This window comes from Mesorhizobium sp. NPDC059025 (assembly GCF_042739655.1).
In the GTDB taxonomy this organism is placed as follows: Bacteria; Pseudomonadota; Alphaproteobacteria; order Rhizobiales; family Rhizobiaceae; genus Mesorhizobium.
Genome location: NZ_JBHYIM010000016.1, coordinates 51,883 through 105,578 on the forward strand (window position 1 = coordinate 51,883; position 53,696 = coordinate 105,578).

At 64.7% G+C, this 53,696-nt stretch carries 48 protein-coding genes and 2 pseudogenes (1 of these 50 running past the window's edge); 28 read left to right on the forward strand and 22 right to left on the reverse strand.

Annotated features, from left to right (window positions below; all coding sequences use genetic code 11):
• A protein-coding gene (locus ACFWYE_RS27585) for a sensor histidine kinase (protein ID WP_379115300.1) crosses the window boundary here: on the forward strand, window positions 1-897 show its 3' portion. It extends 474 nt beyond the left edge of the window; only the last 897 of its 1,371 coding nucleotides appear in the window; its start codon lies beyond the left edge, outside the window; its stop codon occupies window positions 895-897.
• Between the two features lie 103 nt (window positions 898-1,000).
• On the opposite strand, the gene ACFWYE_RS27590 is transcribed toward ACFWYE_RS27585, so the two are convergent.
• From ACFWYE_RS27590 to ACFWYE_RS27600, 3 genes are all read right to left on the reverse strand, one after another.
• Window positions 1,001-2,287 carry an alkyl sulfatase dimerization domain-containing protein gene (locus ACFWYE_RS27590; protein WP_379115301.1) on the reverse strand — a complete coding sequence of 429 codons (1,287 nt, stop codon included), beginning with the start codon at window positions 2,285-2,287 and terminating at the stop codon, window positions 1,001-1,003.
• Window positions 2,288-2,447: 160 nt separating this feature from the next.
• Complete coding sequence (locus ACFWYE_RS27595) at window positions 2,448-2,831, reverse strand: nuclear transport factor 2 family protein (RefSeq protein WP_379063563.1); 384 nt, start codon at window positions 2,829-2,831, stop codon at window positions 2,448-2,450.
• Window positions 2,832-3,007: 176 nt separating this feature from the next.
• Window positions 3,008-3,430: a helix-turn-helix domain-containing protein gene (locus tag ACFWYE_RS27600; protein WP_379063565.1), complete on the reverse strand. Its 423-nt coding sequence runs from the start codon at window positions 3,428-3,430 to the stop codon at window positions 3,008-3,010.
• A 149-nt stretch (window positions 3,431-3,579) separates the two neighbouring features.
• Here ACFWYE_RS27600 and ACFWYE_RS27605 point away from each other — a divergent pair, with 149 nt between their 5' ends.
• The 3 genes from ACFWYE_RS27605 to ACFWYE_RS27615 all read left to right on the forward strand — a co-directional run bounded on the left by ACFWYE_RS27605 (window position 3,580) and on the right by ACFWYE_RS27615 (window position 4,525).
• Window positions 3,580-3,873, forward strand: coding sequence for a hypothetical protein (locus ACFWYE_RS27605; RefSeq protein WP_379115302.1), 294 nt, complete (start codon window positions 3,580-3,582; stop codon window positions 3,871-3,873).
• Window positions 3,874-3,999: 126 nt separating this feature from the next.
• Complete coding sequence (locus tag ACFWYE_RS27610) at window positions 4,000-4,245, forward strand: hypothetical protein (RefSeq protein ID WP_379115303.1); 246 nt, start codon at window positions 4,000-4,002, stop codon at window positions 4,243-4,245.
• Window positions 4,246-4,342: 97 nt separating this feature from the next.
• Entirely contained in the window at window positions 4,343-4,525 is a 183-nt protein-coding gene (locus ACFWYE_RS27615) for a hypothetical protein (RefSeq protein ID WP_379115304.1), read from the forward strand.
• A gap of 211 nt (window positions 4,526-4,736) precedes the next feature.
• Here ACFWYE_RS27615 and ACFWYE_RS27620 read toward each other — a convergent pair whose 3' ends face one another.
• Complete coding sequence (locus ACFWYE_RS27620) at window positions 4,737-5,423, reverse strand: alpha/beta hydrolase (RefSeq protein WP_379063573.1); 687 nt, start codon at window positions 5,421-5,423, stop codon at window positions 4,737-4,739.
• Window positions 5,424-5,567: 144 nt separating this feature from the next.
• On the opposite strand from ACFWYE_RS27620, the gene ACFWYE_RS27625 reads away from it, so the two are divergent.
• On the forward strand, window positions 5,568-6,584 hold the full coding sequence (locus tag ACFWYE_RS27625) for a GlxA family transcriptional regulator (RefSeq protein ID WP_379115305.1): 1,017 nt from the start codon (window positions 5,568-5,570) through the stop codon (window positions 6,582-6,584).
• Window positions 6,585-6,912: 328 nt separating this feature from the next.
• On the forward strand, window positions 6,913-7,197 hold the full coding sequence (locus tag ACFWYE_RS27630; protein WP_379115306.1) for a helix-turn-helix domain-containing protein: 285 nt from the start codon (window positions 6,913-6,915) through the stop codon (window positions 7,195-7,197).
• Between the two features lie 48 nt (window positions 7,198-7,245).
• Here ACFWYE_RS27630 and ACFWYE_RS27635 read toward each other — a convergent pair whose 3' ends face one another.
• Window positions 7,246-9,045, reverse strand: coding sequence for a diguanylate cyclase (locus ACFWYE_RS27635; RefSeq protein ID WP_379115307.1), 1,800 nt, complete (start codon window positions 9,043-9,045; stop codon window positions 7,246-7,248).
• 376 nt (window positions 9,046-9,421) lie between these two features.
• Here ACFWYE_RS27635 and ACFWYE_RS27640 point away from each other — a divergent pair, with 376 nt between their 5' ends.
• The gene (locus tag ACFWYE_RS27640) at window positions 9,422-10,780 is read left to right on the forward strand and encodes a glutamine synthetase family protein (RefSeq protein ID WP_379115308.1); all 1,359 of its coding nucleotides are present in this window, start codon (window positions 9,422-9,424) and stop codon (window positions 10,778-10,780) included.
• Between the two features lie 2 nt (window positions 10,781-10,782).
• Complete coding sequence (locus ACFWYE_RS27645; protein ID WP_379115309.1) at window positions 10,783-12,069, forward strand: NAD(P)/FAD-dependent oxidoreductase; 1,287 nt, start codon at window positions 10,783-10,785, stop codon at window positions 12,067-12,069.
• A 648-nt stretch (window positions 12,070-12,717) separates the two neighbouring features.
• Here the strand turns inward: ACFWYE_RS27645 and ACFWYE_RS27650 are convergent.
• The gene (locus ACFWYE_RS27650; RefSeq protein ID WP_379115310.1) at window positions 12,718-13,620 is read right to left on the reverse strand and encodes an alpha/beta hydrolase; all 903 of its coding nucleotides are present in this window, start codon (window positions 13,618-13,620) and stop codon (window positions 12,718-12,720) included.
• Window positions 13,621-13,729: 109 nt separating this feature from the next.
• Entirely contained in the window at window positions 13,730-14,404 is a 675-nt protein-coding gene (locus ACFWYE_RS27655) for a hypothetical protein (protein ID WP_379115311.1), read from the reverse strand.
• A gap of 133 nt (window positions 14,405-14,537) precedes the next feature.
• Here ACFWYE_RS27655 and ACFWYE_RS27660 point away from each other — a divergent pair, with 133 nt between their 5' ends.
• Window positions 14,538-14,711: a hypothetical protein gene (locus ACFWYE_RS27660; RefSeq protein WP_379115312.1), complete on the forward strand. Its 174-nt coding sequence runs from the start codon at window positions 14,538-14,540 to the stop codon at window positions 14,709-14,711.
• A 56-nt stretch (window positions 14,712-14,767) separates the two neighbouring features.
• Here ACFWYE_RS27660 and ACFWYE_RS27665 read toward each other — a convergent pair whose 3' ends face one another.
• Window positions 14,768-15,487: a hypothetical protein gene (locus ACFWYE_RS27665; protein WP_379115313.1), complete on the reverse strand. Its 720-nt coding sequence runs from the start codon at window positions 15,485-15,487 to the stop codon at window positions 14,768-14,770.
• 440 nt (window positions 15,488-15,927) lie between these two features.
• On the opposite strand from ACFWYE_RS27665, the gene ACFWYE_RS27670 reads away from it, so the two are divergent.
• From ACFWYE_RS27670 to ACFWYE_RS27720, 11 genes are all read left to right on the forward strand, one after another.
• Window positions 15,928-19,347: an autotransporter domain-containing protein gene (locus ACFWYE_RS27670; protein ID WP_379115314.1), complete on the forward strand. Its 3,420-nt coding sequence runs from the start codon at window positions 15,928-15,930 to the stop codon at window positions 19,345-19,347.
• 309 nt (window positions 19,348-19,656) lie between these two features.
• A complete protein-coding gene (locus ACFWYE_RS27675; RefSeq protein ID WP_379115315.1) occupies window positions 19,657-24,039 on the forward strand; it encodes an autotransporter domain-containing protein in 4,383 nt (1,460 codons plus the stop codon).
• Window positions 24,040-24,613: 574 nt separating this feature from the next.
• Window positions 24,614-25,642, forward strand: coding sequence for an alpha/beta hydrolase family protein (locus ACFWYE_RS27680; RefSeq protein ID WP_379115316.1), 1,029 nt, complete (start codon window positions 24,614-24,616; stop codon window positions 25,640-25,642).
• A 129-nt stretch (window positions 25,643-25,771) separates the two neighbouring features.
• Complete coding sequence (locus ACFWYE_RS27685) at window positions 25,772-26,428, forward strand: response regulator transcription factor (protein WP_379115317.1); 657 nt, start codon at window positions 25,772-25,774, stop codon at window positions 26,426-26,428.
• Window positions 26,425-27,753 (forward strand): ATP-binding protein, encoded by a 1,329-nt coding sequence (locus ACFWYE_RS27690; RefSeq protein ID WP_379115318.1) that lies wholly within the window; start codon window positions 26,425-26,427, stop codon window positions 27,751-27,753. The genes ACFWYE_RS27685 and ACFWYE_RS27690 overlap by 4 nt, the downstream gene beginning before the upstream one ends.
• A gap of 160 nt (window positions 27,754-27,913) precedes the next feature.
• On the forward strand, window positions 27,914-28,300 hold the full coding sequence (locus ACFWYE_RS27695; protein WP_379115319.1) for a hypothetical protein: 387 nt from the start codon (window positions 27,914-27,916) through the stop codon (window positions 28,298-28,300).
• A gap of 62 nt (window positions 28,301-28,362) precedes the next feature.
• Window positions 28,363-29,181, forward strand: a complete 819-nt coding sequence (locus ACFWYE_RS27700; protein WP_379063605.1) for a hypothetical protein — start codon at window positions 28,363-28,365, stop codon at window positions 29,179-29,181.
• Window positions 29,182-29,297: 116 nt separating this feature from the next.
• Window positions 29,298-29,840, forward strand: a complete 543-nt coding sequence (locus ACFWYE_RS27705) for a phosphatase PAP2 family protein (protein ID WP_379115320.1) — start codon at window positions 29,298-29,300, stop codon at window positions 29,838-29,840.
• A gap of 167 nt (window positions 29,841-30,007) precedes the next feature.
• Entirely contained in the window at window positions 30,008-30,241 is a 234-nt protein-coding gene (locus ACFWYE_RS27710) for a hypothetical protein (RefSeq protein ID WP_379115321.1), read from the forward strand.
• 233 nt (window positions 30,242-30,474) lie between these two features.
• Window positions 30,475-32,022 (forward strand): trimethylamine methyltransferase family protein, encoded by a 1,548-nt coding sequence (locus ACFWYE_RS27715; RefSeq protein WP_379115322.1) that lies wholly within the window; start codon window positions 30,475-30,477, stop codon window positions 32,020-32,022.
• Between the two features lie 270 nt (window positions 32,023-32,292).
• A complete protein-coding gene (locus ACFWYE_RS27720; protein ID WP_379115323.1) occupies window positions 32,293-32,586 on the forward strand; it encodes a hypothetical protein in 294 nt (97 codons plus the stop codon).
• A gap of 222 nt (window positions 32,587-32,808) precedes the next feature.
• On the opposite strand, the gene ACFWYE_RS27725 is transcribed toward ACFWYE_RS27720, so the two are convergent.
• Complete coding sequence (locus tag ACFWYE_RS27725; protein ID WP_379115324.1) at window positions 32,809-33,435, reverse strand: glutathione S-transferase family protein; 627 nt, start codon at window positions 33,433-33,435, stop codon at window positions 32,809-32,811.
• Entirely contained in the window at window positions 33,435-33,803 is a 369-nt protein-coding gene (locus ACFWYE_RS27730; protein WP_379063631.1) for a metalloregulator ArsR/SmtB family transcription factor, read from the reverse strand. The genes ACFWYE_RS27725 and ACFWYE_RS27730 overlap by 1 nt, the downstream gene beginning before the upstream one ends.
• A 221-nt stretch (window positions 33,804-34,024) precedes the next feature.
• Here ACFWYE_RS27730 and ACFWYE_RS27735 point away from each other — a divergent pair, with 221 nt between their 5' ends.
• The 5 genes and pseudogenes from ACFWYE_RS27735 to ACFWYE_RS27755 all read left to right on the forward strand — a co-directional run.
• Window positions 34,025-34,873, forward strand: a complete 849-nt coding sequence (locus ACFWYE_RS27735; RefSeq protein WP_379115325.1) for an ABC transporter substrate-binding protein — start codon at window positions 34,025-34,027, stop codon at window positions 34,871-34,873.
• Window positions 34,870-36,000, forward strand: coding sequence for an LLM class flavin-dependent oxidoreductase (locus tag ACFWYE_RS27740; RefSeq protein ID WP_379115326.1), 1,131 nt, complete (start codon window positions 34,870-34,872; stop codon window positions 35,998-36,000). Before ACFWYE_RS27735 ends, ACFWYE_RS27740 begins: the two co-directional genes overlap by 4 nt.
• 4 nt (window positions 36,001-36,004) lie before the next feature.
• A complete protein-coding gene (locus ACFWYE_RS27745; RefSeq protein ID WP_379115327.1) occupies window positions 36,005-37,834 on the forward strand; it encodes a TRAP transporter large permease subunit in 1,830 nt (609 codons plus the stop codon).
• A 28-nt stretch (window positions 37,835-37,862) separates the two neighbouring features.
• Entirely contained in the window at window positions 37,863-38,867 is a 1,005-nt protein-coding gene (locus ACFWYE_RS27750; protein WP_379115328.1) for a TRAP transporter substrate-binding protein, read from the forward strand.
• Between the two features lie 161 nt (window positions 38,868-39,028).
• Window positions 39,029-40,234, forward strand: a pseudogene (locus ACFWYE_RS27755) (MFS transporter); the annotation flags it as partial.
• A 6-nt stretch (window positions 40,235-40,240) separates the two neighbouring features.
• On the opposite strand, the gene ACFWYE_RS27760 reads toward ACFWYE_RS27755, so the two are convergent.
• Window positions 40,241-40,615 (reverse strand): hypothetical protein, encoded by a 375-nt coding sequence (locus ACFWYE_RS27760; protein ID WP_379115329.1) that lies wholly within the window; start codon window positions 40,613-40,615, stop codon window positions 40,241-40,243.
• Between the two features lie 408 nt (window positions 40,616-41,023).
• Here ACFWYE_RS27760 and ACFWYE_RS27765 point away from each other — a divergent pair, with 408 nt between their 5' ends.
• Entirely contained in the window at window positions 41,024-41,770 is a 747-nt protein-coding gene (locus ACFWYE_RS27765) for a Crp/Fnr family transcriptional regulator (RefSeq protein ID WP_379063645.1), read from the forward strand.
• A gap of 273 nt (window positions 41,771-42,043) precedes the next feature.
• Here ACFWYE_RS27765 and ACFWYE_RS27770 read toward each other — a convergent pair whose 3' ends face one another.
• From ACFWYE_RS27770 to ACFWYE_RS27790, 5 genes are all read right to left on the reverse strand, one after another.
• Complete coding sequence (locus ACFWYE_RS27770; protein ID WP_379063647.1) at window positions 42,044-42,370, reverse strand: DUF982 domain-containing protein; 327 nt, start codon at window positions 42,368-42,370, stop codon at window positions 42,044-42,046.
• Window positions 42,367-42,621 carry a hypothetical protein gene (locus ACFWYE_RS27775; protein ID WP_379115330.1) on the reverse strand — a complete coding sequence of 85 codons (255 nt, stop codon included), beginning with the start codon at window positions 42,619-42,621 and terminating at the stop codon, window positions 42,367-42,369. The genes ACFWYE_RS27770 and ACFWYE_RS27775 overlap by 4 nt, the downstream gene beginning before the upstream one ends.
• Window positions 42,622-42,911: 290 nt before the next feature.
• The gene (locus ACFWYE_RS27780; protein WP_379115331.1) at window positions 42,912-45,233 is read right to left on the reverse strand and encodes a glucose/quinate/shikimate family membrane-bound PQQ-dependent dehydrogenase; all 2,322 of its coding nucleotides are present in this window, start codon (window positions 45,231-45,233) and stop codon (window positions 42,912-42,914) included.
• Window positions 45,234-45,455: 222 nt separating this feature from the next.
• A complete protein-coding gene (locus ACFWYE_RS27785; RefSeq protein ID WP_379115333.1) occupies window positions 45,456-45,686 on the reverse strand; it encodes a hypothetical protein in 231 nt (76 codons plus the stop codon).
• 116 nt (window positions 45,687-45,802) lie between these two features.
• On the reverse strand, window positions 45,803-46,012 hold the full coding sequence (locus ACFWYE_RS27790; protein ID WP_379063654.1) for a cold-shock protein: 210 nt from the start codon (window positions 46,010-46,012) through the stop codon (window positions 45,803-45,805).
• A gap of 258 nt (window positions 46,013-46,270) precedes the next feature.
• Here ACFWYE_RS27790 and ACFWYE_RS27795 point away from each other — a divergent pair, with 258 nt between their 5' ends.
• The gene (locus ACFWYE_RS27795; RefSeq protein WP_379115334.1) at window positions 46,271-46,474 is read left to right on the forward strand and encodes a hypothetical protein; all 204 of its coding nucleotides are present in this window, start codon (window positions 46,271-46,273) and stop codon (window positions 46,472-46,474) included.
• 50 nt (window positions 46,475-46,524) lie between these two features.
• On the opposite strand, the gene ACFWYE_RS27800 is transcribed toward ACFWYE_RS27795, so the two are convergent.
• The 6 genes from ACFWYE_RS27800 to ACFWYE_RS27825 form a co-directional block, all read right to left on the reverse strand.
• Window positions 46,525-47,223 (reverse strand): GntR family transcriptional regulator, encoded by a 699-nt coding sequence (locus tag ACFWYE_RS27800; RefSeq protein ID WP_379115335.1) that lies wholly within the window; start codon window positions 47,221-47,223, stop codon window positions 46,525-46,527.
• Window positions 47,223-48,149, reverse strand: a complete 927-nt coding sequence (locus tag ACFWYE_RS27805; RefSeq protein WP_379115336.1) for an ABC transporter permease — start codon at window positions 48,147-48,149, stop codon at window positions 47,223-47,225. Before ACFWYE_RS27805 ends, ACFWYE_RS27800 begins: the two co-directional genes overlap by 1 nt.
• The gene (locus ACFWYE_RS27810; RefSeq protein WP_379115337.1) at window positions 48,146-49,657 is read right to left on the reverse strand and encodes a sugar ABC transporter ATP-binding protein; all 1,512 of its coding nucleotides are present in this window, start codon (window positions 49,655-49,657) and stop codon (window positions 48,146-48,148) included. Before ACFWYE_RS27810 ends, ACFWYE_RS27805 begins: the two co-directional genes overlap by 4 nt.
• A 63-nt stretch (window positions 49,658-49,720) precedes the next feature.
• Window positions 49,721-50,629, reverse strand: coding sequence for a sugar ABC transporter substrate-binding protein (locus ACFWYE_RS27815; protein ID WP_379115338.1), 909 nt, complete (start codon window positions 50,627-50,629; stop codon window positions 49,721-49,723).
• Between the two features lie 99 nt (window positions 50,630-50,728).
• Complete coding sequence (locus ACFWYE_RS27820) at window positions 50,729-52,159, reverse strand: FGGY-family carbohydrate kinase (protein WP_379115342.1); 1,431 nt, start codon at window positions 52,157-52,159, stop codon at window positions 50,729-50,731.
• 178 nt (window positions 52,160-52,337) lie between these two features.
• Entirely contained in the window at window positions 52,338-53,339 is a 1,002-nt protein-coding gene (locus ACFWYE_RS27825) for an AraC family transcriptional regulator (protein WP_379115339.1), read from the reverse strand.
• Between the two features lie 194 nt (window positions 53,340-53,533).
• Between ACFWYE_RS27825 and ACFWYE_RS27830 the strand changes: the two are divergent.
• Window positions 53,534-53,696 (forward strand): annotated as a pseudogene (locus ACFWYE_RS27830) (tryptophan synthase subunit beta); the annotation flags it as partial.

Sequence of the window (53,696 nt, forward strand, 5' to 3'; positions counted from 1 at the left end):
GCGCTGGCGCGCGACCTCGCCACCAAGGCCTTCCTGGTCATCGGCGCGATGAGCGTGCTGGCGCTGCTCGCCGTCGGTTTCGCGGTGCGCTTCGCCCTGAAGCCGCTCGCCCAGATCGAACAGGAGATCACGCGCCGCCGCCCGGAAGACCTGCGCCCGATCCAGGCACGTCCGCCGCTGGAGATCCGCAACCTGGTCCACGCGATCGACGACTTCATGCGCCGGCTGTCGGAACGCATGGCGACCACCCAGCGCTTCATCGCCGACGCTGCCCACCAGATCCGCACCCCGCTCGCCGCACTCGACGCGCAGGTCGAGATCCTGTCCAGCACGCAGCCCTCCAGACGCCGGCAGGATACCGTCGATCGCATCCGCGAACGCACGACCGAACTCGGCCGCCTGACCGGGCAGTTGCTCGACCACGCCATGGTCATCCATCGCGCCGACGCCACGGCCCTCGCCCCGATCAACCTCAACACGCTGGCCAGGACGGTGCTGGCGACGGCGGTGCCGCTGGCACTGCCGCGCGAGGTCGAGGTGGTGTTCAAGCCGGCCGATGCGCCTGCCATCGTCGACGGCGACGCGGTGAGCATCCGCGAGGCGCTGGCCAATCTCATCGACAATGCGCTGACCCACGGCGCCAGGAGCCAGCTGGTGGTGGCCATCTCGATAGACGCCGCCACGGTGTCTATCGACGTGCTCGACGATGGCGACGGCTTCGGCAGGAACCCGCTCGACCTGGTGCGGCCTTTCGCCAAGGGCATGGCGTCGCACGGATCGGGCCTCGGTCTCGCCATCGCCGCGGACGTCGCCAAGGCGCATCACGGCGCGCTGCTGTTCGATCGCGACGGCGGCCTGACGCGCGTGCGGCTGCAGTTCAACCGCCGGACAGGCTGACCCAGCGCATTTTGCAGCCAGGCGAGAGCACTCGGCGCTACAAAATGCGGCGAAAACAAAAAGCCTGGAGCGTTTCCGCGTTTCCGTGAAAAACGGAAACGCTCTAGGCACTCCCCTCCAGGAACTGCGCCGTGGTCAGATAGTAGTTGCGGGCAGTGGCGTTGAGCTGGCGCTCGCCGAGTTCGGTCAGCGCGCGCGCCTTGAGTTGCCTCGCCGCCGTGTCGGCAGGGTCCAGCGCCAGCAGGCAGTCGGCCAGTTCGGCGGCCCACTGGAAATCGCCCGTTGCGATGGCCTGTCCGGCGCGGGCGAGCATCCCGTCCGGTCCGCCTGCCATCTCGATCATCCGGGCGGCGCGCCCGGCCGGCGGCAGCGGGTTCAGATTGGTGGCGTTGCCGTCGAACCAGCCGACATAGTCGGCATAGATGCCGCGCACGGCCCAGGCGACGCTGCCGTAATATTCCTGCAGATACGGGCTGGCGGCGAGTTCCGGCGACAGCCTGACCTCCTGCACGAGTTCGTCCGGCGTCCTGCCATGCCGGATTCCGGCCAGCGTCTGGTCGAGCACCGTGCTGATGCCGTCGCGGTAATCGGTCAGCGCCCTGTGGACCTCGTCCCTGCCGAGCACCGGGCGCATGTGCCCCTGCACCATGGCGTCGGCGTCGAGGGCGAGCATCCTGTCGAGGCTGGCGATCCAGCGCTCCGGCGGCCTGAGCTTGAGGCCGCGGATGGGCGACAGGTTCGGGTAGGATTTCAGGACATCGTCGCCGGGGATCAGGACACGCTTCGCGCCGATCCAGACCGCGATGTTCTCCGGCGACTCGCCCGGCGTGTGGATCAGCTGCATCACCACACCGGCCACCTCGATCGTCTCGCTGTCGCCACCGAAGGTGCGTGTCGGCGCCAGGAAGCCCTCTCGGGTGTGTGGCGTGACACGGCCATATTCGAGCTGCGTGCCCGCATTGATGAACAGCGCGTCGGGAAGCCTGGTGCCGAAGGCGTCACCGCCGTCGCGCGGGCCCCTGCCGAATTCGGGAGCGGCTTCAACCAGCGTGCGGTGGCTGTAGATGTCGGGCCCGTCGGCACCGGCAAAGACCGTCGCGCCGCCGGAGTGGTCGGGATGGTTGTGGGTGTAGATGATCGCCCGGACCGGACGCCTGAGGCGGCCGCCAAAAGCGTCCACGATGGCTTGCGCGTCGACGGGGTTGGCGGCGGTGTCGACGATGATCGAGCCGTTGTCGCCCTGGATCAACGTGACGTTGCTGGCCGAATACCCGACTGCTGCAAAGACGCCGTCGGCGACCGCGATGACCTCCCTGCGGAACTCGACGGAGCTCGCCCGCAACTGTTCGCGTCCGGCGAATTCATCGGCGGGTGGCGTCAACGTGGCCATGAAAGCTGATCCTTCCTCGTGCAACGCGACATGCTAAAGCATCTGCTGCCCAGATTGGATTGCCACTCCTGACGAATGGGGCAGGAGTGAAGGCAGGGCGCCTAATCTCGGTCCACAACCTCGCCACCGCGATCTGCGTCCGGACAGGCGTCTTGCAACCTCAGTTCGTCGCGAGGTGAAGTCGCGGTTGCCCCATCTTGAACCATGCCTTGGTAATCTTGCCACCGCTCACTTCATAGATGCAGACAACATCGACCTCACCTGCGCCCTCCGGAAATGTCCGCGTGACGGTTTCATGGTCGATGACAAGATTGTCGAGCGCGATCCGCGACAGCAGGTGGCCATGCAGATCGGGCTCCTTGAACCGTTCGATGTGCCGGGCACGAATTGCCGCCGTGCCCTCGGCGAGCAATGTGGAGGGAAAAGCGAAATACTGGCAATCCTCTGCCCACCACTGCATGAAAGCGTCGATGTCACGGGCGTTGTAGGCCTCCAGCTGTCCCTGCACAGGCAGGGTCGGGTCGATATCCTTGGAGTCCGTCATTGTTTTTCCCTGCGCCTGCGGTTCACCGAACGTGCCGGCAAACAGTGCATGCTCTATCGGCGGCCATCGTTTCCACGAGTGGATAGTCGCCATCGAATGTCGAAAACGTAAAGATGCCGCAGTCCGTCGCCGACACCACAACAGGCATGTCGCCAGCGGCTGTGACAATTTGAAGGCTATCCGGCATTCGGACGCGACAGCTGCAGTTGCAGCATCTGGAGCAGCCCCGCCGTATCGGACGGGCTGCCGATCAGCACGATTTTCATGGTTGCCGTGGCAGGATCGAAGGCGGTGCTGAGATGCAAGGCAGGCGTGGAAGCATCCCCTGTCATGGCGGCAGCACCGAGGAACGTCGCCAGCCGCTCGGCGCGCTGCAGCGTGATATCGGGAATGTCAACGACACAGGTCGCCCGCACGTCGCTTGTCGCGTGACCGCTCGCCACCCCAGCAAAGGCATCCAGCCTGGCCTGCTCGATGCGATAGGATTTTCCGATGCGTGTCGCCGGCAGGCGTCCGTCGCGGATGTAGCGGATCACGGTCTTGGGGTGCAGCTTCAGCTGTTCGGCGGCCTGATCGACGCTGAGAAGGGTTTCGGTCATGCTCCAAATTGCCCCTTAAAATTCTATATTAGTCTAATATATAGTATTATATGTAGCAATACGACTCACCCATGCAAGCCAAATGGAGAAACCCGGTGCCGGCAAGCGATCACATGAAAACCCGCCTGCGGACCGATCTGGTCGCGGCGATGAAGCTGGCCAGCAAAGGCGAAGCGACAATCCTGCGCGAGCTGATTGCCGCGCTCGACAATGCCGAGGCAGCCCCCGTGCGCCGGGATGAACCGTCCTATCTCCAGCATGACTTTCTCAGCGGCGCGGCGGAAACCGAAAGGCTGCTGCTGAGCAGGCAAGAGGTGCACGACATACTGCTCAAAGAAATTGAAACCCGTGAGCAGGCTGCCGCCGAGTACGTTCGGCTGGGCAGAAGCGCCGATGCCTTGCTGGCCGAGGTTGCAGTGGCAAGGCGCTATCTGAAGGACTAGAACCCGCAAAGCCGATCACATCCTGCCGTAAAGAACCGAGCCTGTCACAAGCCGCTCCACCGCACCATGTCGGCGTAATGTTCCACGATCATCTTGTGGACCTGTGCAAACGACGGCGAGGATCCGATGAACAAACCCTGGTTCCGGGTGAAGAAATACGGCTATGGCGCCGGCCTGCCCTATGGATGGCAAGGCTGGACCGTCATCGTCCTCTATGCCGTCGCGGTCATCTGTGTCGCGTTGTCCGGCACCAGCGAAGACCATCCCTGGCGCTATCTTATGATTGTCACGCCGCTGACCGCGATCGTCGTCTTCGTGGCCTGGGTCAAGAGCGACCGGCCCTGGCGCTGGAGGAACGGCGACGACGACTGAAATACCCTGCTCCCGAGCGCCGAAATACGGCATCTGCCGTATTTTTCCGTCCCCGGCCTGCCGCTAGTTTCCCGATAAGATCGGCGGGGAGTGGATCGTGGCGCGCAGATTTCGTCGGAAGCGACTTGTTCCATGGGCAACACTCGCCATCCTCGGGCTGTCCGTCGTGGCACTGGACCTGAAGTCCCGGGATCACCCGACAACGGGCCTTGCGTCGATCGATGGCCTGCGGCTGGAGGACGATGGCCGTGTGGCACGGGACATGGATCTGCCCCGCTGAACGCACCCCGGAACAGTCGCTCGACAGCGACCTGATGCCCGGCACATGAACCTCGGAACGTTGGCAAGGATCATGCGCCAAATGCCGGAAATCCATGAACCCTTCCGAAAAAGGCACATGGTTCCAGGCCCCACCGTACAGGCGGAATTTTCGTCTGTATGGTTGCCGAACCGGGCCTGGACGGTCCCGGTTCGGCTCGCTTGACGCAACGTCAGATCGACCGCGCGGCCTCCACGATCAGGCCCGTCACCTCCTTGGGCTGCGATGCCAGCGAGGCATGGCTGCTGGCGAGGGTGATGATCTTCTTCGCGTTCATCCGCGACGACATCATGGTCTGGTTCTGCGGATTGATCATCCGGTCCTCGCTGGAGATCTGGTACCAGCACGGCTTCGTCTTCCAGGCGGGCGCGGTGATGGTGTCACCGAAGGTCGAACCGAGCGGCGCCTTCTGCGTGACCGCCATGACCAATGCCTCATCCGCCGTCAGGTCCTGGCAGAAGCTCTGGTGATACTGGTCGGGCTTGATCCAGAGATAGCCGTCGCTGTCGGGCACGACGTTGGCGATTGCCGCGGGGGGATTGCCCTGGGTGATGCCGCCCGGGCTTTCGCCGGCATCCGGCGCGAAGGCTGCTATGTAGACGAGACCGGCGACGTTCGGCTGGTTCCCCGCCTCGGTGATGACGGCGCCGCCATAGGAATGGCCCACCAGAAGGACGTCTCCCTTCTGCTGCGCGATCATCTGCTTCAATCGGCCGGCGTCGTCCGCCAACGACGTCAGCGGCACTTCAACAGCATGCAGATCCGAAAACCCCTGTCTGGACAGTTCCACGATCACCTTGGCCCAATGGGCGGCGCCGCCCCAGAAACCATGGACGAGAATGATTGCAGGCATGGTCATGCTCCTCGTTTTGTTGCATCCGGCAGGCTAGGTACCCGCATCGTTGACGACAATGGCCCGATGGGCAATTGTCGATCGGATCGGGCCAACAGCATGCCGACGACAACACTATAGGGCACACGCTACGAAGAGGTGACGGCCAGGATGCCGGAGGGAACCGGTCAGCGCATCAAAATGGCGGTCGTGGCCTATGAAGGCGTGCGGCCTTTCCAGCTCTGCGTGCCTTGCGAGATCTTCGGCGAGATGCATTGCGACGGGGTCGACAGCGAGCTTTGGGTGTGTGCCCTCGATGACGGTCCAGTGCATACCAGCGCCGGCTTCGACATCGACACCGGCCATACGTTGCCCGATCTGCTCAGGGCGGATGTCGTTTTCGTTCCGAGCTGGCAACTTCCCTACCAGTCTCCGCCGCAACGCCTTGTCGAAACGCTCGTCGCGGCGCACGCCAACGGTGCAGTCATCGTCGGCCTGTGCCTGGGTGCCTATGTCGTCGCCGAAGCCGGGCTGCTCGACGGCAGGCGCGCCACCACGCATTGGGCGTTCTGTGACGATTTCCGCCGCCGCTTTCCCGCCGTGGAACTGGATGAGAACGCGCTTTATGTGGACGAAGGCACGGTCGTCACCTCCGCCGGCGTGACGGCAGGTGTCGACTGCTGCCTGCACATCGCACGGCGCTTCTTTGGCCCGCAGAACGCCAACCGCATCGCCCGCAACGTTCTGGCCCTGCCGCACCGGGCCGGCGGACAGACGCAGTTCATCCGGCGGCCCCTGGCCGACGCCCCACACGATGTCCGCCTCAAGGAAACGGTCGAGGAGATCGCGCGGCACCTCGAGCGCAAATACAGCATCGATGCAGTCGCCGCGGAATTGCGGATGAGCCGCCGCAGCTTCACCAGGCTTTTCCAGCAGTCGATGGGATCGAGCTTCAACAGCTGGCTCACCGATCAGCGCCTGGCGCTGGCGCAGCGCCATCTCGAAACGGGGAACCGGTCCATCGAGCAGATCGCGCACGAGACGGGCTTCGGCAGTGTGGTGACCTTCCGCGCGAAATTCCAGGACCGGCTCGGCGTCAGCCCGACCGAATGGCGACGGTCGTTCCGCATCGCAGGCGGCGGGACCGTTGCAAGCTCCGTGGTTGCGCCACCCGCGCCGATTTCCTGAACCGATTTGGAAACATTGCGGGCTGAATGGCCTTGACCAATTCTTCAACTAAAGATTGTATAGTGAACGGAATCACAACCTGAAGAATCACCCGCAACATGTTCATGAACGGGCTCAGACAGGGGGCTGTCAAGCACGTTCGTGCAAAGAGGCTGCAAAGGCTTCCCGCCGAAGTCCTGTGCAGCCTCAGCCTCCTCCCCGGCCACATTCCCCGGGGAGGAGGTCATCACAACATCGCACATCGCAACCGCCCCCGATGGAGCCGGATCGACGGCGCCGCAAAGGTTGCGCAGGATGGATCGGCGGCCGGGCTTGGGGGACATGTGAAATGGACGTAGCTGTTCAATGGAAATACCGGCGGCTGCTCGCCAGGAACCTGAAGAAGTATAGGACCGCGAGAGGAATCGACCAGCCCGGCCTCGCCCTGGAGGCAGGACTCAGCCGTCGCTGCGTCGGCGGACTGGAGCGCATGGAGAGGACGCCGACACTCGACATGATCGTCGTGATCGCGGCAGCCCTGAAAATCGAGCCGCACATGCTGATCGCGCCGGACAGCGATGCGAGGCAGGACGCGGAGGTTGCGTCGTCAAACCCGGACAGGCTTGACCCGTGAAGAGCCGGTTACGCAATTCCGAGCGGAAGCCGTGATCGTCACGCCTCATCACGCCATGGAGCCGGGAACTTCGACGCGATTGCGCCCACGCTGCTTGGCCAGATAGAGAGCGGCGTCCGCGGCTTCCAGCAGGCCGAGATCCAGCTCATCGCACAGCGGTCTCGAAGCGGCGACGCCGATGCTGACGGTCACGATGCCGTACGGGCTTTCCGTGTGCGCCATGTTCAGATCCGCTATCGCCGACAGCACCCTGGCTGCGACCTTGCGCGCATGGGCCTCGTCGGTGTTCGGCAGGATGGCCACGAATTCCTCACCGCCGAACCGCGCGCAGAATTCGCCCTCCCGTTTCAGCGCTCCGCGGATGGTGCTGCCGATGACGACGAGACACTCGTCACCGGACTGGTGGCCGAAGGTGTCGTTGAACTGTTTGAAATAATCCACGTCGATCATCAGGATCGACAACGACGCTTTCGCGGCGAAGGACCTGTTCCACTCGGCCCTGAAATATCTGTCGAACGCGCGACGGTTCGGCAGTTCCGTCAGTGGATCCGTTTCCGACAGTCTGCTCAAGGCACGCTCATGGCGCCGCTGCTCGGTGACATCGCGCATCGAACCGATCACAATCGTCGCTTTTCCGGCGCTCGATGTCTGGACGATCGCCTCGAGTATCTTTTCACGGCCTTTCGCGTCGATGATCCGAAAATCCACCGAAACGGGTTTTCCGGTCCGGATGACCCGAAAGGCGGTCTTGTATATCTTCTTGACGTCGCCCTTGGCGACGTAGTTCTTCCAGCCTCGCATCTCGGCCGTCTGCAGCGGCACCCCGAGCACCTCTCCTATGGACGGAGAGATGAACAGGATCTTGCCGTAGGAATCCGCGGCAAAGACGATGTCTCCGGAGCGCTTGGCCAGCATTTCGTAGATGTTGGCATTGGCGAGCTGCAGCTGGTGATGATGCAGCCGTTCCCCCAGCAGCCCCGCATACAGGACCACGGTACAGAAAATCGCCAGCGCGTAGATCTGGCACATGACGATCGGATCAAAACGGCTCAGCGATGCCAGCGCGATGAACGGGCCGTCGTCCAGGATCGTCGCGGCAATCGAGGCCGTCACGAACAGCGCGAGGCAGACCAGCGACGCCGTTGTCCCCGACACATACAGCACGACGACAAGGACAGGGGCGACAAGAAAAATGGGAAGGATGTTGTCCTGCACCGCGATGGCACCAAACAGCGCCGCGACAACCGCGATGACACCGAGCGTCGTCAGCATCTCGCGCCAGTCAGGCAGGTGGCGCAGCCTCACGGAACCCAACCGCAGCAATGTCGTGGTTACGACCACGACACTCAGGGCGTCGGAGATGAACCAGGTGACGACCGTCATCAGCCAGGCATTGCCGGTGGCGGGAACGATCCCGGCGATCGTCGCCAGAGGCGCGCCAAGCAGCGCGTTGACGCCCGGAGCGATCAACCCGGACGAAACCACGAACAGCAGCCATGGCCTCAGGCGGTCGTCGCGCCCCTTGATCCAGTCCGGCTCGTTCCTGAGAACCCAGGCCGACCAGGTTGCAACGGCACTTGTGATGGCAGTTGCCCCGATTGCAAGGGTCGGCGGCACGGCAAGGAACAGCATCGTCACGGCCGCGGCAAGAAACATCGCAAGGATATATGCACGGCTTCTTTCCGTCAGCGTCAGTACTGCTATCTGAAATCCGAACGATAGCCAGACAGCTGCGATATTTCCTTCATCTTTGAATAATCTAAGCGAAATAAATATAAGTATACACAACAAAGCGCATGAATATACTACGCCGAATAAATATGACAAACGCCTGACTGAGACGGTCATTACTCACCGCTATATTCGCGAATCCTAATTTTCCCTCTATATTAAATGTACATCGTCAACCCCTGAGTGTGAATAGGACGCTATCCACAACCACACCAGGTCGTTATCCAGATGGATGGTTCACGCCGGTCCTGGCCATCCGGAGCACGCGGCTGCCGACGCCTGCGCCAAACGATCCCCGACACGGATGGCTTGCGGCCGATGCGGCAGGCATGGCAACACATACGGGCGCGGTTCCGCGCAGCCAATTCAGGCCAACCATCCCAGGAGGATATCATGAAGATCGACGACCGGCGCCCACGCCCTGGCCCCTTGCCCGCCAACCTGCTCGCAATCTCCGACAAGATTTCAGATTGGCGCATAGAAGTGGTGGGACATGACTGATACGGCAAAGTGGCTCGAACAACAGGCGATCTCGGAAGTCGAGTGCCTGGTACCTGACATGAATGGTGTGTTGCGCGGCAAGATCGTGCCTGCACCGAAACTCCTGGCGGCACCCAACGACGCCGCGATCATGCTGCCGAACAGCGCCTTCATGGTGGCGGTGACCGGCCATTACACAGGCGCCATCGATGACGAAAGCGCCTACCAGGATGCCGACATGCGGCTCCAGCCCGACCTGACCAGCCTTTGCCCGGCGGCGGCAACCCGGCCCGGCCCAGCACCAAAAAGGGCCTATGTCTTCTGCGACGCCTTTGCCCAGGACGGCACGCCGTGGCCTTCCGCGCCGCGACAGGTGCTGAAGTCGGTGATCGCGCTCTACGAGGCGCGCGGCTGGCGACCGGTGATGGCTCCGGAGCTTGAATTCTACCTGACAGCCCCGAACCCCGACCCGAACGTGCCGCCCGGCGCGCCCGTCGGCATCTCCGGCCGCGCCGAAACGTCGCCGGCCCCCTACGACATGGAAGCGCTCGGCGAGTTCCAGCCGATCATCGACGCCATCTACCGCCAGGCGAAAATCATGTCGCTGCCGCTGGACACGATGATCCACGAGACTGGCGCCGGCCAGCTCGAGATCAACTTCAAGCATGGCGACCCGTTGCGGCTTGCCGACCAGGTGCTTCTGTTCAAGCGGCTGGTGCGGCAGGCGGCGCGCGAGCACGGGCTGGCGGCCACCTTCATGGCCAAGCCGATCGCCGAGCAGGCGAGCAGCTCGATGCACCTGCACATGTCGGTGGTCGATGCGGCGAGCGGCCTCAACCTGTTCGCCGACGAGGACGACGGCGACAGCGCGCTGTTCTCGCAGTTCATCGGCGGGCTGCAGACCTATGTGCCGCAGGCCATGCCGCTGTTTGCGCCCAATGTGAACTCGTTCCGCCGGCTGAAGCCGGGGTTCAGCGCGCCCAACAATGTCGAATGGGCGCGCGACAACCGCACCTGCGGCCTGCGCGTGCCGGGTTCGAAACGCATCGGCCGGCGCGTCGAGAACCGGCTGCCGGGCGCAGACGCCAATCCCTATCTCGCCATGGCCGGATCGCTGCTGTGCGGCTATCTCGGCATCGAGGAGGGGCTGGAACGGCGGGCGGAAGCACCGGCCAATGCCTACAGGATCAAGCCCGACCTGCCGCGCACGCTGGAGGATGCGCTGGCGCGCCTCGATGGTTGCGAGCCGGTGCGCCGGCTGCTCGGCCAGAGCTTCACCAACGCGTTCCTGCGCCTGAAGCAGGTCGAGCTCGACAACTTCCAGGGCGTCATCACCGCCTGGGAGCGTGATCGCCTCTTTGCGAGGGCGTGATCATGGGCTTCAACTCCGGACTTGATATGGAGCGATCCTACTATGCGGCGACGGCCATCCCGGCGCCGCATCACGCGCCGCTCATCGGCGAGGTCGATGCCGACCTCGTCGTGGTCGGCGGCGGCTGCACCGGCCTGTCGGCGGCGCTGCACGCCGCCGAACGCGGCCTGAAGGTGGTGCTGCTGGAAGGTGGACGCGTCGGCTGGGGCGCCTCCGGACGCAATGGCGGCCAGATGATCGTCGGCCTGCGCAAGGGGGCGGTGGAGCTGGTCAAGCTCTACGGCCGCGAACGCGCCAGGGCGCTGTTCGACCTCGCCTTCGAGGCGTGGGGGCTGGTGCTCGACGTGATCGAGCGCCACGCCATCGACTGCGACCTCAGGAAGACCGGCCATCTCGTCTGCGCGGTCAGCGACGGCGACATGGCCTGGTTCGAGCAGGAGGTCGAATGCCTGGCCACGGTCATGGACTATCCGCACGCCAGCGTGCTGTCGGCGTCGCAATCCCTCGAGGCCGTCGCCTCGCCCTACAAGGGCGCGCTCTTCGACGCGCTTGGCGGGCACATGCACCCGCTCAACTACACGCTGGGGCTGGCCCGCGCGGCGGTGGCGGCAGGAGTGACGATCCATGAAGCGTCACCGGCGCTGCGGATCGATCGCAGCCGGGGCATCCGGGTGGAGACGGCGACGGGCGCGGTGCGCGCCCGCCATGCCGTGCTCGCCGGCGATTCCCTGCTCCATTGCATCGACAAGCGCGTGGAAAGCCGCATCATGCCGGTCGGCAACTACATCGTCGCCACCGAGCCGCTGGCCGACGCCGGGGAGATCATCCCCGGCAACGCCGCCGTCTCGGACTCGCGCTTCGTCGTCAACTACTACAGGCTCTCGGCCGACGGGCGCCTGCTGTTCGGCGGCGGCGAGCGCTACACGCCGAGCCCGCCGGCCGACATCGAGGCCTTCGTGCGCCCGCACATGGAGCAGACCTTCCCGCAGCTGAAAGGCCGCCGGATCGACCATGCCTGGGGCGGCCTGGTGTCGGTGACCACGTCGCGCTTTCCACATGTCGGCCGCGACGGCGAGGTCTATTTCGCGCATGGCTATTCCGGCAAGGGCGTCATCCTGTCGACGCTGGCCGGCAAGCTGCTGGCCGAGGCGATCTCGGGCGAAACCAGCCGCTTCGCACTGTTCGAAGGGCTGAACCCGATGCCCTTCCCTGGCGGGGCGGCGCTGCGCGGACCGCTCTATGTGCTCGGCATGCTGTGGTACGCCATGCGCGACCGGCTGAAGCACTGAGCTGACGACGAGCGGCGGGGGCCTCGTGCCCCCGCCGCTCGCGCCTGAATGCCACGGTCAAAATCACACCCGCCTGCACCAACCGCCAACCGAAACAACGCGGAGACTATCCGTCCCGCATCACCGATCTGTATGACATCACGATGTGCACAAATTGCACCAGAATCAGTGACGCCATATACAAAATTGTAAGGTCAGGGCGTCCACAGATCTGGCACGCCAGCGCTATTAAAAACCAAGCCATAAAAATCAAAGGTGACGGATATTCATCCTCGAACAAGCTTGAGAACGGCCTCATCTTTTCCATGTATTCTTTTTTCTTATTTTTGTCGTAATTTGTTATAAAGAAATCGTATATCAATCCCTTCGCATTGGGGATCATACTCCCATTCAACAAGAGATATATATTAACAAACGCATTTAAAAATATCGTCGCATAGAATAATGCATCCAGATCATACAAAACAGACCACGACGCCACCGTAATAACTATTAATGTAAATATCCAGAGTTTCATTCTTATATTTCGACCTCTCGTTGCCTCTTCCTACGATAACAACCACCTGCTTTCGGCACGGCACTGCATAGCCATCGCGCGTATGCAAGCGCCAATCAAGCGAAACAACGCTCCATTCAGCCGATCACTGCTCAACCCACCAACCGCTGCCGCAGGAAAGCCCCCAGTTCCGCCAGCGATCGGTCCGCTTCCGGCATCCTGCCGCTGAACACCTGCCAGACATGCCACATGCCAGGCCAGACCCTGATCTCGACGGGTGCTCCCGCAGCCCGGGCGCGATCCGCCAGCATCACGGAATCGTCAAGCAAAGTCTCATGGGTGCCAACATGGACCAGCATCGGCGGCAGGCCCGAAAGGTCGGCATAGAGCGGCGACACCAGCGGGTTGCGCCGGTCGGCGCCGGCATAACGCTGCGCCGCGACGTCGAGGATGTCCGGTGTCGGAAAGTACGGATCGAGCCTGGCCTTGCCGCGATGGGTCGCTCCGGTCAGCGCGAGGTCTGTCCAGGGCGACAGCAGGGCAAGACCGGCCGGCATTGGCTCCCCGGCATCATGCAGGGCAATTGACAGAGCGAGCGCAAGGCCGCCGCCAGCAGAGTCGCCGGCGAATGCGATGCGACTGAATTCGCCATCTGCCAGCAGTTCGCGATAGACCCGCAGCGCATCGTCCAGCGCTGCCGGAAACGGATGCTCCGGGGCCAGCCGGTATTCGAACAGCAGCACCGCCGAGCCGGACTCCAGGGCAAGGCGCGCCGCCAGGGCGCGATGGGTTGCCAGCGATCCGGTCTGGTAGGCACCGCCATGCAGGTGCAGCACGGCGGTGCCGGCCGAAACACCCTGCGGCACCAGCCATTCGGCCCGACAGCCGCCGATGGTGCAGGGCCGCGCCGCGACGCCTTGCGGCAGCCTGAACATACGGCTGGCGATCCTTTCACGATCGGCGCGCAGGTCCGGCAGGGACAGGTTGCGGGCGCGCAGCCGGGCCAGGGTGAAGCGCGATATCTGGTAGTACAAGCGCGAGCGCAACGACGGCATCTGTGATCCCCGGACGGCCTGAGCGTCGTAGAGTTCAGCGGAAACCGCACGAAATCAAGCAGACCGGCCATCGGCATTCACAAAGCAGCCTGCCTCCGCAGGCGTCGGCTCAGCGCGTCACTCCGGTGACGAGCAGCGCCGCCAGCACGATGAGTACGAGGCCACCGAACAGCGTGGCGAGCACCAGCGCCATGCAGACCAGCGGATGCAGCTCGGAATTGTCGCGAAAGTAGAAATACTCCACGACCACCACCCAGGCGAGCGCTGCCGCCGCGGCGATGCCGGAGGCGGCGATTCCGAGCAGCGACGGCCCGATGCCGCCAAGCAAAGTCAGCACGAGTATGGACGGCGCACCGATGTAGCATTGCTGGTCGAACGGCACGCGAAGGCTTTCGCGGCTCACCTTGCCCGGCGTCAGAAGGTCGAGCAGCAGGGCGCCGACCAGCGGCACCAGGCACAGCGCGATCATCGAGAAGGCGGTGATGCTTGTCCACGAACCGTAGACCATCTTGCCCAGCGCGCTGCTGGTGGTGGCGCGCAACACGTCGATGTCGTCCGGCGAGATGAAACTGCCGAGAATGATGGCGATGGCGAGAAAAAGCGCTGGCCGCATCGCGTCCGAGAAGGCGGTGTCGGGATCGAGCGCCGCCTGCTCGCGCACGTAGCGCAAGGTGCGCCTGGGGCTGACGATCATGCGCAGCACGGTGAGCGGAAAGAACAGGATCCACATCATGACGTCGTAGACGCCCTGCTCGATCAGTTTCGGGATGTTGAAGAAATCCATGCAGCCTCGCCACCAGTCGGCCGACTCCGGATGAACCCGGCATCCGGCGGCAATCGTAGCAGGTTTACAATGACGGGATTTTCTCCATCATTGCCAGCGCTTTCGCCAGGGAAACGAGGATACCGTACAAGGCATGACCACCTACGATACGTCGCTTTTCCTGGTCGCCATCCTCTTTTTTGTGATTCTCGTTTCCTTGTGGCGCAATCGGAAAAAGCGGTTTCCGAATACGATCGAGCCCGATTCCAGCAATGGCGGCGGCCCATGGGACGCCTCCGATGGAGGAGCAGGCGGTGGTGGCGACTAGACGCCAGCCATCTGACCGCTACAGGGGATAGCGGCCCACACCCCACCGAGCCCACTTCAAGCCCGCTGCCGCTCCAGAACCTGAAGCGCCTGTTCGACGTGCCAGAGGTCGGCCTCTGAAACGCTGTCGAGTGCGCGGTAAAGTTTTTCGGCACCCCGATCGAGCAGCCATGTCCGGATCACGGCCCGATTGTCGTCGCTCACATTGCCCCAGAAGCCGCTCTTGCTGCCCTTGAGTTCAAAAACCGAGCCCTGAATGATGGCCGCAAGCTGCAGGGCGGAATTGCCGCCTCGAAAACCATCGAGCGCCTCCAGTGCGGCAGTCACCCCGAAATCCAGACCCGCCATGCCACAGAACCAATCCTCGGCATTCTCCTCGTCGGAATGCCGGCCGAGCGCGCGCCGCCAGGCTTCCTCGAACACATGCCGGATTGCCGTCTGCTCATCGACCGGCCAGTCCAGCCATCTGGCCCGCTTCAGCTTTTCGCCGATCAGGGAGGGATCGAGGCCCGGCCAGCCTTGCGTCCCGGTGGCCAGTTCGAGAATGCGGGGCAGGAAGTAGCGATAGTCGTCGGCACCGCCGATCGTGGTCAAGGCATAGGCTGCATAGGGTCCGATCTGCTCATCGCCGAGCTGGCGCAGCGGCAACGAAACGAGAAGCTTCAAGAGATCCTGATCCCGCAACGGCGAAGCGTCCAGGACCCTGGGCCTGGGATAGAAGGCAAACACCTCGTAGCACCGGTCAAGGGCGCGCTGCAGCGGGGACGTCTCATCCATGCGGGCGAGTCCTATTGGAGCGGCCGGGAGCATTCAATCCCGGCTTGCGATTGCCCTCTATCAACAACATTCCTTACCGCCTTGTCCCGAATGCACAGCCAAGTGAGCAAATCCCGCCATCCCGTTGAGTTGAAAATACGATTTGCCGATCATCTTTCTATACGTAATATTCCATCATTAGACTTTCGATTAATACAAATATCCATCTGCAATATTTCCGGATTGAATCTCCATATACTCAAAAAATAACCTCCCCTCCGACTGGGGAGGAAAGGTGATTCGAAATGGCCTGTCCTCGATTTTCGCATGACCCATTTGGAATAACTTCTAAATCTCGATTGCAAACGCAACATGGAAAGGTTCTATTTGGCTTCTGCTGCGCTGGCCTGTTCAGCTCCGGCCTTTTCTTCGAAGACGCCGCCTGGGCGCAGGCGGCGTGCGTGCTGAGCCCTTGCACCGGCACGACGGTGCTGGAGGCAAACACCAAGGACTTCTTCAGCGGCATCTCGCCGGACTGGGTGTTCGAGAACGGCAGCAGGCTGAACGTTTCCGCGGCCGAGGCCATCAGTGGCGGCAAGCAGTTCTTCCGGCACCAGAGCACGCTCAATCTTTCCGCCGCCAAGGCCATCACCGGTGGCGAGCAGTGGTTCTACGAAACCAGCGTGCTCAACGCATCCACGGCGAACGCCATCAGCGGCGGCACACAGTATTTCCGCGACAACAATGTGCTCAACGCCTCCGCCGCCGGCGCGATCAATGGCGGCTTGCAATGGTTCTACGGCACCAGCCGCCTCGAGGCCTCCGTGGCAGGCGCCATCAGCGGCGGTCAGCAGTTCATCAACGAAAACAGCACGCTCAACGCCTCGGCCCAGAACGCCATCAGCGGTGGCGAGCAATATGTGACCGGCAACGGCACGATCAACGCCTCGGCGACCAATGCCATCAGCGGCGGCCAGCGGACCCTGTTCAACAACGCGACGCTCAACGCCTCCGCCGCGGGCGCCATCAGCGGCGGCCTGCAATATCTCAGCGGTTCCAGCACCCTGAATGTGCTGGCCGACCAGGCCCTGACGACAGGAGCGACCATTGCCTTCGACAACAGCCAGGGCGGCCCCGGCGGCACGCTGAAACTGAACGGCCACAGCACCGCCGTCGGCGGCATCAACAGCGCCTTCGCAGGTTCCGGGATCATCACCAATGGCGGCCTGACCGACGCCCTGCTCACGGTCGACACCTCGAAACTCGGCCTGCCCTCGACCTTTGCGGGGACGATCCAGGACGGAACCGGCGGCGGCAGGCTCGGCCTCGATCTCGCCGGGGGCGGGCTGCTGCTCAGCGGAACCAACACCTACACTGGCGGCACGACGATCTCGGGTGGCCTGCTGCAACTCGGCAACGGCGGCAGCTCCGGTTCGATCGCCGGCGATGTGTTGAACAATGGCGCGTTCGCCTTCAGCCGCGGCGACACCTTCACCTTCGCCGGCACCATCTCGGGAAGCGGCGTCGTCTACCAGAACGGCCCGGGCACGACGATCCTGACCGGCAACAACAGCTACGGCGGCGGCACCGCCATCACCGGCGGCACGCTGCAGGTCTCTGCCGACACCAATCTCGGCGACGGCTCCGGCATCCTGATCTTCTATGGCGGCCAGCTCACGACCACCGCCGGTTTCGACAGCGCCCGCCCGGTTCTGCTGATCCAGGACGGTCGTTTCAACACGGCGGAAGGAACAACGCTCGGGCTGACCGGCGAGGTGCTGGGCAACGGCAATCTGGTCAAGTCGGGCACCGGCACGCTGCGGCTCGACAATGCGAACAATCTCTACGGCAACACGCTTGTCGAGGCCGGCACGCTGATCGGCAACGCCACCTCGATCTCCGGCAACCTGTTCAACGCCGCCGCCACCGTCTTCGACCAGGCCGGCGACGGCCGTTTCGCCGGGCAGATCGCGGGGCTGAACGGCAGCGTCGGGACCATGGTCAAGCGCGGCGCGGGCACGCTTACGCTCGGCGGTTTGTCGACGCTCGACTGGACGATCGAGGCGGGCAACCTCGTCGCGGCGGCGGAACGTTTCGGCGGCAATGCCCGGATCGGCGCCGGTGGCTCGCTCACCTTCGACCAGACGACGAATGCCTCTTATGGCGGCGTCGTCTCCGGCAGCGGCACCCTCGTCAAGGCCGGCACCGGAGCGCTTGTCTATGACGGCGACAGCGCAGCCTTCGCCGGCACCACCAGGGTGGCGGCCGGCACGCTCATCATCGGCTCGGACACCGCGCATGGCGGCGCGGTGCTGGGCGGCTCGATGACCGTGCAAGGCACGCTGGGCGGCCATGGCACCGTCGGTTCGGGCCAAGGCTCGACGGTGACCGTCGCTTCCGGCGGCACGCTGTCGCCGGGTAATTCGATCGGCACGCTCACCGTCAACGGCGACCTCGTCTTCGACAAGGGGTCCCGCTTCGCGGTGGAAGTCGACCCGGACGGCCAGGCTTCCGACCGGGTCGATGTCACCGGCAACGCGGCCATCAAGGGTGGGTCGGTGGCGCATGTCGGCGCCGGCGGCAATTACCGGCTGCGCTCCACCTACACGATCCTGTCGGCCAAGGGCGGCCTGTCGGGAAAATTCGACACGGTCTCGTCCGATTTCGCTTTCCTGACACCCGTCCTCGGCTACAACCGCAGCGATGTTACCCTGACCCTGGTGCGCAACGATGTCGGCTTCGGCACCAAGGCGACCAGCGGCAACCAGATCGCCACGGCAAGGGCGCTGGAAAGCATCGGTGTCGCCGCCGCCAATCCGCTCTACGATGCGGTCGCCCTTTTGCCCGACGACAGGGCGATGATCCGCGCCGTCTTCGATGGCCTGTCGGGCGAGGTCAACGCCTCGACGGTGACCGGCATGCTCGAAGACAGTCGCTTCGTGCGCGATGCCATGAACAGCCGGCTGCGCGCCGCAGCCCGGATGGTCGAGCCATTGCCGCTGCTGGGCTATGGCGAAGAGAAGGCCACGGCGACGCTGGTTGCGACCGAAAGGCCTGACGACAACGGCGCCTGGGCTTCGGCCTTCGGGTCCTGGGGTCACACCGGCAGCGACGGCAATGCCGCCGAGACGTCGCGCGACATCCGCGGCTTCATGACGGGAGCGGACGGGCTGGTGGCGGGCGACTGGCGGCTCGGCTTTTTAGCCGGCTACAGCCATTCCTCGCTCAAGGTCGATGACCGCCGTTCGTCAGCCGCGAACGACAGCTACCATCTGGGCCTCTATGGCAGCCGGGAATGGGGTGCGCTCTCCTTCCGCTCCGGCCTTGCCTGGACCTGGAGCGATGTCGATTCCAGCCGGCAGGTGTCGTTTCCCGGCTTCAGCGATGCCCTGACCGGCAACAGCCGCGCCCGCACCCTGCAGGTCTTCGGTGAATTCGGCTATGGCATGAAGGCAGGCGATTTCGCCTTCGAGCCCTTCGCCAACCTTGCCTACATCAACGTGCGCAGCGACGGCTTTGCCGAGAAGGGAGGCGCGGCAGCGCTGACCATCCTCGACAGCACCAACGCCGTCACCTTCACCACGCTCGGCATCCGCGCCGCCACAGATTTCGAGATCGGTTCAACAAGGGCGACGGCGCGCGGCATGATCGGCTGGCGGCATGGCTTCGGCGACGTCACGCCGACGGTTGCCCAGGCCTTCGCCGGCAGCAATGTGTTCTCGATCGCCGGCGCTCCCATTGCCAGGGACGCCGCGACGCTCGAAGCCGGGCTCGACTTCGCCATGACGCCCAGGGCCGCGCTCGGGCTGTCCTATCAGGGACAGCTCGGCACGAAGACGGGCGACCATGGCGTGCGGGCCGATCTGAACGTCAAGTTCTGACAGTAGATATGGCAGTATAAGCAGCATCCAGTCGAGATCCGCTCCGGTTCACCGGAGCGGTTTTCTGTGCCTCGGCATGCTATTCTTGACCTGAACTCGCCATGACAGATTGACCATCTTCGTGGAATATGGCTGAAATCAAGCTGGCGAGTGGGGACGAGCTGGGACGAAATTCCTTTGGGGGGAGCCGGGATCGGCCTGGACAAGGTCCAGGGGGGATCCTCCAATCCATTTGAACCCTTTCGTCGAACGGTGCCGGAGCCAGTTGCTGGCGGCTTTCGGGCAACCGTCGTTTTGCGTGGGGTGGGGATGACATATTCACTGAAGATGCGCCGCCTGGGAGGGCTGCCAGGCATTGCCCGGCTGCTGTGCGGGAGCGCGATTTTTTTCGCCTTACCGGTTTCAGGCTGGGCCGCGGATCTCGATTTGAACGGCGGCAATGTCACGCTGCCGTCGGGAGCCTTTTTTGGCGGTCAGGCATTCCTGAACGGAAGCGACGGCGTTGGCAATACCAATGCCGCCGCGGCAAGCCTGACCAGCACGGGCGGCAACGCCGTCTATTCCGGCTTCATCAATGAGACGAACGGGACGATCGCCATTCATCAGATTGGTGGGAACAACACGTTCGAAAACACGGCCAACAATTTCTCGGGCGGGTTCTTTGCCAGCGGCGGAGCAACGACTGGAATTGGCGGCGCCAACGGATCGCTCGGCACCGGCACTGTCACGCTGGATTCCGGGACGACATTGCGGGTCGACAATTTCGGCATCACCCTTGCGAACGCCGTCGTCCTCAATGGTGCGGGCATCGTCAAGTTCGACACCAACGCACATGATGATTTCGTGCTTTCCGGCGTGGTGAGCGGAAACGGAACGTTCGAGAAGGCAGCGGGCGGCACCCTGACGCTGACCGGCATCAATACATATGACGGCGGCACCAGGATTTCGGACGGCGTCCTTTCCGTTTCGAGCGATGAGAACCTGGGTGATGCATCCGGCGACGTCACCATCACCAGCGGCTCTGCCTATAATCCAGGAACCGGTGGGGGAGCGACCTCGACGTTGCTGGCAACCGCCTCGTTCACCAGCGCGCGCACGGTCAATTTCGGCAATTTCGGTGGCCGCCTCGAGACGAGTGCCGGCACCACGCTGACACTTTCCGGCCTGATCGCCGGCGGCGGCGGCGCCAGCTTCATCAAGCAGGGCGACGGCACGCTGGTGCTGACCGGCGACAGCAGCGGCGCCACCGCCACGACCGGCTTCCTCGGCACGACACGCATCAATGGCGGCATGCTGCGCATCGAAGGCGGCGGCAAACTCGGCAGCGCCAGCGCAGGTGCCGGTTACATCTCGAACGGGGCCACCATGGTGGTAACGGACGGATCGAACTGGACCACGGGCGGCCAGATCATCGTCGGCGACCAGGGTTCCGGCACCTTGCGGATCGAAAACGGCGGCAAGGTGAGCAGCAACAACAGCGGCATCATCGGGCTGGATGGAGCGAGTTCGGCCTCGATTGACGGCGGCGGTTCGGAATGGACGAGCAGCGGCGCGGATTTCTATGTCGGCCATTTCAACGAAGGTACGCTCACCGTCAGCGACAATGGTGCCTTGAACGTCGGAGGCGGCACCGGCACCATCAATGCGGGCCTGCTTGCGGGCAGCGCCGGCGGCACGATCAACATCGGTGCAGCCTATGGCGCGCCGGCAGCAGCCGCAGGCCAGTTGCTGGCCGGCGCGGTCGCACTCAACGTCGGCACGAGCCGGCTCGTCTTCAACCACACCGATGTCGGATATGCCTTCAAACCCGATATCACCGGGCCGGGCAGCGTGTACCAGGCCGCGGGGACGACGATCCTCAATGGCACCAACAGCTATACCGGCGATACGGTGATAGAGGGCGGAACACTGGTGGCCGGCGTCAACACCGCGCTCTCCGCCGATTCCGTGGTCTATGTCGACCAGGGCGGGACCCTCGACATCGCCGACGGCGTCCAGGCCGACATCAAGGGCCTGTTCGACGGCGCGTCCGGGCATGGCGGCATCGTCAATATCGGCACGACGGATGACTCCACCGTTCTCTATGTCGGGTATAGCGGCCCCGTGGCGAGCGATTTCAGCGGACGGATCACAGGTGCCGGATCGCTCGAACTCGACCAGGGCTCCCTGACACTCAGGGGTGCAAGCACCATTGGCGGCGACCTCTATGTCAGCCCCGACGCAACCCTGACGCTGTTCGGCCCGGGCGCGTCGTTCGACGTCGCCGGCGGGACCTTCGGCATCAGCGCGCTGCCGGGTGTCGAAGCCGACGGATCGTTGAACATGCTTGCCGGCGCGAAGCTGACCACCGACAACCTGCTTGTCGGCGGCGTGATGCTTGTCGACGGCGCCGGTACGAAAGCAACCGTCGCCCAGTTGACCTTCGTCGGCTCCATGGCGAACGCCGCCGTGCTGACGATCCAGAAAGGCGCCGTTGTCGACAGCCTGTTCGGCGCGGTCATCGAAAATCCGTTCGATGCGGCGCGCGCCGTGGTCAGCGGGCCAGGCTCGACCTGGAACATCTCGACCTTCCTCGGCGTCGGCAACATGCTTGGCGGCGGCACCGGCACCCTGGCGGTGACCAAGGGCGGCGTCGTCAATGTCGGCGACACCACCGTCATCGCTTCGGACCCGACCTCCACGGGCCTGGGGCCTTCGGAAGTCATCGTGACCGGAGCAGGATCGAAACTTGTGACCGACACGCTGATCGTGGGCCTGCCACCATGTGTCTGTGGCGACCCGCTGCCCGGCCAGCTGTTCGTGGCAGACGGCGGTGCCGTGGTGGCGTCCAAGCCGGTGGTCATCGAAGAGGGCTCGCTGCTGTCGATCGGCAGCGGCGGCCTGTCGGGCTCGCTGGTTGCTCCTTCCATCGGCAACAACGGCCGAATCCAGGCCAATTTCACCGACAGCGTCACGCTCGACGCGCCGATCAGCGGTTCGGGCACGCTGTCGAAATACAACACCGGTACGCTCGTGCTGAACGGCGCCAGCACCTATACGGGTGCAACGACCGTCTATGGCGGCAAGCTGGTCGTCGGCGACAGCACGCATCCGGGCGCCAGCCTCGCCAGCACGGTCACCTTGAAGTCGGGAGCATCGCTTGGCGGCATCGGCACGCTGGGCGGCCTGGCGGTTGAGAACGGCGCAACGATCGCGCCCGGCAATTCGATCGGCACGCTGAACATCGCGGGCGACGTGTCGTTCGCCGCGGGATCGACCTATGCAGTCGAAATTGGCGGCAACGGCACGAGCGACCGCATCGCCGCGACCGGCAAGGCGACGCTGGGCGGCGGCACGGTAAGCGTGACCGCGCTGGATCCTGAAACCAGCTATCAGGACGGCCAGACCTACACCATCCTGACGGCAGCCGGCGGTGTCACCGGCGGCTTCGATCCGGCCGTGCTGGCCCGCTCGGCCTTCCTCGAAGCGACGCTTGCCCAGAGCACCAATGCCGTCGACCTGAAGATCGCCATCAAGAAGCCGCAGGAGCCGGGCGGCGGAAAGCCGGTCTTCGCCAAGGTGGCCAACACCTACAACCAGAAGCAGACGGCCGGCGCGCTGGATACGCTGCAGCAGAGCGGCGCGCCACTGGCGCTCTACAACAAGCTGCTGGTGCTGTCGGCCGACGAGGGACGCGCCGCCTTCGACAGCCTGTCGGGCGAGGTCAATGCCTCGACGGTGACGGGCCTCATCGAAGACAGCCGCTTCGTGCGCGAGGCCATCAACGACCGCCTGCGCTCGGCCTTCGAGACCGTCGGCGCAGAACCGCTGCCGCCGATGGGCTATGGCGAGGATGCGAAAGCAATCACCACGGCTTCGGTTGCTTCCGAACGCTATGGCGCCTGGGGCTCGGTGTTCGGATCATGGGGACATTTCGGCGGCGACGGCAACGCCGCCAGGCTGAACCGTTCGATCGGTGGCTTCGTCACCGGCGTCGACGGTCTTGTCACCGACGATGTCCGCCTCGGCTTCGTGGCCGGCTACAGCCATTCCTCGCTCAAGGTCGATGACAGGCGTTCTTCGGCTTCGAGCGACAACTATCATCTCGGCATCTATGGCGGCACCGGGATCGGTGCGCTGTCGCTGCGCTCGGGCCTCGCCTACACATGGAGCGAGATCGATACGAGCCGGCAGGTTTCCTTCCCCGGCTTCAGCGACAGCCTGACCGGTTCCTACCGCGCCGGCACCACGCAGCTGTTCGGCGAACTCGGCTACGGCATCAAGGCCGGCAGCATCGCCTTCGAACCCTTCGCCAACCTCGCCTATGTCAATGTCCACACCAATGGCTTCAATGAAACCGGCGGGGCATCGGCGCTGAGCGTCCACAGCGGTTCCAACGACAACAGCTTCACCACGCTCGGCATCCGCGCTTCGACCGATTTCGAGATCGGCTCAACAAGGGCGACGGCACGCGGCATGATCGGCTGGCGCCATGCCTATGGCGATGTGACACCAACCATCAGCCAGGCCTTCACCGGCAGCAGCGCCTTCACGATCGCCGGTGCGCCGATCGCGAAGGATGCCGCGGTCATCGAAGCCGGGCTGGACTTTGCCATCGCGCCGCGAGCGACGCTCGGCATCTCCTACCATGGCCAGGCCGGATCGAAGACCAGCGACCACGGCGTGCGGGCCGATCTCAACGTCAAGTTCTGACAGCAAGACATCATCGCCCGCCCCGGCTCGCCGGGGCGGGCGATGCGAGCGCACTTCCACGTCGGCGAACGGCGGATTTCGCGGGGGACGCACGAGCACCGGCGTCCACAACCAAAAATTTCAGAAAAAATTCAGAATCCGGCGCTTGCCGGATCAAAACATCCATGACCTTTGATCGGAGTGCCTTTTTCGGCCAATCGCTGGCAATTGTGGCACGGGGCGGCAAGGGGAATCGGGGGCTTGCAGACGACGAAAGGTCGTCTGGGGGCATTCCCCAGATGGAGACATGCTTGTTTCGGGCGTCCTCGCCCTGCGCAGGTCTCCACCCCGCCGGCGGCCGGGTGCGGTTGCCTTGTCGCAACGTGCGGGAGCGGACCGATCTCAAGGTGCCGGGCGGCATTCCTTCAAAATCCGCCGCGCGGAGAAGCGTGTGCTTGTCTCCCGGCCAGGGGAGGCACAATCTCGAAATTTCAGCCGATCCTCCGCATCCACTTTGATTCCGCCCCAATCGTCTTGATCATGGCGTGAAAGCCCTGCACATGCACAGGCAACTTCGCGCAAAGTGAGCATCCAGATGACGAAGACAAGAGCAGCCGGCCGATCCGTTGTGGCGTTTCTCGCGCTGATGCTCATCACGGTGGCCGCAACGCTTTCGGCCGCCGACGCCGCGACGGCGGAACGCCAGGCGGGTGTGCTGCGGCTGCAGGTTGCGGACGAGGACGGTCCGTTCGACGTGATGGTCTGGTACCCGACCGATGCGCCGCAGACACCCTGGCAGGCCGGTCCCTTCACGATCGACGCCAGCCGCGATGCGCCAGTCGCGGCGCAGGGGCGGTTTCCCGTCGTGCTGTTTTCCCACGGCAGCGGCGGCACGCCACTGGGCCATCGCGGGCTCGCAAGCTCGCTCGCCCGCAAGGGTTTTGTCGTGGTTGCCCCCGCGCATCTCGGCGACACCGCTACGCGCGCCCGTTTCGAGAAACAGGCGCGTATCTTCACGGCGCGCCCCCGGCAAGCCATGGAGGCGCTGCAGGCCGCATTGCAGGATGAACGTCTGGCCGGCCATGTCGATCCGGCCCGCATCGGCATGATCGGCTATTCCGCCGGTGGCTATACCGCTCTGGCACTCGCCGGCGCCCGCCTCGATGCGACCGCGGCGTCGACCTATTGCTCGGGAGCCGGCCAGGGCGATATCGGCTCCTGCGGCCCGGCACAGGACAGCGTGGTGGATGCGATCCGCCAGCTTCGTTCCGCCAGGCTGGCCACCGAACCCCGCCTGAAGGCGCTCGTGCTGATGGATCCGCTCAGCATCGTCTTCGACCGGGTGAGCCTCAAGGAAATCAGCCTGCCGATCTTCCTGCTCCGCCCTGAGGACGATGCCTATATGAACGCGTCGCACAACGCGCTGGCGCTGGCCAAAGGGCTTTCATTCCCGCCGCAGGAGACCGTGGTGCCGGGACGTCACTTCGTCTTCATCGACCCCTGCCCGCAGGAGCTGGCGGCGGAAGCACCGCTGATCTGCAACGACGAGCCCTCCGTCGACCGCGCCGCGGTTCACGAGAAGTTCGAGAGCGAGATCGCCGCTTTCCTCGAGAAGAAGCTGTGAGCCTCGGAAGGCGAGGCACGTCGTGACACGTTTTCCTGTCGCCCCCTAGACGTTTCCGTTTTGCGAAAAAACAAAGATTTAGGGTGTTTGCGCGTTTCCGTGAAAACCGGAAGCGCTCTAGGATCAGGCATGCGCGTGCTGGTGATCGAAGACGATGCGATGCTTGGCAGGGCTCTCGTCCAGGCCCTGGAAGATGCCGACATGTCGGTCGACTGGGTGCGGGATGGGCGGCTCGGGGAAGAGGCCATCGCCATCGGCGGGCACGGTTTTGTGCTGCTCGACATCGGCCTGCCCGGCCGATCCGGACTTGAGATCCTGCGTTCATTGCGAATTGCCGGCGACAAGCGGCCGATCCTGATGATCACGGCGCGCGACGACCTCGACGACCGCGTCGCCGGCCTCGATCTCGGCGCCGATGACTATCTGGTCAAGCCCTTCGAGGTGAAGGAATTGCTGGCGCGCATGCGGGCGGTGCTGCGCCGGCATGGCGGGCAGGCAGTTTCGATCCTCGGCACGAGCGAGGTGGAACTCGACCTGTCGAGCCACGAAGTGACCTATCGCGGGAACAGCGAAGTCTTGCCGGCACGCGAATTCGCGTTGATGCAGGCCTTGCTCGACCGACCGGGAACCATCCTGTCGCGCACGCAGCTCGAAGAGAAACTCTACGGATGGGGCGAAGAGGTGGAGAGCAATGCCGTCGACGTGCTCATCCACTATGTACGGCGCAAGTTCGACAAGGACATCATCCGCAACATCCGCGGCGCGGGCTGGATGGTGCCGAAATGAGTGGCGCGATCTCGATCCGCCGCACCGCCTTCATCTTGCTCGCCGGGCTGATGGCGGCCATCGGCATCTGCGCGGCGGCCGGGTCCTATCTGCTTGCCCGGCGGGAAGCGGCCGACTTCCTGGACAATCAGCTGCGGCAGGTCGCGCTCTATGTCGGCGATACGCCTTCCGCACCGGGGACCGACCCGGACGGTCCCGGCACGCACGATCCGGAGGACGACTTCATCGTCCAGGTCTGGGACGCGTCCGGCAAGCCGCTGCGGCAATCACACCCCGCCATAACCATCCCCCGGCAGGCGGCGAGCGGTTTCCGGGATCTGCCGGGCGTCGGCTACGACTGGCGCGTCTACACACTGGCCACCGCGAAACGGACGGTCCAGATCTCGCTGAGGATGGACGTGCGCCAGGAGCTGGCGACCAGTGCCGCGCTTCAGGCGGCGCTGCCGATCGTCGTGCTCATTCCGCTGTCGCTGCTGATGCTGGGCTGGATCATCGACCGGATCATGGCCCGGCTCGACCGCCTGGCGGTCACGGTCGCTTCCCGCAACCCTACCGCGGACGATCCCGTGCCGATCGACGATGTGCCCAGGGAAGTCATTCCGTTCGTCAGCGCCATCAACCAGTCGCTGGCCCGGTTGCGGGCCTTGCTGGAACAGCAGCAGCGCTTCATCTCGGATGCCGCTCATGAACTGCGGACGCCGCTGTCGGCGCTGCAGATCCAGATCGACAACCTTCGGCACAACGACCGCGACGGCCGCTTCGCCCAACGTCTCACTGAAATCGAAGCCGGCATCGGCAGGGCAACAGGCCTGGTGGCAAAGCTGCTGCGCCTCGCGCGTTACGATGCCCCCTCCTCTTCGCCACCCCCGCAACCGGTCGATCTGGCGCAGCTTGCGGTCGACGTGGTCGCGCAGCTGACGCCGCTTGCCGAAAGCCGGTCGATCGATCTCGGCATCACGCGCCGGGACGAGGCGGTCGCACACGGCGTGCCTGCGGACCTGGAGATCATCCTCGGCAACCTGATCGAGAATGCCCTGCACTACACGCCCCCCGGCGGCAGCGTCGATGTCGCCGTCGAGGTCGCGGGGCAAGAGGCGCGGATCGAGGTTCGCGACACCGGCCCCGGCATCCCTCAGGACGATCTCGCGCGGGTCTTCGAGAGGTTCTTCCGCGCCAGGCCGCAGGACGCCGAAGGCAGCGGGCTCGGACTGGCGATCGCCAGGGCAGCAGCCCAGAGGAACAATGCGCGGCTGTCACTCGCCAACCGCGAAGACGGAAGCGGCCTCGTCGCCAGCCTCGTCATGCAGCGGAGCGCGCGGCCCTGAACGGCTCGGCGGCGATCTTTTTCACGGCTCTAATTCTCAGCTAATCCAACCCGCTTATTGCTCGCAGCCAGGGTCAAGGCCGCGCCCTGCGGCCGCTGCCCGGTCAAACCCGAAGGGTGGAGCGATGCCCGCTCCGATTGCCTGTACAGCGAGGTTCCCGATGAAACAGATTCTTCTCGCCATAGCACTCATCGCCGCCCCCGTGGCGGCGTTCACCGGCTTTGAGCTCTACGCAGGCGCGACGACGGCCAAGACCGCGGATCTCGGCGACCTGTCTTCGTTCAAGGCCATCATCGCCGACGTCCGGGCACTTGCCGCCAAGGGCGATCTCGCCGCCGCCGCGAAACGCATCACCGACTATGAAACGGCCTGGGATCAGGCCCAGTCGGCGATCCGCCCGCTGAATCCGAACGACTGGAACACGATCGACGCCGCCTCCGACGACGCGCTGAAGGCCCTGCGCAAATCCACGCCTTCGGCTGCCGAGGTCGACAAGACCCTCGCGGTGCTTGCTGCCGCGCTCGATCCAGCCCACCCCGCCCAGTGACCGAGGCGAGCGGTCCGACGTTCGGCCCACATGCCTGATCCGTTCATTCAAGGATGCCCACGATGTCCGCGACAAGCGATTCAACCAAGGTCTACAACCGCGTCCCCAGCGTGACGGCCGACTTCTGGCTCATCAAGCTCATGGCCGTCACCATGGGCGAGACTGCAGCAGACTATCTCAACGTGCAGATGGGCCTCGGGCTGACGGCAACGTCGCTGATCATGTCCGCCATCCTGCTCGGTGCCCTTGCCTGGCAGTTCGCGCAGAAGCGCTATGTCCCGGCCGCCTATTGGCTTTCCGTAGTGCTGATCAGCATTGTCGGCACCCTCATCACCGACAATCTCGTCGACAACTTCCATGTGCCGCTGCTCACCACCACCATCGCCTTCTCGATCGCACTGGCGCTGACCTTCCTGCTGTGGTTCCGAGCCGAGCGCACCCTTTCGATCCATTCGATCTTCACCAATCGCCGCGAGGCCTTCTACTGGCTCGCCATCCTGTTCACCTTCGCGCTCGGCACGGCGGCGGGCGATCTGGTGGCCGAGCAGTTCGCGCTCGGATACATGGCGACCGGTGTGCTGTTCGGCATGATCATCCTGTCGCTGAGCATCGGCTACTTCTTCCTCGGGCTCGATCCGATCCTCGGCTTCTGGCTGGTGTACATCCTGACCCGGCCGCTCGGCGCCTCGTTCGGCGACCTGATGTCCCAGCCGGCGCAGTATGGCGGCCTTGGCCTCGGCACCGTTGTCACCAGCAGCATCTTCCTGGTGGCGATCATCGCCATCGTCGTCTTCATGAGCCTGCGCAACGAGGGCGAGCTGTCCGAAGACCATGATGCGCAGGCTGGTGCAGGCGACAAGCTCGCCAGGCAGAAAGCATGAAAACATCACGTTTCCCGGCGAAATCCGGCGGGTCGATCGGTGCCTGGCCAAGCAATCTTCCAGGTCCCCGGACGGCCCCTCGATGAGCAATCCTACGGCAGGCGGTGGACATATCCATGGATGAACGGGTCACGCGCTGGATCAATGCACCGGCAGGTGCGCATGCCCTGCTGGACGCGGCCATGCTCACCATCACCCACTACGGTGTGCCGCTGCTGATCCTGGCGGTTGTCATGCGGTGGTGGAGCCGCGGCGAGCGCCTGCATGTACGTCACGCCTGCGTCGCCGCCGGTCTGTCCTTCGCGATCGGCCTCGGGCTGAACCAGATCATCCTGCTTTTCGTGCATCGTATGCGGCCCTATGATGCCGGCGTCAGCCACCTGATCATCGAGCGCAGCGCGGACTGGTCGTTTCCATCCGACCATGCCACAGCCGCTTTCGCGATCGTGTTTGCCTTCCTTTTCCAGGGGCTGCGAGGCCGTGCGACGGCGTTTGCGGTTGCGGCGGTGGCGGTCTGCGTTTCCCGCATTTATGTCGGCACGCATTATGTGACGGACATCCTTGGCGGCGTCGCCACTGCCGCCGTGGCGGCACTTGCCGTGCGAGCGTTTTACCGGAAGGACACGCGGCTCGACCGGATGGTCACCAATATCCTCTAGCGACGGGCAGCAATGCTCGTATTCCGCAGGGGTATGGATTCCCATGCCAAAAACATCCCAATCATAGGATGTTTTTTCCATCTTCGCATCATCTCGTCCGGCGCCTTTGCTTTCCGGCCGCATGCGGGTGAGCTAACCTAGATGCTTCCAATGAGGACGTTTGCTCAATGTCGCGGGTGCAGCTGAAAGCAGCGGACGGCACCGTTGTCGAATTGGATCCGGCCAATGTCGTCGAAATCCGTCAGTTCGACGGCAAGGCGCAGGTCGAACAGGTGACCAGCGATCCATCCGTCCCGAGACGCATCACGCTTGCAGAAAAACCGTGGCGCGTGGCCATGCTGCTGAACGCGGCGATCGGCGAGACACGGTTCAGCAACAGAGCCAACGGCCAGAGCCGCTAGGCCCATCTCTCGAGACAGGACGAGCCTTGCCCAACTGCTGATAGCGCCGTCGAAAAGGCCGCCAACTGATGTCGGCATGAATTGTCCTGCATGACAGGTTACCGCTTCGCCCTGCGCTGCGTGCCGGGGCATCGGCGAAGATGGTCGGGATTCCGCTCAATCCCTTCGTTTTCCTGCACAAGCTTCATCCGAAAAGGCGGCAACCTTGCTCTGCCGCTCAAGGAGGAAACGCAATGCTCGACGACGTCGCCAGGGAAAGCCGCCGCGAGCGGCGCCGCGCCAGGGGTGGCGAAGCGGCGAGCCAGCGCAAGCCCGACTACCGCAGCCTGCGCAACCCGTTCCTGCCGCAACCGGTCTTCTCCGACGACCAGGTCGCAGCGATCCACGACACAGCGCTGCGCGTGCTGGAAGAACTCGGCATCAAGGTGCTTCTGGCGGAGGCGCGCGAACTCTACCGGCGTGCCGGCGCTATCGTCGACGACGACACGCAGATGGTGCGTATCGGCCGCGACATCGTCACGGCGGCGCTTGCCTCCGCGCCGCGGTCGATCCGCGCCCTGGGCGGAGACCGTTCAAGGGACCTCGTGCTGGAACTCGGCGCGCTCTCCCTGCTTGCCGGTTCCGGCGCTCCCAACGTGACCGACATCGAACGCGGCCGACGCCCCGGCAACCTCGCCGATTTCGAGGCCTTGGTCCGCATCGTACAGGGCTTCGACGTGCTGCACATGCTGGGGCCTTTCATCGAAGCGCAGGACATCGACACACGCTTCCGCCACTATGCGGTCAACCGGGTGCAGCTGACCCTTTCGGACAAGCTGCCCTTCGTCTATGCGCGCGGCACACCGCAGGTCGAGGACAGTTTCGCGATGCTTCGGCTGGCGCGAGGCCTTTCCGACGACGCCTTCCTGTCTGACGTGCATTGCTACACCGTCATCAACAGCAACTCGCCGCGCCAGCTCGACATCCCGATGGCGCAAGGCATCATCGACTTCGCGCGTGCCGGCCAGGTGTCGATCATCACGCCCTTCTGCCTCGCCGGCGCGATGGCGCCGATCACGGTCGCCGGTGCGCTGACGCTGCAGCATGCCGAGGCGCTGGCCGGGCTGGCGCTGGCCCAGATCGGCCGGGCTGGCGCGCCGGTGGTCTATGGCAGCTTCTCGTCCAATGTCGACATGAAATCGGGCGCACCGGCCTTCGGCACGCCGGAGCATGTCAAGGCGACGCTCGGCGCCGGCCAGCTGGCGCGGTTCCTCGGCCTGCCCTGGCGCTCCGGCGGCGGCAGCGCCGCCAACATCTCCGATGTGCAGGCCGCGCACGAGACGCAGTTCTCGCTGTGGGGCAGCGTGCTTTCGGGCGCGACCGTGTGCATCCACGCCGCCGGCTGGCTGGAGGGCGGCCTGACCGTTTCCTTCGAGAAGCTGATCACCGACATCGAGGCGCTGCAGACCATTGCCGAACTGTGCACGGCCGTGCCCGGCGATGCGGATGCGATCGGCTTCGACGCCATCGCCGAAGTGCAGCCGGGCGGGCATTTCTTCGCCGCGCAGCACACCATGGCGCGCTACCGCACCGCCTTCTACGAGCCGCTGGTCGCCGACCTTTCCAACTTCGGTTCGTGGAGCGAGGCCGGCGCGCGCACCGCGACCGAACGCGCCAACGACGTCTGGAAACGCAGGCTCGCCGAATTCGAGGCGCCCCGGTCGGCGGCCGCCTGCGGCGAGATCCTCGACGCGTTCATCGCGCGGCGGACGGAGCAAGGCGGCGCCGAACCTGTTTCATGATGGGTCCAGGGCGCGGGCTTTTCCGCCGCCCCGCATCGACACTATCCTTTGGTATATCGATCGTATCCCATTGCCTTTTCCAGGCGCCGCTTTTCGGCTGGATATGCTTCGATCCACTTGATATCCGATTGACGTTCGGAAGCCTCCGACAATCAAGCAGGAAACCTGAAATGCCCAGCGACAGTAGTCGAATGCCGCAAAGGTCTTTGGGTCGGGTCTGAGCAATCGGTCTCGCCCTGACGTCCCGCGCGGCACGTCAAGGAGTGAGACATGAACATCGCAACCTTCCCCCGCAGCGCTCTCGCCCAGCACCGCAACTATTTCGTGGCCGAGAGAATTGAAAACAACGCCTCGCACGAAGCCCGTCGGGAGACGTCCCGTACGCGTCCCGAGATCATCGCGATCTGGAGCCCTAATCCGAAGACCGGCCGCATCGAATGCCGCTGGACAGCCGACCAGGGCGAGATCGCCGGGTGGCTTTCCCGGCCCTGGATCGAGCGGGCAGGCATAATCCTCGCCGCCGCCCAGCAGGCGCGCTTCGACAAGGCAGGGCGGATGCGCTGACCATGGCCGTCGATGGCGTGGCGTGAACCGTCGCCACTCCCGCGTACGACCTTGCCGGACCTGCGCGGGATTGGCCCTCTTCACCGCGACTTCATCGGGAAGCAGCAGCCTGTACGGCCATCCGATCGCTGCGGCGCAGCAACCAGGCTACGACAAAGAACAGCAGAGCGCCCAACGGCAACGGGACTATGACCGGCATTCCATTCAACCTTGTTGTCGCGATCACGGCAGCGGGATCGCTCCGGTATCATGCGGCACCGCGTAACCGCGGATCACGGCCGGGCGGTCAGCGATTTCGAGATACCAGCGGCGGATGTTGGGGAAGTCGGCAAGGTCTATCCTGTGGCGCACGAAGCGCGACACCCAGGGCCAGATGGCGATGTCGGCGATCGAATAGTCGCCGGCGACGTAGTGGCGGCCTTCCAACCTCGCCTCCAGCGCCGCGTAGAGCCGGCGCGTCTCGGTGCGGAAGATGTCCTCGGCGTAGGGTGCCTTGCCCGGATTGTAAGTGAGGAAATTGTGGGCATGGCCGAGGGTCGGGCCGAAATTGCCGACCTGCCACAACAGCCATTCCAGCACGTTGAGCCGGGCAGCCGGCTCCCGCGGCAGCAGGCGCCCGGCGCGCTCGGCAAGGTGGATCATGATCGCACCCGACTCCATCAGCGTGCCGCCGTCCTCGAGGACGATGGCGGGGATCTTGGCCGACGGGCTGACCGCGCGGAAGGCAGGCCTGTGCTGCTCGCCGCGCGTGATGTCGACGGCGTGCGCGCGGTAAGGCAGCCCAAGCTCCTCGAGCAGGATCGAGATCTTCAGCCCATTGGGCGTGATCCAGGTGTAGAGGTCGATCATCAGTCGAACATCATCTCGTCGACCGAAAGGCCGGAATTCATGGCGCGCCGGCTGGTAACGTCGTCGAGTCCGGCAAACTGCTCGCGCAGCATGCCGATCAGACGCGCGACGCGGATGTCGGTCACCTGGTAGAGGATCGACTTGCCCTCGCGCCGGCCTTCGATCAGGCCCGCCTCCCTCAGCTCGCCGAGCTGCTGCGACAGTGTCGGCTGGCGAATGCCGAGCTCGTCTTCCAGCGTGCTGACCGAGCTTTCCTGCTCCATCAGGAAGCACAGGATCGCCAGCCGGTTCGGGTTGGCGAGATGCTTCAGCAGCTCGCTCGCCTCGCCGACGCTGGGACAGAGTTTCGGAGATATCGGTTTGGTCAAGGGCTCAGCCGCCTGTTGATACTTCACAAAAAGATAGAATGACATCGCCTGCGCCTCAAGCACGGCACCATCTCCTTTGCGCGCCCGCAAAGGAAATGCCGTTGCGGGCGCGATCGGCGCGATAAAAATCCTTTCCGCCCGATGCAATTGGCATGAGCGCGCTCGGATTCATTTCATAAAAAAGTAAATTGATATGGCAATCCATAAATACGATAGAAATTATGAAGATAGGCGTTCACCCTTCCAACCTGCACCTGATGCTGGCCCGCTCCTGGCCCGGTGCCTTCGCATCGCTCGACCCGCAATTCGTGCTCTATCCCGAAGGCCGCGACACCGGCCGGCTGCTGCATGAAGGACGCATCGATTTCGGCGGCACCGGCTCGACGCCGCCGATCGTCTCGGAAGCCAATTCGCTTCGCGTCTCCTATCTCGCGGCGTCGGCTCCGCGCCCGGCCAATGGCGGCATCTTCGTGCGCAAGGACAGCGGCGTGCGCAGCATCGGCGACCTCAAGGGCAAACGCGTCACCCTGATCGACGGATCGTTCCACACCTATCTGCTGGCCCGCGCCATCGAAGGCGAAGGGCTGCGCCTGCCGGACATCGAGACGGTCGAGCTGAGGCCGGAAGACTCGCTCGACGCCCTGCTTTCCGACCGGGTCGACGCCTGGATCGCCATGGCGCCACGGCTCGAAAAGGCGCTGGAGCGCGATGACATCAGGCTGATCGCCCGCTGCGGCGACACCATCCCCAACCGCTCGGTGTTCTGGACGCTGGCGGGGCGCAGGAACGCCAACGACGCCGGGGCCGAGATCGCCGCCGAACTCGCCCGCGTCGGACGCGAGGTGGAGGCCGACCCGGCACGCGCCGCGGCACTGCTGGCTGCCGCGCGCATCGGCGACGGCGACGCCGGCGCCTGGGAGCGGGTGATCCGTTCACGCGACTTCTCGATCGTGGCGGCCAACGCCGCGATCCTCCAGGAACAACAGGACGAGGCCGATACGCTCTACCGGCACGGCTATCTCGACCAGCCGGTGCAGCTCGGCTCCAGCAATGAAAGGGTCCCGGCATGAACGTGCTCTGGTACATGTGCGCGCCGGATGGCGCCTATCCCTGGCAGCCGGAGGGCTCGCGCCAGGTCGACTATGGCTATTATCGCCAGCTCGCCCAGGCCTATGACCATCTCGGCTATACCGGTGCGCTGTTCGCCACCGGCGCGCATGACGTCTGGGTGCTGGCGGGCGCGCTGCTGCCCTATACGGAGCGGCTGAAATTCCTCGTCGCCATCCATCCCGGGCTGATCGCGCCAACGCTGCTGGCCAAGATGGCGGCGACCTTCCAGGAATTCTCCAAGGGCCGCCTGCTGGTCAACATCGTGTCGGGCGACGCCAAGATGCTCGGCGCCTACGGCATGACCATGCCGCATGACGAACGCTACGACATGGCGGACGAATATCTCACCATCTGGCACAGACTGTTCAAGGGCGAGACGGTCGACTTCCAGGGCAGATATTTCAACACGGTCGGCGCAAAGCTGGCGCTGCCGGTCGGCGAAAGCATCGCGCCGCCGCCGCTGTGGTTCGGCGGCTCGTCCGACAAGGCGCTCGAGGTCTCGGCCAAGCATGTCGACACCTATCTGTCCTGGGGCGAGACGCCGGAGCAGATCAAGGCCAAGGTCGATGCGGTCAAGGCCAAGGCGGCGAGCCATGGACGCACGCTGGACTACGGCATCCGCCTCTATGTCATCGTGCGCGAGACCGACAGCAAGGCCTGGGAAGCGGCCAGCGACCTCTATGCCCGCATGGATGAAAGGGCGATCGCCGCCAACCAGCGCTTCGTCTCGAATTCCGACTCGGTCGGGCAGCGGCGCATGAGCGCCATGCATGGCGGCGTCAAGCCGGACGACCTGCGCGAACTCGAAGTCGCGCCCAACCTGTGGGCCGGCATCGGCCTGGTGCGGCCGGGACCGGGCACGGCGATCGTCGGTTCGCCCGACACGGTGATCCGCACGCTGGAGGCGTACAAGGCAGCCGGCGTCGACACCTTCATCCTGTCGGGCATGCCGCTGCTGGAGGAAGCCTATCGTTTCGGCGAAAGCGTGCTGCCGCGCCTCGACGTCAAACGCGAGGTCTCCACCGCCAAGAACTTCACCTGGTCGACGCTGTTCGATCGTGACCTTTCCAAAGCGTCTGCGGGCTAACCCCATGAGCACGTTGGATCTTACGGCACCGGCCCCCGCCTCCGGCGCCGCACGACAGGCGGCGCGTCTGTTGCGCTGGCTGGAACAAGGACTGGGTGCGATCTGCGCGCTGCTGCTCGCCGTGCTACTGGTTGTGGTGCTTGCCACCGTGCTGCTGCGCTATGTCTTCTCCACCGGCCTGCTCGGCGCGGAAGATGCCGGCATCTGGCTGCATGTCGCGCTGATCGCGGCCGGCGCGCCGCTGGCCATCAACAGCGCGCTGGCGATGCGGCTCGACATCTTCGTGCGGCGGATGCCGGCAGCGGGCCAGCAGACGGCCGACATCGCCGCCGACGTCTTTTCGGTGCTGACCGGGCTGGTGCTGCTGTTCGGCGGCGCCACCATCGCCGCCAGGCTGGGCGGCATCTCGCCTTCGCTCGGCCTGCCGGAATGGATCCGCTTCGGTTTCCTTGGAGCGGGCGGCGGACTGGTTCTGTTGGCGCTGCTGCTCAACCGGGTGGCTGAAGGGCGAAGCGGCCAGTTCATCCTCTCCACCGTGATCGGCATCGCGGTTTATCTCGCCGCGACACGGCTTTCCTTCGATGTCGCCTGGCCGCCGAGCCTCGTGCTCGGCATCATCGCCGGCATCGGCCTTGTCGTGGCGGCGCCGTTGCCGCATGCCTTCCTGGCTGCTTCCTACATTGCGATCCTGTTCGGCTCGACCCTGCCGGAAGCGGCGATCGTCTCCTCCACCGTCACCGGCCTGTCGAAGTTCCTGCTGCTGGCGATCCCGTTCTTCCTGCTGGCCGGCGGCTTCCTGACCATCTCCGGCGTTGCCGGGCAGATCGTACGCTTCGCCGCCGCCCTTGTCGGCCACCGCCGCGCCGGCCTCGGCCAGACCGCGCTGCTGACCAGCGTGCTGTTTTCCGGCGCCTCTGGCTCGTCGGTGGCCAATGCCGCCTTCGGCGCCGCCACCTTCCAGCCGGAACTGGTCAAGCGCGGCTATCCGCCGGCACAGGCGGGCGCGATCATTGCCGCGACCTCGGTGCTGGACAACGTCATCCCGCCCTCGATCGCCTTCCTGATCCTGGCCGCCGCCACCAACCTTTCGGTCGGCGCGCTTCTGGTCGGCGGCTTCTTCGCCGGCGGCGTCATGGCCGTCTGCCTGGCTGTCGCTATCCACCTGACCGTGCGCGAGAACACCACGCAACCGCGCGCCGACGCGACCGAGCGCTGGCGTTCCGCCATCGGCGCCATCCCGGCCTTCGGCCTCGGCGTGCTGGTGGTGGTCGGCATCCGCTTCGGCGTCGTCACCACCACGGAGGCGGCGGCATTGGCCGCCCTCTACGCGCTGCTGCTCGGCGTCTTTGCCCGCCTGCGCGCCGCTTCTCTTTACGAGGCCATGCGGCAGGCAGCGGTCGAGGCGTCGGCGATCGGCCTCTTGATCGGCAGCGCAGCGCCCTTCGCCTTCCTGCTCGCCGTCGACGACATTTCCGGGCTGGTCTCCAGCGTTGCCACCAGCCTTGGCGCCGGCGCGCTCGGCGTGCTGGTCGCCATCAACCTGATCCTGCTGGTGGTCGGGCTGGTGCTCGACATCGGCGCGGCGATCCTTTTGTTTTCGCCGATCTTCCTGCCGATCGCCGTTGCCGCCGGCATCGACCCGATCCATTTCGGCGTCATCCTGGTCGTCAACCTGATGATCGGAGGGCTGACGCCGCCGGTCGGCATGCTGGTCTATGTCGTCTCCGGCGTCACCCGCATCCCGGCGCCGACGCTGTTCCGCGCCATCCTGCCTTACCTGGCAGCCCTTCTCGTTTCCCTGGCGATCCTGAGCGCCTGGGCCCTCTTCTTCTGACCCATTCTCGAGCAACGGATGATCCCTCATGAGCAAGTTCATTAGCCGACGCAGTTTCCTGCAGGCCACCGGCGCCATTGCCGGCGGCGCGCTGTTCGCACCGGCCATCATCGGCCGGGCGCAGGCCGCGACGAAGCTGACCGTCGCCTCGCTGTTCGGCGACGACAAGCCGGAGACCAGGATCTGGTTCAAGATCCGCGACCTCGTCGAGGCGAAGCTGCCGGGGCAGTTCCATTTCAACATCGTCAAGGACGGCGCGCTGGGCGGCGAAAAGGAAGTCGCAGAGGGCATAAGGCTGGGTTCCATCCAGGCCAGCCAGTCGACGGTGTCGTGGCTGACCAGCTGGGTGCCGGAACTGCAGATCCTCGACCTGCCGTTCCTGTTCCGCGACGCCGCCCATGTGCGCAAGGTCGTCGACGGCGATGTCGGCAAGGACCTCAAGCAGAAGCTGCTGGCCCAGGACTTCGTCGCGCTCGACTACATCAATTACGGCGCGCGCCACCTGCTGACCAAGGAAGAGACCGTGCGGCCGGAGCAGCTGCAGGGCAAGCGCATCCGCGTCATCCAGAGCCCGCTGCACACCAAACTGTGGAGCGCCTTCGGCGCGACGCCGATCGGCATTCCGATCACCGAGACCTACAATGCGCTGGCCACCGGCGTCGCCGACGCCATGGACCTGACCAAATCCGCCTATGCCGGCTTCAAGCTCTACGAAGTGGTGCCGTACCTGACCGAGACCGGCCATATCTGGGCATCGGGCGTCGTCTATTTCTCCGCCGGCTTCTGGAACGGCCTCAACGACGAGCAGAAGGCCGTGTTCCAGGCCGCCGCCAGCGAAGGAGCGGCCTATTTCAACCAGCTCATCGTCGAGGACGAGGGGGTGTCGGTGGCCAAGGCCGCCGAGAAAGGCGGCCATGTCGCGCAGCCGCAGGACCGCGCCGCATGGGAAAAGGGCGCCAGGGGCGTCTGGGAAAGCTTCGCCGGGACGGTGGGCGGGCTGGACAGGATCGAGGCGATCCGGGCGGTGGCTTGAGGGAGCGCCTTTATCTCCTCCCTCGTGGGGGAGAAAGGCGGGAGAGAGAGGCGCCAAGCTTGCTTCGCCTCCCTCCTCCAGAGCGGTCCGATATGGGTGCGCGAAGTGGACCTGTGAAAACTGCGAAACCTGGCAAATGCTAGGACCGCTTTTTTCAAGAGGTTCCGGCCATCATGCGGTCTTCCCACGCCTATCTGCTGTTCATCGCGACGCTTCTCACTTCGGTCGGCTATGGCGCGACATTCCTGCTGACGATGCATTTCCGCGCTCTTGGCGGCAGCGAGATCGAGACGGGCATAACGCTGAGCGGGGCGATGGTCGGCACGCTGGTCGGCGTGCCGCTCGTCGGCTGGTTCGCGAACCGGCTCGGCGCGGCGCGCATGGCGGCCGTGGGTGCGGCGCTGGTCGCCGCCGGCTATGTCGGCCTCGCATGGATCTCGGCCGTCGCTCCCACGATCGTTGTGGCCGGGTTCTTCATCGGCCTCGGCTGGGGAACGTTTTTCCTGGCCGGGCCGATGTCGCTTTCCGTCCGCGTCACCGACAGCGACCGCGGCTTCTGGTTCACGCGCTATGGCGCGTTCCAGATGGGTGGCATCGGACTGAGCCCCATCGTCGCGACGGGGCTGATCGACCATCTCGGCCTGACGACGGCGCAGGCGTTCGAGGTCGTCGCCGCATCGACGGCGCTGGCCGCGCTGATGCTGGTGATCTTCGAGATCATCGCGTCCTACGACCGGCAGGCCGCCGCCGTCGCCAGCCGTGGAAACTGGGTGGCGGCGCTGCCGTCGATCGCACGCACAAAAGCGCTCTACCCGATCGTCATGGTGGGGCTGGGTGCCTGCGTGTTCAGCGGCGTGCTGACCTTCCAGACATCGCTGGTCGAGGGCACGGGGCTGGCGGCCAGCACCTATTTCGCCGCCTACGCCCTGACCGTCGTGGCCACCCGCTTCACCCTGGCGCCGATCGTCAACCGAGCCAACGGCGACAGAGCCTCCATCATCCTGCTCATAACGATGTGCGTGGGCATCGCGGTCGTCTTCGGGCTCGGCTACGGCGTTGCCGTCCAGATCGCCAGCGCGATCCTGCTGGGGGTCGGATATGGCCTGGTCTATTCGCTGATCCAGACGCAAGCCGTCAACGACGCGCCGGTGGAACACAGGAACGCCGCGCTGACCTGGTTCGTCATCGCCTATTTCGTCGGCATCTTCGGCTTCCCGACACTCGGCGCCTGGCTGATCGTCCACGCCGGCCTGCCATGGTTCGTTGCCGCCATCCTCGCATTTGGCCTAGCGGAACTGGCACTGGCATTCGCCCGCCAGGGCGGCGGCCTGATCTTTCGCCGGCCCAGGGCGGAGGTCTCCGGATAAGTTGCCCTACAAACCGCGGTTCGGCACATAAAGGCAGAGCGAGCGTGGCGAGGCGGTCTGGCCGCCCGGCTTGCATTCGTGGAAGAACTCGTCGCGGGAAGGCCGGACGCGACGATCGCTGTAGGGGATGAGTTCTCCTGTCGAGAGCAGGTAGCCGTCCCGGGTTTCCTTCACGTCGGAGGCCGGGGCCTGGTAGCAGTCGAGCCCGGAACAGCACTCGATGTCGTAGCTCCAGCCGGCAGGCGCGTCATGCGCACCGGTGGTAGCGGGGAGTAAAGTCGCCCCGATCAACACAAGTATCCCCGCCGCGACATTGCAGCCGGGATAACGATCCACGGTTCCGGAATGATGCCCTTGCCGGGCCTGGCGTGGCTTCCACATCGCTGACCACCCTGGCAGTCCTGCTGCCTGTCATCTGCGAAACTGAAATACGCAACAACGCCAAAAGATCATCGCTAACGCGCAACTCCGAAGAAGGTTCCACGAAGTCGAATCGCGCTCGACAGAATAAAACCGTATCGATGGGACCGGGTTATATTCTGCCGCGAAAGCTCGGTGCGGACGACCGGACAAACTGCCCGCATCTTGTCTGACGCGATCCTTGCCGATGCCGCAGTGCTTGCGAATATTGCCTTCGAGGCCGGCCAGCCCGTTCTCCTTGACTGCGCCGACCGGGCGCAGTGAAATCTGCCAGCCCAACGAACGAGACGGCGCTCCGAATACCGATGAACATTTCCCCGCCTTTCGCGTTGGCTATGGAATGAGCCAGGCAGAGAGGACGCGATTGCCATGCACGGATCGCTCGACACGGTGGACAACAACCTGCTGCGCGCCTTGCGGCCGGATGACTGGGCCCTGCTGCAGCCGCACCTGGAGGACTGGTCGGCACAATCGGGAACGCTGATCCAGGAGCCGGGCGACACGGTTCGCCATGCCTACTTCCCGCGCGGCCCGAGCCTGATCTCCTATCTCGTCGTGCTCCGCGACGGCCGCGGCATCGAAACGGTGCTGGTCGGGCGCGAAGGTGCCGTCGGCGGCATCGTCAGCCAAGGGAAACTGCCTGCCTACGCCCGCGCCGTGGTTCAGGTCGGCGCGTCCTTCTGGCGGATCGACGTGCAGGATCTCGAACAGGCGAAAAGCCGGTCGCCGAACCTGCGCCACCTGCTGACGCGTTATGCCGACTGCCTGCTGGCGCAGATCTTCCAGTCGGTGGCCTGCAATGCCGCCCACTCGATCGAACAACGCACCGCCAAATGGCTGCTCGCCGCCATGGACCGGACCGGCAGGCATGACCTGACGCTGACGCAGGAGCACCTTGCAGCCATGCTGGGGGTGGGGCGCAGCTACCTTGCCCGCGTCTTCCACGACCTGCGCGGCGAGGGCATCATCGAGACGAAGCGCGGCCACGTCGTCGTGCACAAGAAGGGCAAGCTCCGCTCGATCGCCTGCGAGTGCAATGCCGCCGTCACCCGCCACTTCGACAATGTGCTGAAAGGGGTCTACCCGAACGGACAGGACGAGGCGGAGAAACATTGAACGTCCTGGTCGGCGGGGCACTGCCGTCGGCCCGGCGAAATGGACCCTGGCATGAACCGATCGGCACCGGAGGCGGGTTGCCGAAGACTTCATCGGAGTGTTCCCAGCTCGCGCTGCCCTGCTCCCTTGCGGGCAGCGCTTCTTTTTGGAACGGCAGCCGGGCTGGCCAGTTTCAACAAGACTGGTGGTCAGTCCCTCCGACCACCAGAGCGCGAGCGCCGGCCCGGTATGTCCACACTCCTTACCGGGTCGGTACGTGCGGCCGGCGAGCGCTTAGGGGTGCGTTGGCGGCAGGCCCTCCAGGGGATTGAAATTCTCCGGCTCGATGGCGGAGAGTTCCCGGGCAACGCGCTCCCGCAATTGCCGGCACTCGACGATGCAGCCCTGCGCCCGCGCCGCAATGACGAAGGCATCAAAAGCCGCCCGCGGCGTACACCAGCCCTGCCTGGCTTTCTCCGCCAGATGAGCGGCATTGCGGTAGAGTTCGCACTCCTTGTCCGGCCAGGCCATCGAGATGGCTTTGACCACGTCGTTCAGCCTTGCAATGTTGAGCTCATAGCCGCGTGCGGTGCGGAATGTCAGCGGCGTGAACGGGCTCATGATTGCGCCTCGGTTCGCAGCAATTCGCCGGCTGTCGATTTGCGCCCGAGATAGACGTCGAGACATTCCCGGATCTCGGCTTCCTCGATCACCCCTTGCGCGAACAGGTCCATCGTCGCCCGCGCAAGGTCGGTGGCGGCAGGACTGCCGCAATGGAAACCGCGCTCGAAGCAGACGGTGTCGTAGATTTCCTTGAGGAATTTCAGGTCGTCGGGATAGGCGATACCACTGGGATGATGAGGAACCGGCATGGCTTCCTCCCTTCATTTGGGGCGGAAGCGCATGAGGCGCTTACAGTCGGCGATGCCCTGATCAACTACCGCCGATGACGGAACCATGCGCCCGTTTCCGGCGGCCGTCTGTCCACAAGTGGACACAAGCGGTCACGTATGAAGACAGGACTATTCCTGTGTTATCAACGAGTTAGAAAATGCTGTGTCGACTGGCGCGCATTTATTTCGCGTTGTTGCCCGCGAATCCGCCCCGGCCACCTCCGAAGGCCCGCCCCGGCGAAGCGGGCGGGCCCTGTCGGGAGACCCGCCTACGGCAACGTATAGGCGATGACGTAGTCGCCGGGCTTGGTGCCGACCGAGCCGTGGCCGCCGGCAACCATCACCACATACTGCTTGCCGCTGGCGGTGGCGAAGGTCATCGGCGTGGCCTGGCCGCCGGCCGGCAGCCTTGCCTGCCAGAGCTGCCGGCCGGTGGTGACGTCATAGGCGCGCAGATAGTCGTCCACCGCGGCGCCCAGGAACGCCACGCCGCCGCGCGTCAGCATCGGCCCGCCGATACCGGGAACGCCCAGCTTGAACGGCAGAGGCAGCGGCGTCATGTCGGTGACCGTGCCGTTCTTGTGCCTGTAGGCGATCTTGCCCGACTTCAGGTCGACGCCGGCGACATAACCCCAGGGCGGCGCCTGACAGGGAATGCCGAGCGGGCCGAGGAACGGACCCATATAGACGCCGTATGGGGCGCCTTCGTTGCGGTTCAGACCCTGCTCGCTGCCCTTCTCGTTGCTGCCCTTCGGCGGGACATCGGCGCGGGGCACCAGACGCGAGGTGAAGGCGAGATAGGTCGGCATGCCGAACATGATCTGCCGTTCGGGATCGACGGCGACGCTGCCCCAGTTGAAGACGCCGAAATTGCCGGGATAGACGATGGTGCCCTTGAGCGAGGGCGGCGTGTAGCGGCCCTCATAGTTCAGGCGGTGGAAGTTGATGCGGCACATCATCTGGTCGAACAGCGAGACGCCCCACATGTCCTTCTCCTGCAGCGGCGGCGGCGAGAAGGTCAGGTCGGAGATCGGCTGCGTCGGCGCGGAGAAGTCCTCCGGGATGGCGCCGCCGGGCGCCGGAATCTCGCGCACCGGGATGATCGGCTCGCCGGTGCGCCGGTCGAGCACGTAGATGTCGCCCTGCTTGGTCGGCCCGACCAGCGCCGGCACGATGGTGCCATCCGCCTTGGTCAGGTCGAACAGCACCGGCTGCGCCGGAACGTCCATGTCCCAGAGGTCGTGATGCACGGTCTGGCGCACCCAGCGCAGCTTGCCGGTGAGGATATCCAGCGCCACGATCGAGGACGAGAAACGCTCGACATGCTCGCTGCGGCCCATGCCGAGCTGATCCGGCACCTGATTGCCGAGCGGGATGTAGACCAGCCCCAGCCGCTCGTCGACGCTGAACACCGACCAGCTGTTCGGCGAATTGGTGGTGTAGGTGGCGCCTTCGGCGATCGGCCTGGTGTCGTCGGGATTGCCGGAATCCCAGTTCCACAGCAGCGTGCCGGTGCGGATGTCGAAAGCGCGGATGACGCCGGACTGTTCCTGCGTGGAATAGTTGTCGTTGACCGCGCCGCCGATGATCAGCTTGTCGTCGACGGCGACCGGCGGCGAGGTCGAATAATAATAGCCGGCCGGATTGTATTTCATGCCGGCTTCCAGATGCAGCGCACCCTTGTCGGCAAAGCTCTCGCAGACCTTGCCGCTGGCCGCATCGAGCGCGATCAGCCTGGCGTCCGAGGTCGGCAGGTAGACGCGCGCGGCACAGGGCTCGCCGGCGGCGACGCGTGTGTCCACCCAATAGGTGACGCCCCGGCAGGTCTGGTGCTGGCGGTCGGGATTGAGGCCCGGCTTGGCATCGAACCGCCATTTCTCCTTGCCGCTTTCGGCATCGAGCGCGATGGCCAGATTGTGGGGCGTGCAGAGATAAAGCGTATCGCCGACCTTCAGCGGCGTGACCTGGTAGGTGGTTTCGCCGATGTCGTCGGGCAGCTTCACGTCGCCGGTCTGATAGCGCCAGGCTTCCTTCAGGCTGGCGACATTGGCGACGTTGATCTGGTCGAGCGGCGAATAGCGCTGGCCGAACTGCGTGCGGCCATATTGATGCCAGTCGCCGGGCGGCACGAGATTGCCGAGCGAAGCGACGGCAGCGCCCTCCTTCGGAAGCTCGCCGGCGACATCGTGCGGGTCGGTGGTCATCGAATAGCCCGCAACGACGATGGCCGCCAGCACCGGAATGGCCAGGGGCCAGGCGCCTGGCACGGTGCCATCGGCCGAACGCAGCGAGCGGCGCACCCATGGGGTCAGCAGCCAGAGCCCGATCAGGATGATCAACCCGCCGCGCGGACTGAGCTGCCACCAGTCGAAACCGACTTCCCAGATCGCCCAGCCGAGCGCGGCGATCACCAGCAGCGCATAGACCCAGAGCGCCAGGGCACTGCGCCTGTAAAGCAGCAGCGCCACCACGAGGACGATGATGCCGATGGCGAGATAGGCGGGACTGCCGCCGAGGGTGACAAGCCAGATGCCGCCGGCACCGAGCAGGAGGCCTAACAGAGCCAGCAGGAGAGAGGTGAACATGATCATGGTGCCGCCCAGACTGTTGAATGACAGCTCGTAGAACCCCGCGACCCGAAGTGACCTTAACCGGTTATTGCGATTGGTCAAAGATGTGCGGTGGCCGCGACGCCATGCCCGATCCTGATGATCACGGACAGCTGCTGACAGCTCCGAAGCCGTCAACCGGCATTCGCAGCTTCCACTGTGCCTGCGGCGGACGGATCTGCCGCGTCGGCCCTTGAGCCAGACCTACGCTTTGCCGGCTTTCCTGGCGCGTGGCTTTGGTTTTGCGGGCTTGCTCTCAACGGCAGCCACGGCTTCCTGGGCAAGCCGTGCCTGCCGCAGCCGTTCGGTCTTGGCCCGGCGCTGGGCCAATTCGTCGTTGATGATCGCCTTTGCCGCTTTCGACGTGGTGTCGTCCTTTGACTCCGTCCGGGTCGGCTTCGGCTTGAACACATCGTTGGGAATGGATTTGTCCATTTCAGTCTCCGGGAATGAAAAAATGAAAAAAGGCCGGGCGAACCCGACCTTCTCCAAAAGTCATCTCCATGGCCGATGCCAGTACATCCGTGGTCAGCAGCCAGAAACGACCTGTCTCAGATCGCCTGCAGGTTATCAGCAGCGCTTTTGCCGGTCTTGCGATCGGCAACGACGTCGAAATTCACCTTCTGTCCTTCGGCGAGACCGCGCATACCGGCGCGTTCCACTGCCGACACGTGGACGAAGACATCGTTGGAACCGTCGTCCGGCGCGATAAACCCGAAGCCCTTGGTGGCATTGAAGAACTTTACTGTTCCGGAGGCCATCAGAATTTCCTTTCAATTGACACAGAAATTCGCCGCCCGACATCATGCCAGGCGCCGTAGTTTTCGAAATTGAGAGGAAGATCGGTCAGGCGTCAGAACGCCAAAACAAGCTCAACAGGCAAGATCGATTTGAAATACTTAGAACGATTTTGCAGCAAATACAAGGCTCGAGGAAAATATTCAAATTAGACATGGACAGCGGAGCACAGGGAGCGCATGTTTTTCCGGGGCGGAACCTCCGGATGACGGGAGCCAATGATGCCTTCGTTCTACGCTACAAGCAGAGACGCCCTGTTCCGGTTTGGCCGCGACCTTCGGGGCTTGCCGAAGGAAGAGCCGGCCGCCGAGAGCCCGTCAATCGTGATCCCGCCAACAACGGCAACACGGCGCTGCCGCGATAACGATGCCTCGGGCGCGGCCCGGCGCGCCAAGGAAATGATGGAACGCAACCATCTCATCTGAGGGCATCCGATCCGAGCGCATCCGATGCGAAGGCTTGCCGGAAGTGCCGCTCAGAACCGGAAATACTCTCCAAGCAGGATCGAGTTCGAATATTCGACAGGCCTGCCGTCGGCCAGCACGAGCCGGAGCACGCGCACGACTGGATGGCCCGGCTCGATGCCGGTAAAGCCCGCCTCCTCAACCGTCGCGGACGACTGGACGAATTGCTCGCGGCCGATGACGAGCCCATCGATGCCATGCAGTCGCTGCAGTTCGCGGTAGAGCGAGCTGCGCTCCAGGTCGGTCGGCCGTATCCCGGCGAGAAGGTTTTCCGGAATGACGGAACGCTGCTGCACGACCGGCCGACCGTCGAGCAGCCTGAGCCGGCAGATCTCGCCGACGGTCTCGCCGAGCTTGACGGAAAGCGCCCGGGCCTCGGCGAGGCCGGCATGCGCCTCGCCCAGACGCAACAGCTTCGTCGTCAATCGGAAACCAGCCTCGCGAGCCGCTGTCGGCAGGTCGACGATGGTGTCGTGCGACAGTGCGATGGAGCGGCCGCGATAGAGGGAATTGCGGCCCTGGTTCTTGGTGATCAGCCCCTCGGCCTCGACGATCGACAGCGCCTTGCGCAAGGTGCGGCGCGTCACCTTGAAATAGCGGGCGAGTTCTGTCTCTGAGGGCAGCGGTTCATTGGCCTGCCAAAGGCTGTTGCCGAATTCCGCAGCAAGCGCACGGGCGATGCGCACATGGGCCGGGTCCTGAGCGGTCATCACCCCCGGCTCCCGACGTTGCGCACCAGCACCGACGCGATGATGATGAGGCCGGTCAGCACATCCTGCATGTAATTGGGAATGCCGAGGATGGTCAGCCCGTTGGCGACGACGGCGATGATCGCGGTGCCGAGCAGCGTGCCGGCGGCACTTGGCTGGCCGTCGCGAAACGCAGTGATGCCGAGATAGACGGCGGCATAGGCCTGCAGCAGGAAGCCGTTGCCGCCGGTGGGGTGCGCGCTGCCGAGTTTCGCCGTCAGCAGAAGCCCGGCCGCTGCCGCCATGGCGGAGCACAGGCCAAAGGCCTTGATGGTGGTCGGCACGACGGGAACGCCGGTGAGGCGCGCGGCTTCGCGGTTGCCGCCGAGCGCCAGCATGCGCCGCCCGAGCTCGGTCCAGTCCAGCATCAGCGTCACGAACAGCACCGCAGCCAGCGCCCACAGCGTCGGCACCGGAATGCCGGCGAGATAGCCGCGGCCAAGATCGCGGAATGCGGGCGGGATGTTGCCGAACAGCGTGGCACCGGCGCTGAGCCAGAAGGTGAAGCCGCCGATGATGGTGCCCATGGCCAGGGTCATGATGAAGCTCGGCACCCGCCAGGCTGAAACGACAAGGCCGTTGACGCAGCCGACCGCGAAGCCGGCGGCAAGCGTGACCGCGATCGTGGGCGCGATGCCCCAGCCCTGCCCGAACAGGTAGACGCTGGTGATGCCGGCCATCGAGACGACGGCGCCGATCGACAGATCGAATTCGGACACCGCCATGACGAAGACGACCCCGAGTGCGACGATGGCGAGCAGCGCCATCTGCTGCGTGATGTTGATCAGGTTGGAAGGTTGCGCGAAGCCCGTCGGCGACAGGATCGAGAACAGGGCGATGATGGCCACCAGGCCAAGCAGCGTGCCGAAGCGCGAGATCAAGGTCATGGCTGGTTCCCCTCGATTGCCCGCGACGATTGCACCGCGGCCTCGACGATGGCTCGACGGCTGAGGTCGCGGTTCGGGCTGTCGAGCGTGATCGTGCCGCCGGCCATCACCAGCACCCGCCCGGCCAAAGTGACCAGCTCCTCGATGTCGGAGGTGGCGAAGACGACCGCAGCACCTTGCCCGGCGAGGCTGTGGCACAGCGCATGGATTTCGGCTTTCGAGCGCACGTCGACGCCGCGCGTCGGCTCGTCGAGCAGATAGAGGCGACAGGTCGGACGGACCCAGCGCCCGATCAGCGCCTTCTGCTGGTTGCCGCCCGACAGCGTCGACATGCGGTCGTTGATGGTGCCGTATTTGACGCCGCGCTGCGCCAGAAGCCGGCCGACATCGCGGCGCGCCGAACGCCAGGACAGGAACGGCAAGGCCTGCACCAGCCGGTTGAGCTTCAGGCGCGGCAGCAGCGTGTTGTCGAGGATGGAATGATCCATCACCAGGCCCGCCGAGCGCCGGTCTTCCGGCGCGAAGGCGACCCCGGCCCGGATGCGCGAGGCGGTGCCTGTTGCCGGCAACGCGCGTCCGTCGATGGATATATTGCCCCGGCTCTGCGCATTGGCACCCCAGATCGACTTGAGCAGGCTCGAGCGGCCGCTGCCGACGATGCCGTAGATGCCGACGATCTCGCCCGCGGCGACGTCGAGATCGACAGGCCGGCGTCCGGGAGCCGCAGCAAACTGCGACAGCGCCAGCACCGTCGGGCCTGCGGTTGTCGCTGGCGCGGCGGGCCGGGCGTCAAACGCGCCGCCCGCCATCAGCGCGACCAGCCGGTCGCGATCGGTGTCGGCGATCCGTCCCGAACCGGCCGTCGCCCCGTTGACCAGCACCGTGTAGTCGTCGGCGATCGCCATCACCTCCTCGAGCCGGTGCGATACGAAAATCACCGCGCAGCCATGCAGGGCGAGCTGGCGAACGATGCGGTGAAGCACCGCCGCCTCCTTTTCGCTCAGTGCCGCGGTCGGCTCGTCGAGCACCAGGATGCGCGCCTCGTCCATCAACGCCCGCAGGATCTCGACGATCTGCTGCCTGCCGATCGACATGCGCCCGACCGGCTGGTCGATGTCGATGTCGAGGCCGTAGCGCTCGCAGGTCTGCGAGAACCGGGCCCGCATGACGCGCCAGTCGACCAGTCCGCCGCGCCGCGGATAACGGCGGCCGACCCAGGCATTCTCATAGGCGGTGAAATGCGGCACCAGGTTCAGTTCCTGATGCACGAAGCGCAGGCCGGCCTTTTCGGAATGCGCCGGTGTCGATGGCGTGAATTCGCGGCCGTCCAGCAGCATGCTGCCGCCATCCGGCTGGTGCACGCCGGAGAGGCATTTGAGCAGGGTCGACTTGCCGGCCCCGTTTTCGCCAAGCAGCGCATGCACCCGCCCGGCGGCGACGCTGAGCGCGACGCCGTCAAGGGCGCGAACGCCGCCGAAGCGCTTTGCCAGCCCGGCAACCTCCAGCATCGCCCTATCTCCCGTCACGGCATCTCACTGATGGCAACTCGCCCCTCCAACCGTCTCTTTCCGTCAGTTGCAGGTGACACCGAGGCTTGCGCGGTCCACCACCTTGGCCTCGACGAGGATCTCCGGCTTTTCCGGTTTCCTGCCCTCGAGTGCCGCAGCCGTTTCGGACACCGCGGTTTTCGCGATGGCCGGGAAATCCTGGCGAACGGTCGCCACCAGGTTCGTACACTGCTTGATCAGGTCGAGCGCTTGCGGGTTGCCGTCGATGCCGGCGATCAGCACCTTGGAATCGGCTGCATCGCTCTGGATCGCCAGCAGCGCGCCGATGGCCGGCTCGTCCCATGCCGCCCAGACGCCGTTGATCTGGCTGCCATGCTGGCGCAGGAATGTTTCCATAGCCTGGCGCGCATTGTCGATCGGGCCCGGAACCTGGACGTAGTGCTCGGCAATCACCTTGATGCCGGGATGCGCGGCAAGCGCCTTGTCGAGCGCCAGTTCGCGCTGCCGGACACCCGGATGGGCGGAATGGAAGAACTTGACGATGTTGCCCTTGTCGCCCATCGCCTTGAACAGATAGTCCGACAGGATGGTGCCGAGCGCGAAGTTGTCCGTGGTGATGTTGACGGTCACGCCCTTGGCGACGGCGCCGTCGAGTACAATGACCGGGATGCCCTTGGCCGACGCGGCCTCGACCTGATCGACGATCTGGTTGGGATCGACGCTGACCAGCACGATGGCTTTCACGCCGGCATTGGTGACGTCTTCCACCCGGCTCGCCAGCTGCTGGAAGTCGCCGCGCGTGTCGACGACGTTGATGCTCCAGCCCTTCGGCACGGCTTCGCTCTTGTAGGTCTCGATCATCTCATTGGTGGTCACCGAGCTCAGATAAGGCGTCAGCACCGCAATGTCTTCCGCGAGTGCCGCCGTGCTGCTCAGGGCCAATGCCAAGAGTGCCGCGAATGTTCTTTTCATGTCCTTCCTCCCCTGGGTTGCGCCGATCGCGCATACCTTGTTCCAGCGCGATCTTTTCCGAAAACCGGTTCCCACTTTTCGGGATCATGCTCAAGCCTGTCACTCCAGTCCGGCCGCCAGCGTCCGTGCCATGGACGAGGCGGAAAGATAGGCATGGTAGCGCCTGGCGTGACGTTGAACGCGTTGCGGCCGCGGTTTCACGATGGTGTCCCGCGCAACGGCGTCCATCGTGATCCCTGCCCTGCCCGCCACCATCCGCATGATGCCGGCGGCGGTCGTCGCCTCGCTGTCGGCCGGAATGCGGATGTCGCGGTCAAGCACGTCGGCGAGGATCTGCTGCTGCAACGGATGCCGGACGCCGCCGCCGATGGCTGTCAGCAGCGAGCGCGGAAGCTCCGCCGCATCCAGATTATGCCGGACGGCGAAGGCAATACCTTCCATGACGGCCAGCGCCAGCGCGCCGGCGTCGCTGATCTGTTCGAGGCCGAGGAACGCGCCGCGCACGTCGCGATCCTGGAACGGCGCGCGCTCGCCGCCGAGATAGGGCAGGAACAGCGGCTTGCCCGGCGCTTCGTCGTGGCTCGCCGCGCGCTTGCAGAGCCGTTCGATGGTCTGGCCGGTGGTGGCTGAGAGCCAGTCCATGGCGGCACCCGCGGTCAGGAAAGGCGAGATGATGATGGCGCAATCGGCTCGCACGGGATCGGCCAGCGTGTAGATGTCGCGCGGCAGGACGTGGTCGGCGCTGCGGACGGTCGCCGCCACCCAGCCGGTGGTGCCGAGATAGCAGTAGGCAGTGCCCGGTTCGTCGGCCATCGCGCCCCAGGTGGCGGCAGCGGCGTCGCCCGCCCCATTGAACACGGGGATGCCGGCGGGGAGGCCAGTCTCGGCGGCCGCACCGGCAGTGACCAGGCCGACAATGCCGTTTGCCGGTTCGATCACCGGCAGGGACGCCTCGCCGACGCCAGCGAGGCCAAGGAGCTCGCGGTCCCATTGCCGGCTCGAAAAATCCATCAGCCCGGTGGTGGAGGCGACGGTCGGGTCGATGACGCGCCTGCCGGTCAGCCTGAAGGTCAGCGCATCCTTGGCGCCAAATATCCAGAACACATCGTTGCCGGGCAAATCGTAGCGCTGCCGCGCCATCAGCCTGAGGATCGTGTGTGCGCCATCCGGCCTGTTGCCCGTCCGGCGGCCATAGTCCGCCGGCAGTTTCGCCGTCAGGCCGGACACCTCGTCGGCGTCCAGGCGCTGATCGGAATAGAGCACCGCCGGTGCCGCGGGGTGACCATCGGCATGCAGCGCGATCAGGTTCTGCATCGAGCCGGAAAACGCCACCGATGCCACGGCGCCCGCGCCCGGAAGCATCCGGGCCACCTTGCCCAGTGCCCGCCACCAGCTTTCCGCATCCTGCTCATGCTCGCCACTCATGCCGTGCCGGGTGGCGATCGGCTCGACAGCCGAGGCAAGGATCGACCCGTCCGGCCCGAACAGGACGGCCTTCAACGCCGACGTGCCGACATCGATGACCAGCATGGCGCTCACTCTGCCCCTCCCGACATCGCGTCAGGAGCAGGCTTCCGGCCGGCTTTTGTCAAACTGTTTGCGCGGGAAACGAAAACGGACTTCCGAAAACGGACAGGCCTTTCCGAAAATGTCCTGTCAACGGGCGCGGCGCCCCAAGAACACAGTCAACCGGCGCGCGCACCAACGGTCATTCAAAGTGGCCGCTGGCATCGGTCCTGGTATCCATGAGGCGCGATGGGTTCATGCCGCTGTGGGCGCGAAAGCAGGCGGCAAACCGGCCCGCATTGGCATAACCGACCGTCCTGGCGGCCTCGGTGATCGACATGTCGCCCTGGCTCAGCAGGACGCGGGCATGTTTCATGCGCTGGCCGGTCAGATATTCATGCGGCGACAGGCCGGTGAACCGGCGCATGCCAGCGGTCAGTGTCCTTGGCGTGACGCGCAGCAGGGCGGCGAGGTCGGCTATGGCCAGCTGCAGATTGGCCGGATTGTCCAACAGCTTGCGAAAACCGCTGACATAATGCGGCACGGCTCCCGCCAGCGTGCTCTCGACCCGCGGGGCAGACAGCGCCGGCGCGTGCTCGAAAACCGTCTGGAGAACCGCATTGACAAGCGGCATGCACGACGAAGCCGACGGGCCTTCATCCAGCCGTTCCGTCACGATCAACCCGATCAGGCTCATGATGCGCCTGCCGGCCATCGAGCCGAGATCGATCTCGGCGCGAAACACCGGCGTGCGGCGCTCGGCATCGCCGGTGTAGTTCTGCCAGGCGCGCTCGACAAAAGTCCGCTTGAGACGCAACATCACCTGCGAAGTGTCGGCACGCCAGGTCGAGCGGATATAGGCACCCGGCGACAAAAGCAGTCCGGTGCCCACCTGCGAGCCCAGCCGCTTATCGCCATAGGCGAGGTCGACGCCACCGCTCACCGGGAATTCCAGCATGTAGAACGTGTCGAAGGAACCGGCGTCGACCGTCAGTTCCGGCCCATAGCGCAGGAAATTGACGGAGGCCTCCTCGCAGTCGATGGCGTGGTGGCGGAAGTCGAGCGCCGATGCTTCGTTCGACAGATGCAGCCGGTGCGGCCGGTAACTGGTCGACAGGGCCGCAACGGCACCATCCGCGGAACCGGACCGTATGCCGGGAGCGCATGCAAGGCGGCTGGAAATGTCGGTCAGGTCTGGCGTCATCCCGTACGAGAATAGGTGCGGCGCCGACGCTTGTCTATCCGCGCAAGGGGCACAAGCAGCCAACCGATCCTTCGGATACGCTCACACAACACATTGTAATTGAAATACTTTTTTCAACTTCGATCGGCTTGCCGCGACTTGACTTGTTCCCTCCCCGGCGGACGACAATCAGCGGACAACAAACGGACCCTCCGATGACCGCACAGTTTCAACCCAATTCCTTCCGTACGGGCCCTGACGAACAGGGGATGTTCGGCATCTACGGCGGGCGTTTTGTCGCCGAGACGCTGATGCCGCTGATCCTCGACCTGGAGCGGGAATGGGAGAAGGCCAAGAACGATCCCGCGTTCAAGGCCG

What these genes read in the sequence shown, in the direction of transcription:
- ACFWYE_RS27595 (WP_379063563.1), bottom strand. Translation starts at nt 2,831, where the DNA reads ATGACGGACTCCAAGGATATCGACCCGACCCTGCCTGTGCAGGGACAG.
- ACFWYE_RS27765 (WP_379063645.1), top strand. Translation starts at nt 41,024, where the DNA reads ATGCACGGATCGCTCGACACGGTGGACAACAACCTGCTGCGCGCCTTG.
- ACFWYE_RS27650 (WP_379115310.1), bottom strand. Translation starts at nt 13,620, where the DNA reads ATGCCGTCGTTGCGCTCGCGCTTGTACTACCAGATATCGCGCTTCACC.
- ACFWYE_RS27725 (WP_379115324.1), bottom strand. Translation starts at nt 33,435, where the DNA reads ATGATCGACCTCTACACCTGGATCACGCCCAATGGGCTGAAGATCTCG.
- ACFWYE_RS27675 (WP_379115315.1), top strand. Translation starts at nt 19,657, where the DNA reads ATGACATATTCACTGAAGATGCGCCGCCTGGGAGGGCTGCCAGGCATT.
- ACFWYE_RS27680 (WP_379115316.1), top strand. Translation starts at nt 24,614, where the DNA reads ATGACGAAGACAAGAGCAGCCGGCCGATCCGTTGTGGCGTTTCTCGCG.
- ACFWYE_RS27695 (WP_379115319.1), top strand. Translation starts at nt 27,914, where the DNA reads ATGAAACAGATTCTTCTCGCCATAGCACTCATCGCCGCCCCCGTGGCG.
- ACFWYE_RS27600 (WP_379063565.1), bottom strand. Translation starts at nt 3,430, where the DNA reads ATGACCGAAACCCTTCTCAGCGTCGATCAGGCCGCCGAACAGCTGAAG.
- ACFWYE_RS27805 (WP_379115336.1), bottom strand. Translation starts at nt 48,149, where the DNA reads ATGACCTTGATCTCGCGCTTCGGCACGCTGCTTGGCCTGGTGGCCATC.
- ACFWYE_RS27620 (WP_379063573.1), bottom strand. Translation starts at nt 5,423, where the DNA reads ATGACCATGCCTGCAATCATTCTCGTCCATGGTTTCTGGGGCGGCGCC.
- ACFWYE_RS27775 (WP_379115330.1), bottom strand. Translation starts at nt 42,621, where the DNA reads ATGCCGGTTCCTCATCATCCCAGTGGTATCGCCTATCCCGACGACCTG.
- ACFWYE_RS27825 (WP_379115339.1), bottom strand. Translation starts at nt 53,339, where the DNA reads ATGACGCCAGACCTGACCGACATTTCCAGCCGCCTTGCATGCGCTCCC.
- ACFWYE_RS27630 (WP_379115306.1), top strand. Translation starts at nt 6,913, where the DNA reads ATGGACGTAGCTGTTCAATGGAAATACCGGCGGCTGCTCGCCAGGAAC.
- ACFWYE_RS27665 (WP_379115313.1), bottom strand. Translation starts at nt 15,487, where the DNA reads ATGGATGAGACGTCCCCGCTGCAGCGCGCCCTTGACCGGTGCTACGAG.
- ACFWYE_RS27685 (WP_379115317.1), top strand. Translation starts at nt 25,772, where the DNA reads ATGCGCGTGCTGGTGATCGAAGACGATGCGATGCTTGGCAGGGCTCTC.
- ACFWYE_RS27635 (WP_379115307.1), bottom strand. Translation starts at nt 9,045, where the DNA reads ATGACCGTCTCAGTCAGGCGTTTGTCATATTTATTCGGCGTAGTATAT.
- ACFWYE_RS27715 (WP_379115322.1), top strand. Translation starts at nt 30,475, where the DNA reads ATGCTCGACGACGTCGCCAGGGAAAGCCGCCGCGAGCGGCGCCGCGCC.
- ACFWYE_RS27800 (WP_379115335.1), bottom strand. Translation starts at nt 47,223, where the DNA reads ATGACCGCTCAGGACCCGGCCCATGTGCGCATCGCCCGTGCGCTTGCT.
- ACFWYE_RS27760 (WP_379115329.1), bottom strand. Translation starts at nt 40,615, where the DNA reads ATGTGGAAGCCACGCCAGGCCCGGCAAGGGCATCATTCCGGAACCGTG.
- ACFWYE_RS27785 (WP_379115333.1), bottom strand. Translation starts at nt 45,686, where the DNA reads ATGGACAAATCCATTCCCAACGATGTGTTCAAGCCGAAGCCGACCCGG.
- ACFWYE_RS27820 (WP_379115342.1), bottom strand. Translation starts at nt 52,159, where the DNA reads ATGCTGGTCATCGATGTCGGCACGTCGGCGTTGAAGGCCGTCCTGTTC.
- ACFWYE_RS27625 (WP_379115305.1), top strand. Translation starts at nt 5,568, where the DNA reads ATGCCGGAGGGAACCGGTCAGCGCATCAAAATGGCGGTCGTGGCCTAT.
- ACFWYE_RS27660 (WP_379115312.1), top strand. Translation starts at nt 14,538, where the DNA reads ATGACCACCTACGATACGTCGCTTTTCCTGGTCGCCATCCTCTTTTTT.
- ACFWYE_RS27750 (WP_379115328.1), top strand. Translation starts at nt 37,863, where the DNA reads ATGAGCAAGTTCATTAGCCGACGCAGTTTCCTGCAGGCCACCGGCGCC.
- ACFWYE_RS27610 (WP_379115303.1), top strand. Translation starts at nt 4,000, where the DNA reads ATGAACAAACCCTGGTTCCGGGTGAAGAAATACGGCTATGGCGCCGGC.
- ACFWYE_RS27745 (WP_379115327.1), top strand. Translation starts at nt 36,005, where the DNA reads ATGAGCACGTTGGATCTTACGGCACCGGCCCCCGCCTCCGGCGCCGCA.
- ACFWYE_RS27780 (WP_379115331.1), bottom strand. Translation starts at nt 45,233, where the DNA reads ATGATCATGTTCACCTCTCTCCTGCTGGCTCTGTTAGGCCTCCTGCTC.
- ACFWYE_RS27690 (WP_379115318.1), top strand. Translation starts at nt 26,425, where the DNA reads ATGAGTGGCGCGATCTCGATCCGCCGCACCGCCTTCATCTTGCTCGCC.
- ACFWYE_RS27795 (WP_379115334.1), top strand. Translation starts at nt 46,271, where the DNA reads ATGCCTTCGTTCTACGCTACAAGCAGAGACGCCCTGTTCCGGTTTGGC.
- ACFWYE_RS27790 (WP_379063654.1), bottom strand. Translation starts at nt 46,012, where the DNA reads ATGGCCTCCGGAACAGTAAAGTTCTTCAATGCCACCAAGGGCTTCGGG.
- ACFWYE_RS27720 (WP_379115323.1), top strand. Translation starts at nt 32,293, where the DNA reads ATGAACATCGCAACCTTCCCCCGCAGCGCTCTCGCCCAGCACCGCAAC.
- ACFWYE_RS27810 (WP_379115337.1), bottom strand. Translation starts at nt 49,657, where the DNA reads ATGCTGGAGGTTGCCGGGCTGGCAAAGCGCTTCGGCGGCGTTCGCGCC.
- ACFWYE_RS27710 (WP_379115321.1), top strand. Translation starts at nt 30,008, where the DNA reads ATGTCGCGGGTGCAGCTGAAAGCAGCGGACGGCACCGTTGTCGAATTG.
- ACFWYE_RS27705 (WP_379115320.1), top strand. Translation starts at nt 29,298, where the DNA reads ATGGATGAACGGGTCACGCGCTGGATCAATGCACCGGCAGGTGCGCAT.
- ACFWYE_RS27590 (WP_379115301.1), bottom strand. Translation starts at nt 2,287, where the DNA reads ATGGCCACGTTGACGCCACCCGCCGATGAATTCGCCGGACGCGAACAG.
- ACFWYE_RS27640 (WP_379115308.1), top strand. Translation starts at nt 9,422, where the DNA reads ATGACTGATACGGCAAAGTGGCTCGAACAACAGGCGATCTCGGAAGTC.
- ACFWYE_RS27740 (WP_379115326.1), top strand. Translation starts at nt 34,870, where the DNA reads ATGAACGTGCTCTGGTACATGTGCGCGCCGGATGGCGCCTATCCCTGG.
- ACFWYE_RS27770 (WP_379063647.1), bottom strand. Translation starts at nt 42,370, where the DNA reads ATGAGCCCGTTCACGCCGCTGACATTCCGCACCGCACGCGGCTATGAG.
- ACFWYE_RS27735 (WP_379115325.1), top strand. Translation starts at nt 34,025, where the DNA reads ATGAAGATAGGCGTTCACCCTTCCAACCTGCACCTGATGCTGGCCCGC.
- ACFWYE_RS27645 (WP_379115309.1), top strand. Translation starts at nt 10,783, where the DNA reads ATGGGCTTCAACTCCGGACTTGATATGGAGCGATCCTACTATGCGGCG.
- ACFWYE_RS27655 (WP_379115311.1), bottom strand. Translation starts at nt 14,404, where the DNA reads ATGGATTTCTTCAACATCCCGAAACTGATCGAGCAGGGCGTCTACGAC.
- ACFWYE_RS27605 (WP_379115302.1), top strand. Translation starts at nt 3,580, where the DNA reads ATGAAGCTGGCCAGCAAAGGCGAAGCGACAATCCTGCGCGAGCTGATT.
- ACFWYE_RS27700 (WP_379063605.1), top strand. Translation starts at nt 28,363, where the DNA reads ATGTCCGCGACAAGCGATTCAACCAAGGTCTACAACCGCGTCCCCAGC.
- ACFWYE_RS27815 (WP_379115338.1), bottom strand. Translation starts at nt 50,629, where the DNA reads ATGAAAAGAACATTCGCGGCACTCTTGGCATTGGCCCTGAGCAGCACG.